The sequence below is a fragment of the Pseudomonas sp. GW823-FHT04A03 genome (assembly GCF_058796615.1).
Genome location: NZ_JBXAIV010000007.1, coordinates 1 through 56,422 on the forward strand (window position 1 = coordinate 1; position 56,422 = coordinate 56,422).

Sequence of the window (56,422 nt, forward strand, 5' to 3'; positions counted from 1 at the left end):
CTTAAAATACAAAACGCCCGATGCGGTGCATCGGGCGTTAGGGTGAAACAGGTGTAAACCTATTTCAGGACTAGACAATGCTTGCGGTCGGATCGGCTGATCCATGACACTGTCCGGCCTGTGTGAAGCAATTATTTCGTTGTGGAGAGTGCCGACATGGCCCACGAACTCTATACCCGTACCAATCAGAAGATCTATTTCGCGGGTTTGTCGCTGGAAGCGCTGGCCAGGGCCGAAGAGGTGCGGGCGATGAACTCGCTGGCGCTGATTCAGGCCGGGCGCGAATCCGCACTGTTTCATCTCTACGGTGCATTGTTGGGGCTGTGTCATGAAATCGCCGGCTTCTATCGTCTGCCGCAAGCCAATGCGTCGCGGGCGGAAACCCTGCTGACCCGCGAAGTGCTGGAGTCGATTGCCATTCCTGAGCTGGCGGAGATGATCGAGCTGGCGGGCAATCCGGAGACCTGGCTGGCTAAATTGCTGGCCGCGCACTCGGCGCTGTTTCAGCCGCCACGGGTGCCACACAAGCCGAAGGGCGATGTGACGCAGCCGTTGATTCAGGCCGTGAATCTGGATGAAGAAGAGGTGGTTGAAGAGTTGAGCCGCGAAGAGCTCGAGAGCTGGCGGCAGAACCTCAAGGGGCTGGCGATCCGTTTCCGTGAAGGCTTGAACGAGTGCTGAGGAGCTGTGGACTGGCGGCGACGAGAGGCGTGCTGCTGGTCAAGATCCCGAGCGAAGCCTGAATGATGTCTATATAATCCCTGCCTTTCGTGGAGAACAGACCTATATGCCAACGTCCTTTCTAGAAATTGTCGAGCTACCAGACGGCCGAATCGAACTGCGCAGGGCCGAGGACGAGGGTTCTCTGGTGACTCTGGATTTCTCCGAGGATGCCAAGGCGTTTCTGCAGGGCCAGCACGTTGAAATTGCCAAAGCGATGTTGAGCGTCGGCGTGCAAATGGCGGGGCGTATGGTTGAAGGCGAATTCGATAAGGATGAGGGGCCGCGGGTTCTTCATTGATCCGCTGTCTGTCATCAGTTACTGCTCCAGATCGGCTTCTCTATCCCTGGAGAAGCCCTGCGCTTTACATGGCGCGCATTGTTGCTGAATCACCCCAAACGAATGTTCAGGCTTTGAGCGTCCCCGGTGCGGGCGGCGCTGATCAGCTGTTGCCGTGACCCTGCGCTCAGTGGGTTCAGCCATGTGACGACCGTGTGGCTGCGGCCCAGGCGTAATGCTTCGCAGGCTAGTTGCTGAGCGCTTTGAGCGCCGCGCGGTTGTAACAGCAGGATGCGTTCGCGATTCAATCCTGCATCCCGCAGCCAGGTCTGGGTCAGGCTGGCAGGCGGTGCAATCAGGGTCAGCCAGCGTGCGTCCTGATCCTCGCTCAGTTCGCGAAGAATCGGTGCCAGCAGGTTCAGGCAGTTCCCGGTCGCGCCGCGCAGTGACAGCTCGCTGAACGCTTCAGGTTCGGTATTCCACGGACGCTCGACGACATCCTTGAGGATGGGGGCGAGCGGTTGGGCCAGAAACGCTTCGAACAACGGCAGTTGTGTTTGCTGAGGTGCGTGTGGGAACTGCATAAAGCCTCCTTTAGCGGCGGATGACGCCGACACTCAAGCCTTCGATGACCAGTTCCTGGTCTTTCAGGTTGACTTCGATAGGAGCGAACTCGGGGTTTTCGGCAATCAGCCAGACTTTGCTGCCGTCACGCTTGAAGCGTTTGACGGTGACTTCGTCGCCGATCCGCGCAACCACGATCTGACCGTTGCGTGCCTCGCGGGTGGTGTGAACCGCCAGCAGGTCGCCGTCGAAAATACCGATGTCCTTCATGCTCATGCCGTGGACGCGCAACAGGTAGTCGGCGCGCGGATGAAAGAAGGCCGGATTGATATTGCAGGACTCTTCGATGTGCTGCTGGGCGAGAATCGGCGCGCCGGCAGCCACTCGACCAATGATCGGCAGGGTGGATTCGTCGACCTTGGCTTCGAAGCCAGGGATGCGAATGCCGCGAGAGGCGCCGGGGGTCATCTCGATCGCGCCTTTACGGGCGAGTGCCTTGAGATGCTCTTCGGCCGCGTTGGGCGATTTGAAACCCAGTTCCTGAGCGATTTCCGCACGGGTCGGCGGGTAGCCGTTGTCTTCGAGGCAGCGTTTGATAAAGGCCAGAATCTCGGCTTGGCGTGGCGTCAGCTTAAGCATATTGATCGCTCTGTCTTTTTATACAGTGACTGGGATTATATACAGTGAAGCGGTCTTGGCAATGATCGTTTTTTGCCATGCCGCCGGACGGTCAGTGCCGAAGCTGATTAATGTGGCGTCCTTGTTGTGGTTAAATAACTGACCGACCATTCCCAAAACGAACTGGCAGGCTTGACAAGGCATAGGCTGAAACGTATGTTTCAAACAAGTGTTTGTCAGGCGGAGTAGCCATGGCCCAGTCGGAAACCGTTGAACGCATTCTTGATGCTGCAGAACAGCTGTTCGCGGAAAAAGGTTTCGCTGAAACCTCGTTGCGTCTGATCACCAGCAAGGCAGGGGTCAACCTCGCTGCGGTGAACTATCACTTCGGCTCGAAGAAGGCGCTGATCCAGGCGGTTTTTTCGCGCTTCCTCGGTCCGTTCTGCATCAGCCTCGACAAAGAGCTGGAGCGCCGCCAGGCCAAGCCAGAGAACAAGCCTTCGCTCGAAGAGCTGCTGGAAATTCTCGTCGAGCAAGCGCTGGTGGTTCAGCCACGCAGCGGCAACGATCTGTCGATCTTCATGCGCTTGCTTGGTCTGGCCTTCAGTCAGAGCCAGGGCCACTTGCGCCGTTATCTGGAAGACATGTACGGCAAGGTTTTCCGTCGCTACATGTTGCTGGTGAACGAAGCCGCCCCGCGCATTCCTCCGATCGAACTGTTCTGGCGCGTGCACTTCATGCTCGGTGCCGCAGCATTCAGCATGTCGGGTATCAAGGCCCTGCGCGCGATTGCCGAGACCGATTTCGGCGTCAATACCTCCATCGAGCAGGTGATGCGCTTGATGGTGCCGTTCCTGGCAGCCGGCATGCGTGCCGAAACCGGCGTCACCGACACGGCCATGGCCACCGCGCAGTTGCGACCACGCAGCAAATCCGCACCGGCACCTGCCAAGGTTTAACCGTCCATGGGTGGGCGCGGCAGCTGACATCCGCTAAGCTAGCCGCCCATGTCGACTCTCGTTCTGAACCCGTTTCTCATTGAAATCACCGACCCGCCGGGCAATGCCCCAGGTGGTGATTTCGTGGGCGACGGGTTTTTCGTTTTCAAGGAATCTCTATGACTGCTGGCCTGCAAGGCTCGTTGATGGTGGACGTCGCCGGTACCTGGCTGACGGCCGAAGATCGCCAATTATTGCGCCAGCCCGAAGTGGGCGGCCTGATCATTTTTGCCCGCAACATCGAGCATCCGCGCCAGGTGCGCGAACTGAGCGCGGCGATCCGTGCCATTCGTCCGGACTTGCTGCTGGCGGTAGACCAGGAGGGCGGTCGCGTCCAGCGTCTGCGTCAGGGCTTCGTGCGTCTGCCAGCCATGCGCGCCATCGCTGACAACCCGAACGCCGAGTATCTGGCCGAGCAATGCGGCTGGATCATGGCCACCGAAGTGCTGGCGGTCGGACTCGACCTGAGCTTCGCGCCGGTGCTGGATCTGGATTATCAGCGTAGCGCCGTCGTCGGCACCCGCTCGTTCGAAGGTGACCCGGAGCGCGCCGCGCTACTCGCCGGTGCTTTCATCAAAGGCATGAACAGCGCCGGCATGGCCGCCACCGGCAAGCATTTCCCTGGCCACGGCTGGGCGGAAGCCGACTCGCACGTCGCGATTCCCAACGACGAGCGCAGCCTCGAAGAGATTCGCGCCAACGACCTCGTGCCGTTCGCCAGACTCAGCAAGCAACTGGCCGCCGTCATGCCGGCCCACGTCATTTACCCGCAAGTCGACGCACAGCCCGCCGGTTTCTCCCGACGCTGGTTGCAGGACATTTTGCGCGGCGAGTTGCAGTTCGACGGCGTTATCTTCAGCGATGACCTGTCGATGGCCGGTGCCCACGTGGTTGGCGACGCCGCCAGCCGTATCGAAGCGGCACTGAGTGCCGGTTGCGACATGGGTCTGGTGTGCAACGACCGCGCGGCCGCCGAACTGGCCCTGAGCGCCGCGCAGCGCATGAAGGTCAAGCCGTCGCCGCGCATCGCGCGCATGCGCGGTCAGGCATTTGCCAACACCGAATACCGCCAGAATCCGCGCTGGCTGACCGCTGTCGGCGCGCTCAAAGACGCTCAACTGATCGATTAAGGATTTTTCGCTATGACGGTTTACGCAATCATCGGCGGCACCGGCCTGACCCAGCTGGAAGGCCTGAGCATTCGTCAGTCGCTGGCGGTGGATACGCCTTATGGCGCGCCCTCGGCCGAGGTTCAGATTGGCGAGTATGCCGGCAAGGAAGTGCTGTTCCTCGCTCGTCACGGCCACCCGCATCGCTTCCCGCCGCACAAGGTCAACTACCGCGCCAACCTGTGGGCGTTGAAGCAGGCCGGGGCCGAAGCGATCATCGCGGTCAACGCCGTGGGCGGGATTCATCCTGCAATGGGCACCGGACATTTCTGCGTGCCGCATCAGATCGTGGACTACACCAGCGGTCGCGAGCACACCTATTTCGCCGATGAGCTGGAACATGTCACACACATCGACTTCAGCTTTCCCTACAGCGAACCGCTGCGTCAGCAACTGATTGCTGCGCTGGCCGCCGAAGGTTGCGAGTACAGCGATCAAGGCGTTTACGCCTGCACCCAGGGCCCGCGTCTGGAAACCGTGGCCGAGATCGTGCGTCTGGAGCGTGACGGTTGCGACATCGTCGGCATGACCGGCATGCCGGAAGCGGCGCTGGCCCGTGAGCTGGATCTGGATTACGCCTGTCTGTCGCTGGTGGTGAACCCGGCGGCGGGCAAGACCACTGAAGTGATCACCATGGCCGAGATCGAGCAGGCGTTGCACGATGGCATGGGCAAGGTGAAGTCGACGTTGGCGCGCGTACTCAAGGGCTGAGTCTGGCTCGAAACCGATTCGAGCCTCTCGCGGGCAAGCCCGCTCCCACAGAGCTCACGCTAAACCTGTGGGAGCGGGCTTGCCCGCGAATCGATCTGATAGCCGACAAAGATCTCAGCGCTTTTCAAACTTGTCCGGCAACGGCGCAAACAGCGCCTCGATATCGTCACTCTGCAGCTTCCAGTCCCCGGCCTTGCGCCCATCCAGCACGCCGGCCGCCAGGTCGGACTTTTCCTTCTGCAAGTGCTGAATCTTCTCCTCGACCGTGCCCCGGGCAATCATCTTGTAGACGAACACCGGCTTCTCCTGACCAATGCGATACGCGCGGTCGGTTGCCTGATTCTCGGTCGCCGGATTCCACCACGGATCGTAGTGAATCACCGTGTCCGCTTCCGTCAGGTTCAGACCCACACCGCCAGCCTTCAGGCTGATGAGAAAGATCTGACGCTTGCCGCTCTGGAATTCCTTCACCGGTGTACGCCGATCACGGGTCTGTCCCGTCAACAGCGCATACGCGACATTGCGTTTTTTCAGCTCGTCCTCGATCAGTGACAGCATCGAAGTGAACTGCGAGAACAGCAGAATCCGCCGGCCTTCCTCGAACAGCTCCTCAAGCATTTCCATCAGGCTGTCGAGCTTGCCTGAGGTGCTGCCGCGCGCGGGCAGGGTGGCGTCGTTGACCAGGCGCAAATCGCAGCAGACCTGACGCAGCTTGAGCAACGCTTCGAGAATGATGATCTGACTGCGCGCCACGCCTTTGCGGGTGATCTCGTCGCGAACCTTCTTGTCCATGGCCAGACGCATGGTTTCGTACACGTCGCGCTGCGCTTCGTTGAGATCAACCCAGTGGATGATCTCGGTTTTCGGCGGCAGCTCGGTGGCAACCTGTTCCTTGGTGCGGCGCAGCAGGAACGGTTTGATCCGACCGTTGAGGTGCTGAAGTCTGACTTCGCTCGCGCGTTTTTCAATCGGCACGCGGTAATCGGCGTTGAAGCTTTTGACGTCGCCGAGCCAGCCGGGCAGCAGGAAGTGAAACAGCGACCACAGTTCGCCCAGGTGGTTTTCCAGCGGCGTCCCGCTCAGGCACAGGCGCTGACGCGCATTGAGTTCACGGGCAGCCTGGGCGGCTTTGCTGTTCGGGTTCTTGATGTACTGCGCCTCATCCAGCACCAGCACGTGCAGCGGCTGCTGTGCGAGGCGTTCAACATCCTTGGGCAGCAGCGCATAGGTCGTGAGGATCAGGTCGTATTCGGCCAGATGCTCGAAATGCTTTTTACGACTGGCGCCGTACAGCGCGACAACCTTGAGCTGTGGCGTGAAGTGCGCCGCTTCGTCCAGCCAGTTGGGAATCAGACTGGTAGGCATCACTACCATGCACGGGCGATCCAGGCGTCCGGCGTTCTTCTCGCTGAGAATATGCGCCAGTGTCTGTAGGGTTTTACCCAGGCCCATGTCATCCGCGAGAATCCCGCCGACCTCAAGTTGTCGCAGCGACTGCATCCAGCTCAAGCCTTCGAGCTGATAAGGACGCAGCGTCGCATTCAGCCCCTTCGGTGCTTTGGTGCTGTAGTCGCGGATGTCTCGCAAGCGCTGGGCGAAGCTGCGAATCTTCTCGCCACCTTCCCAGAGCAGGGGAATGCCTTCCAGCGAATTCAGGCGCGTGGCGTCGGCCTTGCTCAGGCGCAGGGTGGTCTCGCCCGGCTCTTGTAAATAGAACTCGCCAAGGGTCGCCAGCACTGGTTTCAGTCGGCCGAGGGGCAGGGCGACTTGCAAGGGGCCGTGCTCGCTGTTGCGTTGCGGGATGTTCACCAGAATCAGCTCATCATCGCGCCGTCGGGCGAGACGTTCCGGGTTGAGGATTTCCGTGTGTGAACGCATCAGGTTGAGCAGGATCGGCAGCAGGCTCAGGCGCTCACCGTTGACGATGATCCCCAGCTCCAGATCGAACCAGTCGCGTTCCGGCGTCTGCTCGACGGTGGCGTACCAGTCGTCGACGGCGGTCAGGTCGAAACCGAACTCATCGTCGACCAGCAGCTCCCAGCCTTGAGTGCGGAGCTTCGGCAGATCGTTGAGGGTGAACGTCAGCCAGGCGCTGTCGTTGACCATCTCGTAGAGTTCGCCGGCGCTTTCCGGCAGGGCCTTGCTCTGGCGGGTGGCGATGCGGAACCCGAGAATTCGCAGTTGCTCGCGGTAACTCTGTTCGATGTCCGGGTGGCGTTTGACCCGCAGGGTCTGGGCTTCCTGGCGAATCAGAATGTCGCTGTTCTTTTGCCCGCTAACGTATTCGTCGAGGTAGCTGAAGGACAGCGCCGCACGATGCTGGATGTAACGCTGCATCTTGCCGTTGCGCGGCTCGAACGCGCTGAACTCGACGCTGGCCAGCCACAGGCGCGGCACCGGTTGCACGTTGTCCACCAGCACTTGCGGTGGTGCTTTCGGGCTGCGGTTTTCCAGCACGGCCTGGAGTTTTTCCAGCAGTTCGGCGTCTTTTGCAGCGGCGGGGTATTCGAGGGTTTCCTGCACTTGCAGCAATACCGCCGCACAGTGTTTGCAGTTGCTGTGCACCGGGCAGGTGCAGGTGGCGTCGACCATCAGCAGCGTGCCTTTGGCTGACTCGCGCAGATGAATCGTCTGACGGTAGACATTACCGCCAGAGCCTTCGCAGCTCGCGGTAATGGTCGCGTCGCCGACCTGTACGAATCGCACCCGGTTTTCCAGCGCGTAGCGGCGGCCACGCTCCAGGCTTTGTTCCTTGAATCGGCTGACCCAGGAGGAGGCCAGCGGTTTACTCAGTGGCGGGGGCATAAGGACTTCGATCAGTCCGGAACGACTTCAGGCGCTTCCCGAGGCGCGGGCGCCGTCAGCGAAGTGATCTTGATCAGTAGGGCCAGGTGACCGTTGTCGAGGTAGTTGAGTTGGCCGTTCTTGGTGTGGCTGTCCTGTTTCAGGCGCTCGCTGGCGGTGACCATGCCGTTGGCGTCGATCTGATTGACCCAGAAGTCGGCGTTCACGTCGGTGAAGCGCCCGAGCTTCATTTCAATCGTGCCTTCGATCGGGAACTGGCCGAACTGCTCCTGACCTTCGCTGACTGCGACCTTGGCTGGCGTCTCGCCCAGGGTTTGCTGCCAGGCTTTATGCATCAGCACACTGTACTCGCCGCTGGCGGTGAGTTTGGTCACAACATCGTTCAGCGCCGGGGTGCGCTTGCTGTCATCGCCCAAACGCTGAGCGCCGGCCGCCCAGTCTTCCGGTGCGGCGCGGCTGACAATCGCCGGCACGGCGTTCTGGCGTACCAGAATCATTTCGACCTGATACAGGTCATCGGCAAACGCCGTCGGTGCTACAAGAGTCAGTAGCAAGGTCAATGAGCGAAACAGGCGCATGCGGCGTCCTTCAAGCAGTTTTCGGGATGAGGCGCTCGAACAGCGCCTCCACAGTATTAAAGCGCTCTTCCGGGCGCTCCATCGGCACCTGGAACTTGAACATCGTGGCGCCTTCGAATTTGTAGCGTTTTGGCTGGCTCTGGATCAGTTTGATCAGGGTCATCGGGTCGACCGGCGTCTGCGCCGCGAACTCGATGCGCCCACCTTGCGGGCCGCCATCGACTTTCTTGATGCCCAGCTGCTCGGCCTGCAATTTCAGCGCCGTGATGCGCACCAGATTCTTGGTCGGCTCCGGCAGCAGACCGAAGCGGTCGATCATCTCCACTTGCAGATCCTTCAGGCCTTCCTCGTCGGTGGCCGAAGCGATGCGCTTGTACAGGATCAGGCGTGCGTGCACATCCGGCAGGTAATCTTCCGGAATCAGCGCCGGCACCCGCAGATTGACTTCCGGGCCGCCGCCGAGCGGCTGGTCGAGGTTCGGCTGCTCGCCCTTGCGGATCGACTTCACCGCGCGCTCGAGCATTTCCATGTACAGCGTGAAGCCGACCGCCTGAATCTGACCGCTCTGACCGTCGCCCAGCAGTTCGCCGGCGCCACGGATTTCCAGGTCGTTGGTGGCCAGCACGAAGCCCGCACCCAGATCCTGAGTATTGGCAATCGCCTCCAGACGTTTTTCCGCATCGCCAGTGATTTGCTGGCGCGGCGGGGTCAGCAGGTAGGCGTAAGCCTGGTGGTGGCTACGGCCAACGCGACCGCGCAACTGGTGCAACTGCGCCAGGCCGAACTTGTCGGCGCGCTCGATAATGATGGTGTTGGCGCTCGGTACGTCGATGCCGGTCTCGATGATGGTCGAGGCGATCAGCACGTTGAAGCGCTTGTGGTAGAAGTCGCTCATCACCTGTTCGAGTTCGCGTTCGCGCATCTGCCCGTGGCCGATGCCGATCCGCGCTTCCGGCACCAGTTCGGCCAGGTCGGCGGCGCACTTCTCGATGGTTTTCACGTCGTTGTGCAGGTAATAAACCTGGCCGCCACGCAGCAGCTCACGCAGCAAGGCCTCTTTGACCGTGCTCTTGTTCTGCTCCATGACGAAGGTGCGCACCGACAGGCGTCGCGCCGGCGGTGTGGCGATGATCGACAGGTCGCGCATGCCCGACACCGCCATGTTCAGCGTGCGCGGAATCGGCGTGGCGGTCAGCGTAAGAATGTCGACTTCGCTGCGCAGGGCCTTGAGCTGCTCCTTCTGACGGACACCGAAGCGGTGCTCTTCATCGATGATCACCAGCCCGAGGTTTTTGATCTTGACGTCGTCCTGCAGCAGCTTGTGGGTGCCGATGACGATGTCGATGTTGCCTTCGGCCAGTTCGGCCACCGCAGCATTTACTTCCTTGGCCGACTTGAAACGGCTCATCACTTCCACGGTCACCGGCCAGTCGGCGAAGCGGTCGCGGAAGCTGTTGTAATGCTGCTGGGCGAGCAGGGTGGTCGGCACCAGGATCGCCACTTGCTTGCCACCGTGAACCGCGATGAAGGCGGCGCGCATGGCCACTTCGGTCTTGCCGAAACCGACGTCGCCGCAGACCAGTCGATCCATCGGTTTCGGCGCGAGCATGTCTTCGCGCACGGCTTCGATGGTGGATTGCTGGTCCGGAGTTTCTTCGAACGGGAAACCGGCGCTGAAGGTCGCGTAATCGGCTTTCGGATCGGCAAATGCATAACCTTCGCGGGCGGCGCGACGGGCATAGATGTCGAGCAGTTCGGCAGCCACGTCGCGCACTTGCTCGGCGGCCTTGCGCTTGGCTTTCTGCCAGGTCTCGGAGCCGAGGCGGTGCAACGGGGCCAGTGCATCGTCGCTGCCGGTGTAGCGGGCGATCAAATGCAGGTTGGCCACCGGCACGTAGAGCTTGGCGTTCTCGGCGTATTCGAGGGTCAGGAATTCGGCAGCCTGGTTATCGATTTCCAGAATCGTCAGGCCGAGATAACGGCCGACGCCGTGGTCGATGTGCACCACCGGCGCGCCTTCGCGCAGTTCGGTGAGGTTCTTGATCACTGCATCGTTGTTAGCGTCGGCGCGTTTTTCGCGGCGGCGACGCTGCATCACGCGCTGGCCGAACAGCGGACTTTCCGCGACCAGTGCCAGCGCCGGGTCGTCCAGCATCAAGCCTTCGTCGAGCGGGGCGATGGTGATCGCCAGGCGATCCTTGCTCGCGACGAAGTCCGGCCAGCTGTCGACGGTTTTCGGGCGCAGCTTCAGGCGATCCAGCAACTCCAGCAGCACTTCGCGACGACCGGCAGATTCGGCGGTGAACAGCACGCGTCCGGGGAACTCGTCGAGGAATGCCGAAAGCGCGGCCAACGGCTGGGTAGCCTTGGCTTCGATCGCCAGATTCGGCAATGCCTGCGCCGGAAAACGCTCGCGGCCGACACCGCTTTCCACGTCCTGCTGACTGGCGACCACGCGCGGCCAGTTCTTCAGGCGGGCAAAGCAGTCTTCCACCGGCAGGAACAGTTCGGCCGGCGGCAATAAAGGACGCGATGGATCGACGCGGCGTTCTTCATAACGATTGCGCACGTCGTTCCAAAAGTTTTCCGCCGCCTGCTCGATGCCCGGCAGCGAGAACACTTGAGTGTCTTGCGGCAGGTAATCGAACAGGGTCGAGGTTTCTTCGAAGAACAGCGGCAGGTAGTACTCGATACCGGCCGGCGTGATGCCGCTGCTCAGGTCCTGGAAGATCGGGCAACGACGGAAGTCGACGTCGAAACGCTCGCGAAAGCGCGCCTTGAAGCGGGTAACCGCTTCTTTCTGCAGCGGGAATTCCTTGGCCGGCAGCAGCTTGACCGAATCGACCTTATCGATGGAGCGCTGGTTTTCCGGATCGAAGGTGCGCAGGGTTTCGATTTCGTCGTCGAACAGATCGATGCGATAAGGCAGTTTGCTGCCCATCGGAAACAGGTCGATCAACGCGCCACGCACCGTGAACTCGCCGTGCTCGTAGACCGTGTCGACGTAGCGATAGCCGCTGGCTTCGAGGCGCGAGCGCATTTGCTCGACATCGAGTTTCTGGCCGACGTCCAGCACCAGGCTGCTGCCGAGCAGGAATTTGGTCGGCGCCAGACGGTGCAGGGCGGTGGTGATCGGCACCACCAGCACGCCATGTTCCAGCTCCGGCAGTCTATAAAGGCTGGCGATGCGCTGGGAGATGATGTCCTGGTGCGGCGAAAACAGGTCGTAGGGCAGGGTTTCCCAGTCCGGGAAATGCAGCACCGGCAAATCCGGGGCGAAGAAGCTCAGCTCCTGCTCCAGCCGTTCGGCACTCTGGCTGTCGGCGGTCAAAAGCAGCGTGAAGCGCTTGGCGGCGCTGGCAGCCTCGGCAATCGCCAGGCTCAGGGCGGCACCGGGGAGGTTGCCCCAGTGCTGTTTACCTGCCGCGGCAGGGAGAAGCGGTAGACGCAGAACAGGCACGGAAGGTTGAGCTCCAGGCGTTGCGACAAAGTCGGTAATTGTAGCGGCGTCCGGTGCCGCCTGTCAGTTGCAGGATGCGTCTATCTGCGCTGTTTGGGAAAAATGTAGTGGTAACCATAAAAACCAGCGCTTTTTTTACGGTTATGTAGTGCCGAAAGTCGTCGGTGTTACGGAGGGTTACAGACATCGTCTAACAGTCGTCGAAAAAATGGCTGCGCTGGAAGCCCCGGTTTTACTGGGCTGGCGGGGAGCGTTATTTTTTTGGACGGATATTTGTTACCGATTGCGCGACAAGCGCGCATTGCTACAAGAGGTTCTCGGCGGCATAATGTAGCCCCTTTTTTCTGCCCCTACATGTGGAAGGTTACCGTGACTCAGAAGCCCGACCAGTGTCTTGGTGAATGGATCGACCGTGAAGCACTCGCAGAAGCGATGATTCCGCTTATCGGTCAGCTCTACCGCAACAATAACGTGGTGAGCTCGATCTATGGCCGCAGCCTGATCAACCAGTCTGTCATCGCGATTCTCAAAGCTCACCGCTTTGCTCGCCACCGTTCTGCCGACGACAGCGAACTCTCCGTCCACGAAACATTCCCACTGCTCAAGGCCATGAGCGAGCTCAAGCTCGGCGCGGCCTCGGTAGATCTGGGCAAGCTGGCGTACAAATTCCGCAACGAAGGCAACGGCCGCACCGCCGAGCAGTTCGTTCGCGAAGAAATGGCTGACGTGGTTGGCCAGCAAAACGCTTCGGCACGCAAAGGCACCGACGTTGTACTGTACGGCTTTGGTCGTATCGGCCGTCTGCTGGCGCGCATCCTGATCGAGAAAACCGGTGGCGGCGACGGCCTGCGTCTGCGTGCCATCGTGGTGCGCAAGGGCGCCGAAAACGACCTGACCAAGCGCGCCAGCCTGCTGCGTCGCGATTCGGTACACGGTTCGTTCAACGGCACCATCACCATCGACGAAGAAAACAACACCATCACCGCCAACGGCAACCTGATCCAGGTTATCTACGCGAAGAACCCTACCGAAGTGGATTACACCCAGTACGGCATCAAAGATGCGCTGCTGGTGGACAACACCGGTGTATGGCGTGATGCCGATGGCCTGGGTCAGCACTTGCAGTGCCCGGGTATCGACCGCGTTGTTCTGACCGCGCCTGGCAAGGGCAAACTGAAGAACATCGTTCACGGTATCAACCACAACGAAATCACTGCTGACGACAAGATCGTGTCCGCCGCTTCCTGCACCACCAACGCCATCGTGCCGGTGCTGAAAGCCGTGAATGACAAGTTCGGCATCATCAACGGTCACGTCGAAACCGTTCACTCGTACACCAACGACCAGAACCTGATCGACAACTTCCACAAGGGCGATCGCCGTGGCCGTAGCGCCGCGCTGAACATGGTGATCACCGAGACCGGTGCTGCCACCGCTGCTGCCAAGGCCCTGCCTGAGCTGGCCGGCAAGCTGACCGGTAACGCGATCCGCGTTCCGACGCCGAACGTGTCGATGGCCATTCTCAACCTGAACCTTGAGAAAGGCGCTTCCCGTGAAGAGATGAACGAGTACCTGCGCTACATGGCGCTGCACTCCGATCTGCACAAGCAAATCGACTTCGTCAATTCGCAGGAAGTGGTTTCGACCGACTTCGTGGGCTCGCGCCACGCCGGTGTGGTCGACGCAGAAGCGACCATCGTTCAGGACAACCGCGTTGTTCTGTACGTCTGGTACGACAACGAGTTCGGTTACAGCTGCCAGGTGATCCGCGTGATGGAAGACATGGCCGGTGTAAACCCGCCAGCGTTCCCGCGCTAAGCCTTAGCTGCAAATGAAAACGCCCCGACTTAGGTCGGGGCGTTTTTGTTTGTGCGCGATTTGCCTTAGCGGGGGATAGCGGCTTGCGCCGTGCGCAGTTCGTGCCTGTTGCCACGGAACAGCACCAGCGTGGCGATCAGGCCCAACACGGCTGCGCCGCTGAGCCAGATCCCCGGTGCCGCCTTGTTGTCCAGCACGTGGATCAGATAAGTGCAGGCCGCCGGCGTAAAACCGCCGAAGGTTGCGGTCGCCAGGCTGTAGGCCAGCGAGAAGCCGGTCGTACGAACTTCCACCGGCATGATCTCGGTGAGCGCCACCACCATCGCCCCGTTGTACGAGCCGTAAAGGAACGACAGCCACAACTCGACGATCAGCAAGTGACTGAAGCTCGGATTCGCCACCAGCCACGACAACGCCGGATAAGCAGTCAGGATCGCCAGAATCGTCGCCGCCAACAGTAGGGGTTTACGCCCGACCTTGTCAGACACCGCGCCCATCACCGGCAGCCAAAAGAAGTTCGACAGACCGATGCACACGGTCACCAGCAATGCATCGAAGTCCGACAGATGCAATTCCGCCTTGCCGAACGTCGGCGTGTAGGCGGTGATCAGGTAGAACGACACTGTCGTCATGACCACCAGCGCCATGCCGGCGATGACGATGCCAAAGTTCTGACCGATCGAGCGCACAATTTCCTGCAGGGTAGGGCGATGTTTGCGCGCCTGGAACTCCGGGGTTTCCTCCAGCGAGCGGCGGATGACGAAAATCACCGGGACGATCATGCAGCCGATCAGGAAAGGTACGCGCCAGCCCCATTCGCCCATCTGCTCCGGGCTCAGCCAGTGGTTGAGGCCGACACCGAGCAAGCCGGCGAACACCACGGCCGCCTGCTGGCTGGCGGACTGCCAGCTGACGAAAAAGCCTTTGCGACCCGGCGTGGCGATTTCCGCCAGATACACCGACACACCGCCCAATTCAACGCCGGCCGAGAAGCCTTGCAGCAATCGGCCGAACAGCACGATCAGCGGCGCAGCAACGCCAAGGGTGGCGTAACCCGGCACGCAGGCAATCAGCACGGTGCCGGCCGCCATCAAGGCCAGCGTGATGATCAGGCCCTGGCGTCGGCCGTGACGGTCGATGTAGGCGCCGAGAAAGATCGCCCCCAGCGGACGCATCAGGAAGCCGGCGCCGAATGTCGCCAGGGAAAGCATCAGGGAAGCGAAGGCGCTGTCGGTGGGAAAGAAGGTCTTGGCAATGGCCGTGGCGTAGAAGCCGTAGACCATGAAGTCGAACATCTCGAGAAAGTTGCCGCTGACAACGCGAAAAATCGCCTTGCCTTTGCCGGTCGTGGAGGACATGGGTAGGTACTCACTCTAAATCTTGTAAGAAAGCGTTGCGCTCGTAGCTCATAATGGCCGGCGCGGTTTTGCGGGGAGATGAAGAATTGTTAACTGGACGGTGGGGGATTCTCGTGCTGCTGACCGGGGTTTTGTCCGGCTGCGGCAGCGGCGATTCCCTCGAGACTTTCGGCGGCCCAACGATGGGCAGCACCTATTCGATCAAGTACGTGCGCCACGCCAGTCTGCCTGCCCCGCAGGAGGTGCGTGTCGAAGTGGAAAAAATCCTCGCGGACGTCGACCGGCAGATGTCGACTTACCGCGCAGACTCCGACATCTCGCGCTTCAATGCATTGCCGGCTGATCGCTGTCAGGTCATGCCCGCGCCGATCCTTGAATTGATCCGCGTGGGCGAACAGCTTTCGCAACAAAGCGAAGGTTCCTACGACCTCACGGTTGAGCCGCTGATGAACCTATGGGGTTTCGGCCCGCAGGGGCGTGAAGAAAAAGTCCCGGATGCCCCGGCGCTGGCCGAAGTGCGACAGAGAGTCGGTCATCAGCACCTGCGCATCGACGGCGACCAATTGTGCAAGGATGCGGCGGTCGAGGTGGATTTCAACAGCATCGCCGCCGGCTACGCGGTCGACACCATTGCTGCGCGGCTTGAGACCCTGGGTATTCATGATTACCTTGCCGAAGCCACCGGCGAGCTCAAGGCATCCGGAAAGAAACTCGATGGTTCGCCATGGCGTATCGCTCTGGAAGAACCGCGTGACGATCAGCAGGTGGCAGAGCGCGTCATTAATGTCGATGGCTACGGTCTCTCCACCTCGGGCGACTACCGCAACTATTTTCAGCAGGATGGCCGGCGCTATTCCCACACCTTCGATGCCCGGACCGGTGCGCCCGTCCTACACGATCTGGCGTCGGTCACGGTAATTCATCCTTCAGCGCTGATGGCCGATGGACTATCGACGCTGTTGCTGATTCTCGGGCCTGAAAGGGCTTGGGACTATGCCGAAAAACACGACATTGGTGCATTCTTTGTGATTCGTGCCGATACAGGTTTCGTCACACGCACCAGTCACGCTTTCGAACGGCTCAGTGGCGCAAAAGTTGACTGAGAACAGTACGAAAGCTGGCGTTGTAGTGCAGGCAAAAGTAGCCTACGACGCGACCAAGGGTTAATGTGCGCGGCGTTGACGCTTCTATAGACTGTGTCCGGGTTTTCTACTGGCCCCCAATTGTTCCTTCGCGCCGTCATTCGGCGTGATTTAGCCGCCGGTGCTGCTGCACCGCGGCCTGTTCTGAGGAGTACGCATGGCTGTCTACAACTACGACGTGGTGGTGCTGGGTTCCGGCCCGGCGGGAGAAGGCGCGGCAATGAACGCCGCCAAAGCAGGGCGCAAGGTGGCGATGGTCGACAGCCGTCGCCAGGTCGGCGGCAACTGCACCCACCTGGGCACCATCCCGTCCAAGGCCCTGCGTCACTCGGTGCGGCAGATCATGCAGTTCAACACCAACCCGATGTTCCGTGCGATCGGCGAGCCGCGCTGGTTCTCCTTTCCGGACGTGTTGAAAAGCGCCGAGAAAGTCATTTCCAAGCAAGTCGCTTCGCGTACCGGCTACTACGCCCGTAACCGCGTCGACGTGTTCTTCGGTACAGGCAGCTTCGCCGACGAGCAAACCATCGAAGTGGTCTGCGCCAACGGCGTGGTCGAGAAACTGGTGGCCAAGCACATCATCATCGCCACCGGTTCGCGTCCTTATCGCCCGGCGGACATCGATTTCCACCACCCGCGTATCTACGATAGCGACACCATCCTCAGCCTCGGCCACACCCCGCGCAAACTGATCGTTTACGGTGCCGGCGTGATCGGCTGTGAATACGCTTCGATCTTCAGCGGTCTGGGCGTGCTGGTTGAACTGGTGGACAACCGTGGTCAGCTGCTGAGCTTCCTCGACTCGGAAATCTCCCAGGCGTTGAGCTATCACTTCAGCAACAACAACATCACCGTGCGTCACAACGAAGAGTATGACCGCGTCGAAGGCGTGGACAACGGCGTGATCCTGCACCTGAAGTCCGGCAAGAAGATCAAGGCCGACGCCTTGCTCTGGTGCAACGGCCGTACCGGTAACACCGACCAGTTGGGGCTGGAAAACATCGGGGTCAAGGTCAACAGCCGTGGCCAGATCGAAGTTGACGAGAACTACCGCACCTGCGTGCAGAACATTTACGGCGCCGGTGACGTGATCGGCTGGCCGAGCCTGGCCAGTGCCGCCCACGACCAGGGCCGTTCGGCCGCTGGCAGCATCGTCGACAATGGCAGCTGGCGTTTCGTGAATGACGTGCCGACCGGCATCTACACCATTCCGGAGATCAGCTCGATCGGCAAGAACGAGCAGGAACTGACCCAGGCCAAAGTGCCGTACGAAGTGGGCAAGGCGTTCTTCAAGAGCATGGCGCGTGCACAGATCGCCGGCGAGCCGCAAGGCATGCTGAAGATCCTGTTCCACCGTGAAACCCTCGAAGTGCTGGGTGTTCACTGCTTCGGTTATCAGGCGTCGGAGATCGTGCACATCGGTCAGGCGATCATGAACCAGCCGGGCGAACTGAACACTCTGAAGTACTTCGTCAACACGACGTTCAACTACCCGACCATGGCCGAAGCCTATCGGGTAGCGGCGTACGACGGCCTCAACCGGCTTTTTTGACGGGCTCCGGCCGGTGGCCTGAGCCGGCCGGGGAGACCGATTTCAGCAATTCCCGAGGGTGGCAGTGGCCAAACCGGGAAAGTCTGTAATCAGGCTGTCAACGCCGAAGTCGGCGAGTCTGCGCATCAGCGCAGGCTCGTTGACGGTCCACACTGAAACATGCAGCCCCTGACGCTGCGCCTTTTGCAGGCGTTCCGGCGTACACAGCGTCCAGTTCAACGCCAGAATCTCGCAGCCGTAACTTTGCGCGACCTTCAACGGGTCGAGCCAGGCGTATTCGGCCACCAGGCCGCGTGACACGTCGGGCACCAGATCCAGTGCAGCTTTCAATACTTCCCGCGAGCTTGAGGTGATCGTCACCTTGTCGAGCAGTCCGTGTCTGACCGCCATTTCACGGATCGCCAGCACGGTGGTTGCGGCGCGGGTACGTGAAGCGCTTTTGACTTCCAGCTGCCAGTGCTCGAAGTCGCACTTTTCGAACAGCTCTTCCAGCGTCGGAATCGGGCACGGCTTGATCCAGCCCGGGCCACCCTTGCGCGCGTCGTAGGTCACCAGATCGGCGGCAGTGTGCTCGACCACCTTGCCGCGACGGTCGGTGGTGCGCTTGAGGGTCGGGTCGTGGATGACCATCAGCTCGCCGTCCTTGGACAGGTGCAGGTCCAGCTCGCAACGGCGTACGCCGTGCTTGAGACATTCCTGAAAACTGCTCAGGGTGTTTTCCGGTGCTTCGCCCTTGGCGCCGCGGTGGCCGTAGATAAGGGTCACGGTTCTTCCTTAATTTAGATGCCTGATTCGTTCTGTTCGCGGGCCAGACGTCGTTCCTGGGCCTGCTTCTGCAAGATATAGCGGGCGAGCAACTGGCGCTGGGCGTCGGTCAGGTGTTCGAACTCGGTACCGACATCGTAGCCGTCGCCCTTGCGGTCGCAATGAGTCACACGGGCGCGCAGCAACAGGCCAAGCGCCTGGGGCATCAGCACCAGTTTCACCGACAAGTGGGCGCCGGTGGCAATCGGGGTCGGGTGCTGAAAGTCGATGCCGCCCTCGGAGATGATCACCGGTTGCGGCTCGCCGATATGGCCGAGCACGGTCAGGGCGATCACCTGGCTGAGCAGGTCGATGCGTTTGTTCTGGGATTTCAGGAACGCCGAGATGGCGCGGTCGCGTTCACTGATCTGGCGCAGCAGGTGCTGCGACTCGAATTCGCTCAGGTGCAATTCGCTGAGCAGGTTGAACAGTGGAGAAGCATCCTGCAACACTTCCTGGCCTGCGGCTTCGGGAGCGGACAGGGGCCGAATTTCCAGTGCGATCGTGTCCTCGATACGGTAGTATTCGCGGCGATCTTCTTCATCTAATGTCGACATGGCGAACCCATGGTAGCGGCGGTGGTCTGAGTGTAAAGCTGGTTATCGACCCCCGCCACAAGGACGTTCCTTTTCCCTCCGAACAAGCCCCGACATGTTCAGACCTCTCTTCGTATTTATCGGCACGCGTTATACCCGTGCAAAGCGTCGCAATCATTTTGTGTCATTCATTTCCCTGACTTCGATGATCGGGCTCGCCCTTGGCGTGGTCGTGATGATCGTGGTGTTGTCGGTGATGAACGGCTTCGATCATGAGATGCGCACCCGCGTGCTGGGCATGGTGCCCCACGCGACCATCGAGACCGGTGAAGCCATCAACGACTGGCCGAGCCTGGCCGCCAAGGTCAAGCAGAACCCGCAGGTGGCGGCCGTCGCGCCGTTTACCCAGATGCAGGGGTTGCTGACCAATAACGGCCAGGTGTCCAAGGTGTTGCTCAATGCCATCGATCCGGCGCTGGAGCGCAACGTCTCGATCATCGACAACTTCATGAAGCAGGGCAAACTCGACGATCTGACGCCGGGCAGCTTCGGCATCGTGATCGGCGACAAGGCCGCGACCAAGCTCGGCGTGGGCCTCGGTGACAAGATCACCTTCGTCGCGCCGGAGGTCAGCGTGACCCCGGCCGGGATGTTCCCGCGCATGAAGCGCTTCACCGTGGTCGGCATCTTCCATGTCGGCGCCGGTGAGCTGGACGGTTACCTGGGCGTCACCAACCTGCAGGATCTGGCGAAGATGCACCGCTGGAAGCCTGATCAGGTACAGGGCCTGCGCCTGAAGTTCGACGATCTGTTCCAGGCACCGCGTGAGGCATGGAACATCGCCCAGCGCCTCGGCGAAGACCGTTACTACGCCCGCGACTGGACCCGTACCCACGGCAACCTGTATCAGGCGATTCGCATGGAAAAAGCCATGATCGGCCTGCTGTTGCTGCTGATCGTCGCAGTGGCGGCGTTCAACATCATTTCCACGCTGGTGATGGTGGTGAACGACAAGAAGGGCGACATCGCCATTCTGCGCACACTGGGCGCCACGCCGGGCACGATCATGCGCACGTTCATGGTGCAGGGTACGGTGATCGGCGTGGTCGGCACGGCCATCGGCGCCGTGGTCGGGATCTTCGCCGCGCTCAACGTCAGCGCCGCGATTTCGGCCCTCGAAGGCGTGATCGGACACAAATTCCTCAACGCCGACGTGTATTTCATCGATTACCTGCCGTCGCAGGTGCAGAGCCAGGACGTGGTCATGGTCTGCGCCGCTGCGTTGGTCCTGAGTTTCCTCGCCACCCTGTATCCAGCCTGGCGTGCCGCGCGCACCCAGCCGGCGGAGGCGCTACGTTATGAGTGAGTCGGGCATGAGTGAAAAAGCAATCTTGAGCTGCCGCAACCTGGGCAAATCCTACGAGGAAGGCCCGGAGTCGGTGGAAGTGCTGGCCAACCTGCAACTGGAACTGCATCCGGGTGAGCGGGTGGCGATCGTCGGCAAGTCCGGTTCGGGCAAAAGTACCTTGCTCAACCTGCTGGGCGGACTCGACACGCCGACCAAGGGCGGTGTCTGGCTCGACGGTGAAGAACTGTCGGCGCTGAGCGAGAAGAAGCGTGGCTTGCTGCGTAACCGTGCCCTCGGGTTCGTGTACCAGTTCCACCACTTGCTGCCGGAATTCACCGCGCTGGAAAACGTCTGCATGCCGCTGCTGATCGGCAAGACCGCGATCCCGGAAGCGCGTCAGCGTGCCACGGCGTTGCTGGAGCGGGTCGGTCTGGGCCATCGCCTGGAGCACAAACCGGCGGAACTGTCCGGTGGCGAACGCCAGCGCGTGGCCATCGCCCGTGCGCTGGTCAACAATCCAGGGCTGGTGATGCTCGACGAGCCGACCGGCAACCTCGACTCCCATACCGCCGAAGGCATTCAGGATCTGATGCTGGAACTCAGCACTTCGATGCGCACGGCGTTTCTGGTGGTGACTCACGACATGAACCTGGCTCGCCAGATGGACCGCGTCCTGCAGCTGCAGGAAGGTTGCCTGACCCCCATTTGACGGCTTGAAACCCGGTGCCTGAAAAGGCATCGGGTCTTTTATTTTTATACGGTGCCCCAGCGAATGTTCAGACCGTTATCGATCTTTATCGGCACGCGCTATACCCGCGCCAAGCGCCGCAATCGCTTTGTTTCATTCATATCGATGACCTCGATGATCGGTCTCGCCCTCGGCGTGCTGGCGATGATCGTGGTGCTGTCGGTGATGAACGGCTTCCAGCGCGAAATGAGCTCGCGCATCCTCGGCATGGTGCCTCACGCGACCATCGTCGGCGTCAAGCCGATCGACGACTGGCAGCCAGTGGCCGCCGCCGCGATGAAGAACCCGGAAGTGACCGCCGCCGTGCCGTTCACCGAGATGGAAGGCATGCTGTCCTACAAGGGCATGATGCAGCCGATCCAGATCAGCGGCGTCGACCCGGCCCAGGAAGGCAAGGTGTCCATCGTTGCCCAGCACATTGTTCAGGGCCGTCTCGATGCCTTGAAGCCGGGTGAGTTCGGCGTAGTGCTGGGTGAAATCACCGCCCGGCGTTTTCGCCTCAATGTCGGCGACAAGATCACCCTGATCGTCCCGGAAGTCAGCACCGCACCGGGCGGCATCACCCCGCGCATGCAGCGTCTGAACGTGGTCGGCGTGTTCAAGGTCGGTGCCGAACTCGACGGTTCCATGGGCCTGATCCACGTCTCCGACGCCGCGACCATGCAGCACTGGGAGCCGAATCAGGTGCAGAGCGTGCGTCTGGCGGTGAAGGATCTGTACGCCGCTCCGAAGGTTTCGTCGGACATCGCCAGCGGCCTCGGCGCCGATTTCAAGGCTGACGACTGGACCCACACTCAGGGCAGCCTGTTCAGCGCGATGAAGATGGAAAAAACCATGATCGGCCTGTTGCTGCTGATGATCGTCGCGGTGGCGGCGTTCAACATCATCGCGACCCTGATCATGGTGGTGAACGACAAGGGCGCGGACATTGCGATCCTGCGCACCATCGGCGCCACGCCACGGCAGATCATGGCGATCTTCATGGTCCAGGGCACGGTGATCGGCATCGTCGGCACCATTATCGGCGGTGTGTTGGGCGTGATTGCCGCGCTGAACGTCAGTGAGATGGTGGGCTGGGTCGAGCGAGTGACCGGGCAGCACATCTTCAGTTCGGATGTGTACTTCGTCAGCAACCTGCCATCGGAATTGCAGGGCGGCGACGTGCTGCTGATCTGCTCGGCGGGCTTCATCCTCAGCTTCCTGGCCACGGTTTACCCGGCCTGGCGAGCGGCGAAGATCGAACCGGCGCACGCCTTGAGATATTCGTAAGCTTCAAGACCGCCTTCGCGAGCAAGCTCGCTCCCACGGTGTTATGGGGCGCCACACAGTTGTGTGGCGCGACTCAATACTTGTGGGAGCGAGCTTGCTCGCGAAAGGGCCGGCACTGCTGGCCTCAATCTTTGGGCAACTCAATCACAAACCGCGTCCAGCCCTGAGCCGATTCGCAATGAATCTGCCCGCCATGGGCCCGGATGATCGACTGAGTAATCGCCAGCCCCAATCCCGCATGCTCGCTGCTGCCTTCCTGGCGCGCCGGATCCGCCCGGTAGAACCGGTCGAACAAACGCGGCAACAACTCAGCAGAAATCCCTTCACCACTGTTCTCCACGGTCACCCGCAAGGATTTCGCCTGCTCGGCCACCCGCACGCGCACCTCGCCGTTGGCAGGGGTAAAGCGCAACGCGTTATCCAGCAGATTCGACAGCGCCCGACGCAGCATCGCGCGATCCCCCTCGAATCGCCCCGCACCGTCACGGCTCAGGCTGACCTGAGCGTCTTCGGCCAGCGGCGCAAAAAACTCCAGCAACGCATCCGCTTCCTCCGCCAGATCCAGCGGTTCACGCTTGGGCACCAGCAAACCGTGGTCAGCCTTGGCCAGATAAAGCATGTCGTTCACCAGCTGCGCCATCCATTGCAGCTCTTCAAGGTTGCTGTGCAGCGCTTCGCGATAGTCTTCGAGGGGGCGAGGGCGGGTGAGAGTGACCTGGGTGTGTGTCAGCAGGTTCGACAGCGGTGTGCGCAGTTCATGGGCGATGTCGGCGGAGAATGCTGACAGCCGCTGAAAAGAGTCATCGAGGCGTCCGAGCATGGCGTTGAAGCTGTGGGCCAATTCCGCGAGTTCTGCAGGCATCCGGGCTTCTGGCAGTCGGGCATTCAGCGATTGCGCCGAAATCCCCCGAGCTACGGCACTCATTCGTCGTAGCGGGCGTAAACCGCTGCGGGCAGCCCAGGCGCCGAGCAGCGCGGTGGCCAGCGCCGAAAGGCCGACGGTCAGCCAGATCAGATGCTGCATGCGTTGCAGGAAGTGCTGGTGGTGGGTGATGTCCAGCAGCAAGGTCAATTGCGGGGAATCGGGTTTTTCCGGTTCAAGCGCGGCGTTGAGCAGGCGATAGTCGGTGCCGTTGTCGTTGATGGTGGCCAGACCGGGTTGCTGCGGCAGGTTTGCCGGGGCGTGCAATGAGCGGCCGAACCAGCGCTGGCCCTCAGGGCTGCTGATGCGCAGCGAGACATCGCCCTGTTGGCTCAACTCATCGGTGATGTGCGCGGCGTCGCTTCCACTCAGCAGGGTTTGACGTACGCTGAGCAGTTTTCCTTCGAGCAGTTGCTGGTCGAGCTCGATGAAGTGGCCCTCGCTGGCCCGATTGAAAACGACCCCGGCGACCAGCGAAACCACTGCGGTACAGCCGGCGAACAGCAGCGCCAGCCGACCGCTCAAGGACAGTCGGCGCATCAGTCGGCACGCTCTTCAAGGACGTATCCCATGCCGCGCACGGTGTGAATCAGCTTGTGGGGGAAGTCGTCATCGATTTTCAGGCGCAGTCGACGAATCGCCACTTCGATCACATTGGTGTCGCTGTCGAAGTTCATGTCCCAGACCTGCGAGGCGATCAGCGATTTGGGCAGCACTTCGCCCTGGCGGCGCAGAAGCATCTCCAGCAGAGCGAACTCTTTGGCGGTGAGGTCGATCCGTTGACCGCTGCGTTCGACCCGCCGGCGAATCAGATCCAGGCTCAGGTCGGCAAGGCGCAGGCTGGTTTCCTGAGGCGTGGAACTGCCGCGGCGCAACAGGCTGCGCACCCGCGCCAGCAGTTCGGAGAAGGCGAACGGTTTGACCAGATAATCGTCGGCGCCCAGTTCGAGGCCGTGAACCCGGTCTTCCACGGTGTCCTTGGCAGTCAGAAACAGGATCGGCGTTTCCAGGCCGGCGCTGCGCACCGCTTGCAGGATCTGCCAGCCATTGCGACCGGGCAGCATCACGTCGAGGATCAGCAGCGCATAGTCGCCGCTCAACGCCAATTGCTGGCCGGTGGTGCCGTCGGCCACCAGTTCGGTGTTGAAACCGGCCTCGGTCAGGCCCTGGCGCAGGTACTGGCCGGTTTTGGGTTGGTCTTCGACGATCAGCAGTTTCATGGGCGGCTCGGGTTGCGGGAACGAGGACGTTATACCGTGGGTAAACGCGGTGAGCGCCAACCTGACAAAGTTGTAATCTCCCTGTCAGGTCGCTGCCAGCGCAGGCGGGCTAGAGTTTCCCACAGGCTGAACCTTGATTTGTTGGAGTACGACTATGTTTTTGCGCAACCGTCTGGCCCTTGCCGCGTGTCTGCTGGCGCTCAGTTCGCCGCTGTGGGCATCGCCGGCGCACACCTATGACTTCGGCCAGCCGGCCCCGGCGTCCAAGGCCACCCGCAGCATTGAAGTGGTGATGGGCGACATGAGCTTCGATCCGAAGGCGATCGAGATCAAGGCCGGTGAGACCGTTCGTTTTGTGCTGGTGAATAAAGGCCAGTTGCTGCACGAATTCAACCTCGGCGACGCAACGATGCATGCAAAACACCAGCAGGAAATGTTGCAGATGCAGCAAAGCGGCATGCTGACGCCGACCGGCATGAAGCAAATGTCCCACGACATGGCGGGCATGGATCACGGCTCGATGGAGCATGGCATGAAGCACGACGACCCCAACAGCGTGCTGGTGGAGCCGGGCAAGACCGCCGAGCTGACCTGGACCTTCAACAAAGCGGTGAATCTGGAATTTGCCTGCAACATTCCCGGGCATTACCAGGCCGGAATGGTCGGCAAACTGACTGTCAGTCAGTAAGCACTCAAAGGCGGGAGCAAAGGCTGGTAGAATCCGCTGATTCTTCAGTCAGGTTTCCGCCATGCATCCCGCAGCCGAACATTCGCCGCTGGGCAAATCCAGCGAATACATCGCCACGTACACGCCGTCCTTGCTGTTCCCGATCCCGCGCACCGCGAAATGGGCCGAGCTGGGCCTGACCGCCGAAACCCTGCCGTATAAAGGCGTGGATTTCTGGAACTGCTTCGAGCTGTCGTGGCTGCTGCCGTCGGGCAAACCGGTGGTGGCGATCGGTGAATTCAGCATTCCGGCGGACTCGCCGAACATCATCGAATCCAAGTCGTTCAAGCTGTACCTGAACTCGCTGAACCAGACGCCGTTCGCCGATATCGCGAGCCTCGAAGCGACGCTGGTCAAGGACTTGTCCGCTGCTGCCGGCAAACCGGTGGGCGTGCGGGTTCGCAGCCTGAAAGACGTCGAAGCCGAGGGTGTTGTAGCGTTGCCGGGTGTGTGCATCGACGATCTGGACATCAGCGTCAGCAACTACGAGCATCCGCGTCCCGAGCTGCTGCGCTGCGACGATTCGCGCGTGGTGGAGGAGAGCGTGCACAGTCATCTGCTCAAATCCAACTGCCCGGTGACCAGCCAGCCCGACTGGGGCAGCGTGGTGGTGGAATACCGTGGCGCGGCGCTGGATCACGCCAGCCTGCTGGAATACATCGTCAGCTTCCGTCAGCACTCGGACTTTCACGAGCAGTGCGTGGAGCGGATCTTCCTCGACCTGCAGCGCCTGCTGAAACCGGAAAAACTCACGGTGTTCGCGCGTTATGTGCGCCGGGGCGGGCTGGACATCAACCCGTATCGCAGCACTGAAAGCGTGCAACTGCCGAACCATCGTCTGGTTCGTCAGTAACCCGTATCGCGGACATGAAAAAGCCCTGCCAGTGATGGCAGGGCTTTTTTGCATTCGCGGGTTTCAGATACCCATGCTGACCAGGGAGTTCATGATGTTGCGCAACGTTCCGGCGATGGCGGGGTGTTCGAGTTCGAAGCGATCAACTGCCAGATTCACTCCGTCAGCGATGCTGGAATCCTGGGTCTTCGTTTCCAGTTCAAGTTCCAGTTCGATCTGTTCCATCAGTGCATGTAGATCAGCGCGCTCGGCTTCGGTCAGCGGAGGATTTTGATCCAGTTGCTCGCGCAGGGCATTGAGCTGTTTTTGCAGTTCTTGAGCGGGCATGGTTGTTTCCTTTTATCGAGAGGCACTGGCATAGACCGCAGCCGTGCGCCAAAGGTCTATGGCTCTCCTTAAGACTAATCCACTCTGGGCCAACCTGCATGATCCCGGTCAGGGCTTTTCGCCTTTGAGACGACGCAGGCTGATGTCCGCCAGACAGGTGTCGAGCTCGCCCAGATGATCGATCACCGAATGCACGCCCAAGCCGAACAGCTGCACCGTCGCCTTGCCGCGCAGCTGTTCGCGCTCCTTCTGGCTCAGGGCTTGCCATTCGCTCGGCGCCAGGCCGCACAGCGAGCCGCACGACGCCAGGCCAATGGTCCAAAGCCCCGCGTTCAGACCCGATTGCAGCAGGCGCGGTTCGCCGCTGACCAGCACGCAACCGTCGAGGCGATCGACATTCAAACCCATCAGCGCTTGCCAGCAGGCATTGGGCGCCGGCCATGGATTGATTGTTGCCGAATGTTGCGACGGTTTGATCCAGTCAGGCAGTGTCGATGACAGTACTTGAGTGCAGGCCGTGGACAGCTCATCGAGCCAGGCGCAGGGGATTTGCTGGCGTTGCAGGCTGCGCAGGCTGTCGAGGGCGCCGGGTGTGACGTCGGCGTGTTCCGGGCCGACGCTGGTGTGATGACGGGCGCGGGCGCCGAAGTCCACCAGACAGCCGCTGAGTCCGAACAGCACGGCGGTCAGCGTCGGTGCCGCGAGGGGCAAGGCTTCGGCTTGAGGCATGGAAAACGTCCCTGAAATAGCGATCAGGCTAGGCAACATCGGTGACAGTTGCATGACAGGCGAATGACGAAGCGTCCTACAGAGGGATTCACCGGGGAACTGCCTAAAGCAGCATTTCCGTCTTATACTGACGCACTTATCGTCGCGGCCCAGGTGCTGCGTCCGTACTATCCAAGGAGTTTTCTATGCGCTGGAGCCATCCTCTTGCTCAGCTTTGTGTATGTGCCAGCGTGATGCTGGTGCCGTTCGCCGCTCAGGCCGCAACGGAAGAAGACCCTTGGGAAAGCGTCAACCGTCCGATCTTCGAGTTCAACGATTTCGTCGACACCTATGCGCTGAAGCCTCTGGCGCAGGGCTACGAATTTGTTACTCCGCAATTCCTGGAAGACGGCATTCACAACATGTTTCGCAACGTCGGTGATGTCACCAACCTGGCGAACAACATTCTTCAGGCCAAACCGGCCGCCGCAGGCGTCGACACCGCGCGCCTGATCTTCAACACCACGTTCGGCCTGCTCGGTTTCTTCGACGTCGGCACCAAAATGGGCCTGAACCGCAGCGACGAAGACTTCGGCCAGACCCTCGGCTACTGGGGCGTCGGCAGCGGTCCTTACGTGATGCTGCCGCTGATGGGGCCGAGCACCCTGCGCGATGCGCCGTCCAAGTACGTCGACAGCTACACCGGCCCGTACCGCTACATCAACGATGTGCCGGTGCGTAACTCGATTTTCGGCCTGAACATCGTCGACACCCGCGCCAGCCTGCTGTCGAGCGAGAAGCTGATCAGCGGCGACAAGTACACCTTCATCCGCAACGCCTACCTGCAGAACCGCGAGTTCAAGGTCAAGGACGGGCAGGTTGAAGACGATTTCTGATCTCGATTGATCGGCAGAAAAGGGCGACCGCGAGGTCGCCTTTTTTGTGGGCGCGTCCAATGATTGGGTTACGGTTGAAGCCGTTCTTATAACTGCGAGTGATTTGACAAACAAAGTCTCCAAGCGACCATCGGCGCATGCTTGAAACGCTCGAAGGATGGGAGTACCGTCTGCGCCTTAGAAGGGCACCTCTGGTGCAACCGTGTGCGGGGCAAACGCTCCGAAGCGGTGCAGCAGAGAGGCTAGAAAGCGAATCCAGTAGTCTGCGCCGGGCCGTTGCCCCGCCTGCTACGCCAACCTAATTCTGGCGCCGTTTGCCCACATGCCAAAAACCAGTGCCACGCTGCTGATAATCGATGATGACGAAGTAGTGCGCGCGAGCCTCGCGGCCTATTTGGAAGACAGTGGTTTCAGCGTCTTGCAGGCCAGTAACGGCCAGCAGGGTCTTCAGGTATTCGAGCAAGACACGCCCGACTTGGTCATCTGCGATCTGCGCATGCCGCAGATGGGCGGTCTCGAACTCATCCGTCAGGTCACCGAGCGGTCACCGCAGACACCGGTGATCGTGGTCTCGGGCGCCGGCGTGATGAACGACGCGGTCGAGGCTCTGCGCCTGGGCGCGGCGGATTACCTGATCAAGCCTCTCGAAGATCTGGCCGTGCTCGAGCATTCCGTGCGCCGGGCCCTGGATCGTGCGCGCCTGCTGCTGGAAAACCAGCGCTACCGCGAGAAACTGGAAAAGGCCAACCGCGAACTCGAAGCCAGCCTGAACCTGCTCCAGGAAGACCAGAACGCCGGTCGCCAGGTGCAGATGAACATGTTGCCGGTGAGTCCGTGGAGCATCGACGAATTCAAGTTCGCGCACCAGATCATCCCGTCGCTGTACCTGTCGGGTGATTTTGTCGACTACTTCCGGGTCGACGAGCGCCGGGTGGCGTTCTACCTGGCGGATGTATCGGGTCATGGCGCCTCTTCGGCGTTCGTCACCGTGCTGCTGAAGTTCATGACCACGCGCTTGCTGTTCGAATCCAAGCGCAACGGCACGCTGCCGGAATTCAAGCCTTCGGAAGTCCTCGGTCATATCAACCGGGGGCTGATCAGTTGTAAGCTGGGTAAACACGTCACAATGGTCGGTGGAGTCATCGACGAGGAGACCGGTTTGTTGACCTATAGCATCGGCGGCCATCTGCCGTTGCCTGTGTTGTACACGCCTGACAGTGTTCGCTACCTCGAGGGGCGCGGTCTGCCCGTGGGGCTTTTCAACGAAGCCACCTACGAAGACCACGTGCTCGAGCTGCCACCGACGTTCAGCCTGACGCTGATGTCTGATGGCATTCTGGATCTTTTGCCAGAACCCACGCTCAAAGAAAAAGAAGCCGCCTTGCCCGAACGGGTCAAGTCGACGGGCGGCAGCCTGGATGGTCTGCGGCAGGTTTTTGGATTGGCCACGCTAGGGGAGATGCCGGATGATATCGCCCTGTTGGTGTTGAGCAGGAATCTTTAATGAGTACCGGTAGAATCCAGTTCGCCGAGCAGGACGGCACCTTCGTCCTGAAGTTCGTCGGTGAAGTTCGCCTGACCCTGTGTTCGGCGTTGGATGCGACTATTGAAAAAATCTTCACCGCGCTGAATTTCAACGCGATCGTGATCGATTTGACCGAAACCCGCAGCATCGACAGCACCACGTTGGGCCTTTTGGCCAAACTGTCGATCCTGTCGCGGCAGAAGGTCGGCCTGCTGCCGACCGTGGTCACCACCCACGAGGACATCACCCGTCTGTTGCAGTCGATGGGTTTCGAGCAGGTGTTCAATATCGTCAACCATCCCGTGCCGTGCCCGGAATGCCTCGATGACCTGCCGGATCAGGATCAGTCGGAGGAGGTGGTGCGGATCAAGGTGCTCGAAGCGCACAAGATCCTCATGGGCCTGAACGATTCCAACCGCGAAGCGTTCCATGACCTGGTGAATGCCCTCGAACGGCATTGATCGATCAATCCGCGAGGCACAAAAAAGGGCGAACCTGTGAGGGTTCGCCCTTTTTGCGTCTGCGCTCGGCCGATTACAGCTTGGCTTGCAGCAGCGCCTCGAGTTTTTCCTGGTCGCGGGCAAACTGACGGATGCCTTCGGCCAGTTTCTCGGTGGCCATCGCGTCTTCGTTGGACAACCAGCGGAATTGCGCTTCGTTGAGGCTCAGGCGCGCTTCGCCGGCATGGCCCGGAGCGAGTTTGCGTTCCAGCTTGCCGGTGTCGGCCGCCAGTTTCTCGATCAGGTCCGGGCTGATGGTCAGGCGGTCGCAGCCGGCCAGTTGCTCGATCTGGTTGAGGTTGCGGAAGCTCGCGCCCATGACCACGGTCTTGTAGTCGTTGGCCTTGTAGTAGTTGTAGATGCGCGTCACGGACTGCACGCCCGGATCGTCGGCACCGGTGTAGTCGTTGCCGTTGGCCTTCTTGTACCAGTCGTAGATGCGGCCCACGAACGGCGAGATCAGGAACACGCCGGCATCGGCGCAGGCAGCGGCCTGAGCGAAGGAGAACAGCAAGGTCAGGTTGGTCTGGATGCCTTCCTTTTCCAGGATCTCGGCGGCGCGGATACCTTCCCAGGTCGAAGCGATCTTGATCAGCACGCGATCACGGCCAACGCCGGCCTTGTCGTACAGCTCGATCAGACGGTGCGCACGCTTGAGCATCGCGTCCTTGTCGAACGACAGGCGCGCATCCACTTCGGTGGAAATGCGGCCCGGAATGACCTTGAGGATTTCCTGGCCGACCGCGACGCCGAAACGGTCGCTGGCCAGGCCGACATCGCCCTTGCAGTCGCGCACGCTGGCGTTCAGCAGTTCGGCGTAGGCCGGAATCGCCGCTGCCTTGAGCAGCAGGGAAGGGTTGGTGGTGGCGTCGACCGGTTTGACCCGGGCAATCGCTTCGAAGTCGCCGGTGTCGGCCACGACGGTGGTGAACTGTTTGAGTTGTTCCAGCTTGGAAGTCATGAGCGTGCTCTGTCCTATGGGTCTGGTGACATTACCCGAGCGTCGACAGCCACTCAAGGGCATGTCGGCGTATCGAGCGCCCCGGCGGCAACAACCTGAAAACGGCTGTTTGAAAGGCGGGGCGCGTTATCGATCAATACGATGCCAAAAAGGACCACAGGTTCAAAGCAACCGACCCATTGCGCAGCGCCTATTCGGCGTTGAGCTGGGTCGAGGCCGCCGTTTGTGCCGGTTTCGACTGACCGTCTGAGGTCAGCAGACCGAAATTCTTCTCCCGGTCGTTACTGCCCGACTCGCTGTTCTTCCATTCGTAAATCGACGTCAGCGGAATGTTGAGTTTTTTAACATCGGCGATGAACGCAGAGATTTTGGTTGCTTGCCCTTCCGGCCCGCCGTTGGAGGCGAGCGCCGAGATGCCCCATTCACTGATGACGCCCGGCAGATGGAAGTTTTGCTGGATGAAGGTCTGCGCGTTGCTGATCTGCGTCGCGGTCATGCCGTAAGGGTGATAGGAAATGGCATCCAGGCACTGCGGATAAGTGCCGAGGATGCTGTTGAGTGCCACGGTCGAGGCGGAGCCGGTCGTAGGCGGGCGGGCGAAACCGAATCCCACCAGAGGCGTCGATTGCGGTTTGCCTTGCAGCGTCTTGCACATGGCCGTCATGAACGGCACGAAGGTGTTTTTGAAGTCTCCGGTGGGCCAGTAGGTGTCGAGATCCGGTTCATTCCAGATTTCGATCCCCACCAGTTGCGCGCTCCAGGCTTGCTCAAGCCCGCTCACCGCGTTGGCGAAAGCTTCACCGGCGGTTGTCAGGTCGCCGGTCAACGGTTTGGTGGCGCGCACAGTCATCAAGACCGGCAAGCCGGCAGCTCGCGCCGTCGCGAACGCATCGCTGATCTGTTTCTGATAGGCCTTGGCGCCGAGGCTGTCGCTCCACACGCCGAAGCGTACAAAGCTGAAACCGGCCGCTTTGATCTGCTCGGCGTCAGCCGGGGTGAAGTTCTGGATCTTGACCTGTACGCCGATGGTTCTGGCGGGCAGTGACGGGAACAGCGCGCTGGCGTGAACCTGCGCGGTAGCACTGAGCATCAACAGGGCGGCGGCACCAAGATGTTTGAGATGTGCTGATTTCATGTCTGCTCTCCTGATGAGAATGACATCTAGCCAATTGTTATCTCGTTGCCTGTATTTCGATGACGAAGAGGGCGCGAAGTGCACGAATGTTATTTTTTGTCGGAAAACTTTCGCCCGAAAATCACAGTTATTTTTAGTCCGGTAATTCTGGTTGGGGGACTTTTAGAGGCCGTGGTACTTAATGCACCGGTATTAACGGGTGAATCTATTTCCGAGTGAAGGAAGGTCTTGCGGGTTCATTCGAATATGCAAGGCATGTTGGCCGATTGACATTACACGGGAAAGTAAACCTTGTTCAAAAAGATTCTTGTCGTTTGCGTAGGCAATATCTGCCGAAGTCCGACAGCGGAACTTCTGTTGCGCAATGCACTGACACCCGCGGCGATCAGCGTGACCTCCGCAGGCTTGTCCGCACGGGTCGGCGAAGGCATGGAGTCCAACGCGCGCCAAGTGCTGGAAGAGCGCGGCCACAGTGCCGACGGGTTCAAGGCGCGGCAACTGACAGCGGACATCGTCAATGAATCAGACCTGATTCTGGTCATGGAAAAACAACATGTTAATCAAGTACTGAAGATTGCCTCTCACGCCAGGGGCAAAGTGTTTCTGCTGGGCAAGTGGCAGAGCGAACGAGAAATACAGGACCCGTATCGTCAGGGGCAAGCCGCTTTTATTCATGCCCATGCATTGATTGAAGATGCTGTTAGCTCATGGGCGCAACGCCTGGCGCGTTGATGAATATTCTTCAGTTCAGTGAATGGTAAGAAAGACTTATGCAGTTACCGTCAGTAATCGGCACCCGCGACAACGATCAAGACAGTATTGATCTTCTCGGCATCTTCGGCAGCCTGATCGATCAGAAATGGTTGATCGGTGCGTTCACCGGCGCGTTCATGATGACCGGTGTGGCCTATGCGATCTTGGCCACGCCGGTGTATCTGGCCAACGCCCTGGTGCAGGTCGAGCCGAAAAAGAACGACATGCTCGGTTTTTCCGACCTCAACAGCATGCTCGGCGGGCAATCGCCTTCGGTGACCGAAATCGGCATCATCAAATCCCGCGCGGTGATCGGCAAGACGGTCGACGATCTGCGTCTGGATATCGACGTCACCCCCAACACCTTTCCACTGATTGGCGGCTTTCTCTCTCGTCGCTATCGCGGTGAGACCGAACTCAGCGTCGCGCCGCCGCGTTTCGGCCTGAGCAGCTACGCCTGGGGCGGTGAACGCCTGGAGTTTGCAAAGCTCAATCTGCCCAAGGAACTGCTGGGCAAGAAGCTCACCCTGATCGCCGGCGAACAACATCGCTTTCAGCTGCTCGACGACAACGACAACCTGCTGGTCGACGGTGTGGCGGGTGAAGCCTTCGCGCAGGACGGCGTAGAAGGGCAGATTACGCAGCTGTTGGCCAACCCCGGTACCCGTTTCGAAGTGGTGCGCTACCCACGAATCGTGACCATCCAGGGTTATCAGGACGCGCTGGACATCTCCGAGCAAGGCAAGGAATCGGGGATCATCCGTCTGGCCCTGGCCAGCAGCGACGCCGCCGAAGCGGTGAAGATCCTCAACAAGATCGCCTCGCTGTACGTGGATCAGAACGTACGCCGCACCTCGGCCGAAGCGGCCCAGAGCCTGGCCTTCCTGCAAAGTCAGTTGCCGCAGGTCAAACGTGATCTGGCCAAGGCCAGCGATGCGCTCAACGCCTACCAGACCCACGGCAAGACCGTGAACATCTCGCTGGAAACCCAATCGGTGCTCGGCCAGTCCGTCGCACTCGAAACGCGGATTTCCGAGCTGAAACTGCAACAGGCAGAGATGGATCGCAAGTTCACCAAACAGCACCCGGCCTATCGCGCGCTGATGACCCAGATCGGTGAACTGACCCAGCAACAGCGTTCGCTGGAAGGCAAGGTTCAGGACCTGCCGGCCACGCAACAGGAACTGCTCAACCTGACCCGCGATGTCGAAGTCGCCTCGCAGATCTACACCCAGTTGCTGAACAAATCCCAGGAGCTCGACATCATCCGCGCCGGTGCCGTGGGTAACGTGCGTCTGGTGGATACGGCGGACGTCGACCTGACCAGCCCGGTCAAACCGAAAAAAGCCCTGATCGTGCTGATCGCCACGTTCCTCGGTGCCTTCGTCGGCGTGGCGCTGGTGCTGTTGCGCAAATCCCTGAGCAAGGGCCTGGAAGGGCCGGAAGCCATCGAGCAGCTCGGTTTGCCGGTCTACGCGTCGATTCCCTACAGCGCCCTGCAACAGGAAGAGGACAGCAAAAAAGTCCGGGCCAAAGTCGCGGCGGACACGCCGGCATACCTGCTGGCCCTGCGCAACCCGACGGACCTGTCCATCGAATCGATCCGCAGCCTGCGCACCTGCCTGCACTTCGCGGCGCTGGATTCGACCAACAACCGCATCATGATTTCCGGCCCGAGCCCGCAGGTCGGCAAGACCTTCGTCTCTTCCAACCTCGCGGCGGTCATGGCGCAGAGCGGGCAGCGCGTGGTGCTGATCGACGCCGACATGCGCAAGGGGCATCTGCACAAGACCCTGAATACGCCGATCACCAACGGTTTGTCGGATCTGCTGGTCAAGCGCTGCACCCTCGATCAGGCGATCAACAAGGTCGAAGTCGACAACCTGCACTTCATCAGCCGTGGCCAGGTTCCACCGAACCCTTCCGAACTGTTGATGCACGCCAATTTCCGCGAACTGCTGGCGCAACTCAGTGAGCGCTATGACGTGGTGATCATCGACACGCCACCGCTGCTGGCCGTGACGGATGCGGCGATTGTCGGTCGCGAAGCCGGCATCAGCCTGATCGTTGCGCGGTTTGGGGTGAACCCGGCCAAGGAAATCGAAATGACGATCCGTCGTTTCGCCCAGAACGGTATCGAGTTGAAGGGCGCGGTGTTCAACGGCGTCGAGAAGCGCGCGGCCAGCTATTACGGCAACGGCAGCTATTACAACTACGAATACGCGTCCGACCAGTCCTGAATCTCAGCGACGGTCCTTACAGGCATGAAAGTGGGTGGGTTGTGAAAAAAATACTGCACGTGGCGGAAACGATCAAAGGCGGGGTGGCGACGGTCATCCGCACGATTTCGGCGGCTCCGGAAGACGGGCGCTATGAGCTGGTGTATCTGGTCCCGCTCGACCAGAAGAAAGAACTGCACGGCATCGACGAACAGCAGATCCGCACCTTCGCCCGAAGCGGGCGGAATGTGCCGTCGCTGCTGCGTTTTGCCTGGCAACTGGCGCGGGTCCTGCTCAAGGAAAAACCTGATGTGGTGCATTTGCACAGCACCTTTTCCGGGGTGATCGGCCGTTGCGTGTGCGTGCTATTGCGGCCGTGGCGCAAGCCGAAAATCGTCTACTGCCCCCATGCGTTTTCGTTCCTGATGGAAAGCTCGCCGATCAAGCAGAAAGTCTATGCGTGGATCGAGCGGGTGCTGCAGAAGGTCACGGACAAGATCATCTGCGTCAGCCAGTTCGAGCTGGACAAGGCCGCGAAATTTGGCATCGAGCGCCAGCGCATGACGCTGATCTACAACGGCATCGATCACAAGAATGACGAACGCAAGATCGTTGATCCGGAGCCGATTCATCTGCTGTTTGTCGGTCGCCTCGACTACCAGAAAGGCTTCGACGTGTTGCTCAAGGCCTACACCGAAGCAAAACGCAGCGACCTGAAACTGACGGTGGTGGGCAGTGCGGTGAACGAGGACGTTGTCGAATGTCCGCCGCTGGACGGGGTGGAATACCTGCCCTGGGTGACGCCAACCGAGGTTCACGCGCTGTATCAGAAAGCCGATGCGCTGATCGTGCCGAGTCGCTGGGAAGGCTTTGCCATGGTGCCGCTGGAAGGCATGGCGCTGGGCTTGCCGGTGATCGCCAGCGACTGCACGTCGTTGCCCGAGCTGGTCACCCATGGGGTTTCCGGTTACGTGTTCCCCGCCGGTGACCACCAAGCCTTGGCCGATCGCCTGAAGAAAATCCAGAAGCCTGCGTTGTCGGCCCTCGGCATCGAAGGTCGGCGCATCGTCCGCGAGCGTTTCAGCGCCGCGTTGATGATCCGCCAGACCTACGACGTGTATTCCGCTCCCTCTTATTAAGTAGAACTCCGCTCATGAACGTAACGATTTTGCATGGCTACAGTGCCTCCAACTCCGGCGATGGTCTGCTGGTCGATCTGGCCATCGCGCTGGTGCAGCGCAACTTTGGCGAGGACACCGCGATCAGCGTCGTGGCTTCCGATCCGGACTCTTTCAAGTACCTGCCGCACCCGCGCTTTGATGCGCCGGTGATGGCGGCCAAGGGCCTGGGTCGGGTCAAAGAGGCGGTATTCCTCAATCAGTCCTACGCGGGGCTGGCGGATCTGTTGAAGAAAACCGATCTGATCGTCGGCGTCGGCGGCGGCTACATGCGCTCGAAAAGTGCCTTCGAGCACATCAAGCTGAAACTCGGCCACGCCAAGCAGCTGGAAACCGCGATCCTCAGCAAAGTGCCGTCGGTGTACCTGCCGCAAAGCATCGGGCCGTTCCACGGCGACAGCGACAAGATCGTCGGTCACTACGCCAGCGCCGATGCGGTGTTCGTGCGCGATAACCGTTCCTCCGCGCTGTTCGATGCCTGTGAAAATGTCTACCGCGCACCGGACCTCGCAGTACAGGCGCTGGCCGGCAAGATCCTTCAGCAACCCAAGTTCACCCGCTGCGCCTCGACGCCGGCCACGGTGTGCGTGGTACTGCGCAAACCACCGGCGTGGAGCAAGGAAAAGAAGCTCGCCTACGTGGCCAACCTGAAGGTGCTGCTGCAGCGCTTGAAGAACAAAAGCAAAGTGGTCTGCGCCGTACAGAGCGCCGTGCGCGGTAACGATGACGGCGCGTTCTATCGCGAACTGGGCATCACCGAAGACCTGTTGCCGTTGAAGGCGACACTGGCCAAATACCAACCGGACCTGGTGATTTCCGTGCGCCTGCACGGCGCGATCGAATCGCTGCTCTCGGGTGTGCCGGCGTATCACATCAGCTACGAGCGCAAAGGCTTCGGCGCCTATCAGGACATGGGCGTCGAAGACTGGGTCATCAACGGCGGCGACATCAATGTCGACACCATCATCGACACCGTTTACGCGCCTGACGCGCTGTCGAATTTCGGCAAACGCCTGACCGACACCTGCCGCGAGATCGAGGCGAAAACCGTGGCCATGGACGACATCATCAAGGGCGTCATTCGATGATATTCCGGCTGTTGCTGCGGGGCGGGGCACTGGGCGCGAAGTTCTTGCTGGTGCTCGCCATCACCCATTACCTCGGTTACGAGGCGCTGGGTTTTTACGGCGTGGTGGTCGCGGCGTCGTTGATCGCGTCGAAGTTCTACAGCGTCGGTTTCAGTTCCGAGATCAATCGGCTGATCAGCGTTGGCGGCAGTTCGCGCCGGGTCGTGGACAAGGTGCTGCTGTTGTACCTGGCCGTGGGCCTGGCGTTGTCGGTGCTGACGGTGGTGATTTATTCGCTGTTCCAGTCGGTGGAGGCGACCACCGCGCTGATCGCCTGCGTGACGCTGGTGTTGCTCACCGAACACCTGTCGTTCGAGATCAACTCGTTCGTGTTTTCCGCGCAGAAAGCCACGGCGGGTGCGTTGTTGTTCTTCATCAAGACCGGGCTCTGGGCGCTGCTGGCCGTGGGCGGAATGGCGCTCGGCTGGGTGTCCGGAATCGCCAGCGTGCTGTGGCTGTGGGTCATCGCCAACGTGCTGGTGATCGTCGCCGGTTACCTGATTGTGGTGAATGTTCATCGTGGGCGGGAAGAGGGGACGCTGGCCACCGCCGCAGTGTGGAAAGCCGGGCTGCCGTTTTACCTCGGCACTGGCCTGATCGCGCTGAGTCAGTACGCCGAGCGCTTTCTGATCATCGACCTCGAACCTTACGCCAGCCTCGGTAAATACGTGTACGCGTGGTCGGCGGCCAACACCTTGCAGGCGCTGTCTTACGCGGTGGTGGCGGTGGTCGGCATTCCGCTGCTCGCCAAGCGTTATCAGGCTGATCAGCAACCGTTCACGGTCCGGCAGCTATTCGTGAACAAATGGGTCGCACGTTCGCTGGTGGTATCGGCGGCGGTCGCGGTGGGGATTTATCTGTTCTTCAATGTGGTGCTCGATTACGTCGCCACCAGCGTTCCGCGTCCGGACAACGGCATCCTCGGCGTGCTGATTTTCTCCTTCGCCCTGCGCGCCATTGGTGACATTGTCTGGGGCGGGTTGATCGCTTCGAAAAACAGTCGGGTGTCCCTCGCCAGCGCGGCCATTTGTCTGTTGGTTTCAGTGCCGGTCAGTTACTTACTGATCAAGCACTACTCGATTTACGGCGCGGCCTGGGGCAACGTCTTTGCGATCATCGTGCAGCTCGCCGTGATTGCGCTGCTGACTCGTGCCACGCGCGCGAAAAAGGTTGTCGTGTCATGGGCCTGAAACTGCCGTGTATCGAGTTTCGCGGCCGCCGACTCGATTCCTCGCTGTCGTTCCTGATCCTGTTCACCGGGCTGTTTCTGTCGGTGGCGATGCCGCTGCTGATTCCCCGCGATCCGGGCCCGGATGCGATGACCTTATGGTCGTCTTACGCCCGGGCCGACAACTGTAATTTCTGGAACCCGTTCTCGCCGGATCGCTCGTCTTACGAGTGTTCGGCGTTCCTGCTGCGGCCCACCGGGATCAACCTGACCAACGCCTGGGCCTACGGGATGTTCTGCAACTTTTTCCTCACGGCCATTCCCGTGGTGGTGTTCCGGCGCATGCCGCTGACCATCTTCGGAACCCTGTGCCTGTGGGGCATCGTGCGTTCGTTTTTCCTGGAAAACCTGACCAAGGAAATCATCGTGTCGGTGGCGGTGCTGAGCATTCTGTTCAGCTCGCTGACGCGCAAATATCGCGGCGGATTTTTCCTATCGGCGGTGATCTACGGCGTGCTGATCCGGCCGTACTGGATTCTGTTTTCCCTGTCGTGGGTCGGCGTCTGCGTGATGAAGAAATACGTCTCGCGCACGACCTTCTTCCTGATGCTGTTCCTGTTCTACCTGGCCGTTGCGATGGCGATCCAGCTGGCGCTGGGCTTTCCGGTGTCGTCGATTCGCGCCAGCAACAACGAACTGCGCACGGCGGGCGAGGAGGGTTCCAAATCGCTGATCGTCTCGTGGCTCAGCGGCAGCGACTTCGTCTCGCAGGCCCTGGACTCAATGATCATTTTCTTCCGGTTGTCGTTTCCCGTTGAGCTGATCCTGCTGTCCGGGCCGGGCCAGGTGATCTTCGTCGCGTTGATGATCATGACCGCGCTGCTGCTGTTCAAAGTCATCACCTCGACCGATTACAAGGGCGCACCGATCCAGACCAAACCCAAGGAACTGATCGCGATTCCGCTGGCGTTCCTGCTGGTTCAAGGCTTGTTCGAACCGGACTTCGGCTCGTTCGCCCGGCACTTTTCGATGGTGGTGCCGGTGCTGTTCGTGGGCCTGGGGTTGATGCTGCGGGCGAACAAACCGGTGAAGGTTGAATCAAGAATTCTGAATTGAGGCGGGTGCTTTATGTCGAGCAAGAAAAAGTCCCTGGAGATCGAAACCCTGCGTGGCCTGGCGTGCCTGTTGCTGGTGCTCTATCACGTGATCGGGCCGTTGGGCGGTGGTTTGAAAATCGACATCGGCTCGCCGTTCCGGGTGATCGCCGATTCGATGGTGTACGTGCGCATGCCGCTGTTCACCTTCATCTCCGGCTACATCTATTCCATCTACAAGATTCGCGGCAATGACTTTTCCGCGTTCTTCAGCGGCAAGGTGCGGCGCCTGATCGTGCCGCTGTTTTGCGTGGGTGTGCCGTTCTCGGTGTTGCAGGCGGTCGGGCCGGGCGTGAACAAGGATGTCAGCGTGATGGATGCGCTGTTGTCGTTCTATGTGCCGATCAACCACTTCTGGTTCTTGCAGGCAGTGTTCATCATTTTCATGTTCGTCGGCCTGCTGGAATGGCGCGGTTTGCTGCGCACGCCGACGCGCCTGTATCTGCTGTTCGCGTTCGCGGCGGCGGTGTTCCTGTTGCCGCCGTTTCCGCTGGACGCATTCGGCATCAACGGGGCGATTTATCTGCTGCCGTTCTTCGTGGCGGGCATGATCGGCCAGGAGAAAGTCAGCGAGCTGAAGCAGACGTTCAAGGTGATCGGCCCGCTGGTGTTTGTGCTGATTTCGCTGACGCTGCTGTACGTGGCGTCGGTGGACCGCGAGCTGATCGTCGACCGCCGCAGCCTGATCGGCCTGACGGTGGGCTGCGTGTCCTGCCTCGCGTTGCTGTCGAGTGACATGCGCTCGAAGGCGCTGACCTGGCTCGGCGGTTACTCCTATGCGATTTTCCTGTTTCACGTGTTGTTCGCCGCGACGTCGCGCTCGATCCTCGGCCGCCTGGGTGTGAAAGATGAAAGCGTGCTGGTGTTCTGCGGCGTGACGTGTGGCTTGCTCGGGCCGGTGGTGTTGTCGATGATTTTCAGTCGGTTCAACTTCACCTCCGTGCTGTTCCTCGGCGAACGTGCCGCGACCAAAAAGAAACCGGCGGCGACCATTGCCCCGGTGGCGCAGATTCGATGAAGGAAGCGATTCATGCTGGCTGTTGATGATGTGCCGCCAGTGGCGGCGTCGGTGGTGCAAATCGGCGACGCTCGCGAGCGGTTTGGCCAGTGGCGTGAAGGCAAGGCCGGCAAGGTGTTGTCGATCTCGGTGATCGGCGACAGCTACAGCGCCGGGCAGGATTTCTACCTGAACAAACTGGTGCAACGGGTGGCCGGGGAGGTCGGGTTTGCAGGGCCGGGTTATGTCGGCTTCAATCACGGCGCCGCGCTGGGCGGCACGCATTTCAAGTACACCCGCAGCAGCGAGAAATACTTCGGTGGCGACTGGCAGGTCTCTGGCCTCGGCCAGGCCAGCCCCGACAGCCGCACGGTGACCGGGCGCCCCGGCGCCTGGCTGCAAGTCGACGCCAGCCCGACGCCTGCCATCAACACCGCCGTCACTCAGGCGAAACTGCTTTACCTCGGCAACGGTGAGTCCAGTGAGCTGCGTTATCGCTGGTCACCCTCCGCCGACTGGCAGCCGTTGAAACTCGCAGGCGAAGGCGTTCAGGAAGTCCCGCTGCCCGGCACGTCGGCCGCGACCGATTGGGCTTTCAGACTGGAAGTGCTGAAAGGCGCGCCGACCCTGTTCGGTCTGTGGCTGAGCAACGATCAGGACGGGGTTCGGGTATCGAAACTGGCAGCGTCCGGCGCGGCGTCCGCTGATTTCTATCACGACGATGCGCGTTGGCAGACGCAGTGGAAAGCCGTGGTGTCGAAGATTCCCGCAGACATTTACCTGATCATGCTCGGTGGCAACGACCAGGGTTTTGGCGTGAAGCCCGAGCAGTATTTGCACAATGTCCAGGGGCTGGTCGGCATGCTCCGCGAGATTCAACCGGCGGCGAGCATCAACCTGATCCTGCGTCAGGACACCACCCGCTCCAGTGCGTATCCGATGTCGGCTTATGCGCAGGTCATCGAACCCTGGGCCCGTGAGCAGCGTCTGGGTTACGCCAATCTGCAATGCGCGTTCGGCACCGACGTCAAACGCTACGCCGCAGCGATGATCGGGCCGGACAAGATTCATCCGGTGCCGGCCACGGGCGGGCGGGTAATTGCTGATTACTTCTATCGCTGGTTCGTGGGCGGACAGCAAAAAGTCTCGCCACAGGACAACTGTGGCGAGACTTCGAAGTAGCCATCAGTTGTCGAACAGATCCAGATGGCTCAGCAGCTCTGCGGTTTTCTGCGGCATCAACTGCGTCACGCAACGGGTTTCCACGTTGACGATGATCGCCGGGTCGTTGCAGCAGATCCGCACGCGAAAACGCCAGTCGCTGAAAATCACTTTCAGGCCGTCGCGGTCATCGACCTCCAGCGCCTGCTCGCCGTAGATCCGTTTCAGGTGGGCGAGCAGGGGATACGGATCGCGCATCGCTCGGCGTATGTCCCCGGACGAGGGAAACACGCCGAGGCGGTCGACCAGCAGCAGGGTGCCCAACCACGGGCCATTGGCGCTGGGCAATGGCTGATGGCGGGATAACCAGCTCATCACCCCGAGGTTGTCCACCTCACGTTCAATCTCTGCGGAATGTTGTGCAATGTTCATGGTTGCCTCGTTGGATGTGCGTGCTGCGATGAATCAGTGGAAGCCGCTCAGCGGCCCTTCAGGTAAACGTTGTCGTAGCAGAAGTTGGTCGCCTGCAGGTAACCCTCGGCGTCGCCGCAGTCGAAGCGCAGACCTTTGAACTTGTAGGCCAGCACGCAACCGTTCTGCGCCTGTTTCATCAGGGCGTCGGTGATCTGGATTTCGCCGCCCTTGCCCGGCTCGGTGTCGGCGATCAGGTCGAAGATATCCGGCGTGAGGATGTAGCGGCCGATGATCGCCAGGTTCGACGGTGCGTCTTGCGGGGCCGGTTTTTCCACCATGTGGTTGACCCGGTAGATGCCCTCGGAAATCGCCTCGCCGGCGATCACGCCGTACTTGTGGGTCTGGTCGCGCGGGACTTCCTGGATGGCGACGATCGAGCAGCGGAATTTCTTGTAGAGCTCGATCATCTGCGTGAGCACGCCGTCGCCTTCGAGGTTCAGGCACAGGTCGTCCGCCAGCACCACGGCGAAGGGTTCGTCGCCGATCAGCGGGCGGCCGCTGAGGATCGCGTGGCCCAGGCCTTTCATTTCCACCTGACGGGTGTAGGAGAAGGTGCAGGTGTCGATCAGCTCGCGAGTGCCGGCCAGGAACTTCTCTTTCTCGGTGCCACGGATCTGGTGTTCGAGTTCGTAGCTGATGTCGAAGTGGTCTTCCAGTGCGCGCTTGCCCCGTCCGGTGACGATGGCCATGTGTTGCAGGCCGGCGTCCCGTGCTTCTTCAACGGCGTATTCGATCAACGGCTTGTTGACGATCGGCAGCATTTCCTTGGGCATGGCTTTGGTGGCCGGCAAGAAACGCGTGCCATAACCGGCAGCGGGGAACAAACATTTACGGATCATAAAAGTTTCCTGGTCATTCATGGCGCACTGCCATCGTTTATTGCAATAACGAAAGGTTGCAAGTTATTGAAGCTGTACTTTAATACCTGACTCGGGAGATGAGTGGCAAATAGCAATGAGTGTAAAACACGACAATGTTATGAGATGTCGGTTTGACAGTTATTGGTTATTTTTAGTCGGCATCCGTTGATAGTGATGAATGCGCGGGAGTGCTAATAAGTACCAGGCAATACAGTTTGGCTTGTAAAAATATTTATAGCCAGTGATTGAACTGTTTTTGTTTCTGGTTGTTGTCGCGCTGTTTGTGTGAATCAAGACACACATTAAACAAGCAGCGCTTGACACGCGAGTTGGCACTTTTCCCACTTATGGACCGCGCTATGAAGATTCTGGTAACGGGTGGCGCCGGCTATATCGGCTCGCACACCACACTTGCACTACTTGAAGCAGGTTATGAAGTTGTAGTTCTGGATAATCTTTGCAACAGCAGCGACGCCGCCTTGCACGCGGTGGAAGCCATTTGCGGCAAAAGTGCGCTGATGATTCGCGGGGATGTCTGTGACCGGGCCTTGCTGGACCGGATTTTCCAGCAGCACGCCATCGATGCGGTGCTGCACTTCGCCGGGCTCAAGGCCGTGGGCGAGAGCGTGCGCAAGCCGCTTGAGTACTACGAAACCAACGTCAGCGGCAGCATCACGCTGTGCCAGGCGATGGCGGCGGCGGGGGTGTTCCGGCTGGTGTTCAGCTCGTCCGCCACAGTCTACGGCGAGCCTGAGCAGATGCCGATCCGCGAGGATTTCCCGACCGGCAATCCGACCAATCCCTACGGTCAGTCTAAGCTGATCGTCGAGAACGTGCTGCGCGACCTGTGCCAGTCCGAACCGCGCTGGAGCATCGCGCTGCTGCGCTATTTCAACCCGATCGGCGCGCACCACAGCGGCCAGATGGGCGAAGACCCCAACGGCATTCCGAACAATCTGGTGCCTTACATCAGCCAGGTGGCGGTTGGCAGCCTGAAGGAGTTGTCGATCTTCGGCGACGATTACCCGACAGTCGACGGCACCGGCGTGCGTGACTACATCCATGTGGTGGATCTGGCGGACGGGCACCTGAAAGCCCTGCAATCCATCGCCGACCGCACCGGCATTCATACCTGGAACCTCGGCACCGGCGACGGTTACAGCGTGTTGCAGGTCCTGCGCGCCTTTGAGCAGGCCTGCGGGCAGCCAGTGCCGTTCCGGGTGATGCCACGGCGTTCCGGGGATATTGCCGAGAGCTGGGCCGACGCCTCGAAGGCGGCGAAGGAACTGGGCTGGAAAGCCACACGCAACTTGCAGGACATGGTCACCGACACCTGGCGCTGGCAATCGAATCATCCCCGGGGTTATCAGGGATGATGGCGTTTTAGTGCAATGTTAGTTTCAGTCAGGTTGTTAGATATCGTCGGGAAATTAGACTGGCAATGCCTTTTGCAAGTCCGTAGATATAAACCTGCCGTTCGACTTTTATCAGTTGGGTAAGACTGTGAAAGAACAACGGATCTTGTTCGCGCTTTTTGCGACTTGAACTCTACCACCTCTAACGAACACCCGATGTTAGGTGCGATGTTAGAAAGGAGTTGATATGAAGAAAGTGATGGCGATCGCCCTGTTGACGATGTTGAGCAACTGGGCCTCCGCAGCTGAAGCGCCGCTTACAGCAGTGACCAATGTATCTGGCAGTGTCGCGGCTTCTACAGCGCCTGCTGCCAGTACTGCCATGGTCGCCAGTGCTGTAGCGGCGTCCAACAGTGGTGGAAGTGCCAACGGCGGTACAACGGGTACCACCGGTACCACGGGTACAACCGGCACGCACAACTAACTGAAGTATCTGTTGGTGCAGTACAAGGTCGCCCGACGAAAGTCGGGTGACTTTGTTTTTGGATTCGCCCTTGAATAGCGTAGTGCCATTATGAATCGTCGTTTTACTCTTTTAATGTTGGCAAGTTTCGCTTTGCAAGGTTGCATGTTCTCCCCCGGCCAGTACCTGAGCACCAGTAGCATCACGCGCCAGGGCGCCAGCGAAAGCAGCCGGGTCGAGCTCATTCAGATCACCCCCAAGCTCATCGCCATGAACCGCGCCACGTACAAGCGTGAGTCGGTGCCGGCGGAGTTGTTGGCGACCCCGGCCGAATACCGCATCGGCAGCAACGATGTGCTGTACATCACGGTCTGGGATCACCCCGAGCTGACCGCTCCTTCGGGTGCGCAACAGCAGATCGATGCCAACGGCCGTCTGGTGCGCTCCGACGGCACGTTGTATTACCCGTACATCAAGGAAGTCCAGGCCGCCGGCAAAACCATCCAGCAGCTGCGTTCGGACATCGAGCAACGTCTCTCGGCGTTCATTGCCGAGCCGCAAGTGGATGTCGCGGTGCTGCGTTTCGCCAGCCAGAAAGTCGTGGTCTCGGGCGCCGTGGCCAAGGCCGGCCCCCAGGCGATTTCGACCAACCCGCTGAGCGTGGTCGAAGCCCTCGGTTCGGCCGGTGTCGATACCAACAATGCCGACTTGTCCGGGCTGATGCTGACGCGTAACGGGCGGGTCTATCCGCTCAATCTCGATGCCCTCAATCAGCAGGATTCCGAATTGCAGAACGTCTACCTCAAGGGAGGCGATCAGCTGTATCTGCCGTACAACGACAACAAGCGCATCTACGTGATGGGCGAGGTCAACCAGCCCCGTGCGCTGAGCTTCAAGACCGCCACCATGAACCTGTCCGACGTGCTCGGTTCGGTCGGTGGCCTGAGCCAGACCACCTCCAACGGCAACGCCGTGTACGTGATTCGCGGGGTGGAAAATCTCGATGTCGAGCCGGCGAAAATCTATCAGCTGGAAGCCGAATCGCCGACCGCCATGGCACTCGCCTCGCACTTCGAAGTGCGGCCCCAGGACGTGGTCTATGTCGGGCCTGCCAACGTGACTCGCTGGAACCGTCTGATCAGCCAGTTGGTGCCTTCGGCATCGATTGTCGGGACGGGGGCTTCCGCTGCGAAGAACTGGAGCGAATTCAGTAACAACAGCAAATAAGGCCGCCGACTGTGAAAACGTTGAAAGTGGGCGTGTGCCTGATGGCGGCCGTTTTGTTGAGTGGCTGCAATCCGCTGATGAGCGCTTCATTGAACAACCTCAAGGCGTCGGTCATCGGGCCGGATGAACTGGACGTGTCGGCGGAGCAGGTGGCCGGGGTCAAGTATCCCCAGCTCAAACTGACCACGCCGTCCGGTTCCGGCGTACTGGCGCTGGTGCGCGAACGCGAGGATCTGCAGTTCTGGGTCGCCTCGGGCAAGCAGGTGCTGCTGATGCGCGACGGCCTGGCCATGCGCACCATCGGCCTCGGCGTGGAAGGTGATCTGGACGGCACACGGCTGTCCGATGATTCACCGTTCAAACAGGGCCTGCACAGAATCACCGACGGCTACACCAGCCGCCGCTGGATCGACCTCTACAAGGGCCAGGAAGTCGGGATCATCCTCAACAGCCGCTTCTCCCGAAAGTCCCTGGAAACCCTCGAGATTCTCGACAAGGAATACACCGTGCTGCGTGTCGATGAGCAGATTGACGCGCCGGCCATCGGCCTGCGCGCGACCAATCGTTACTGGGTCGATCCGGTGGACGGTTTCATTGTGCAGAGTGAACAGCAACTGACCTCGCAGTTGCGGGTCAGGATCGTGCAGCTGACCCCAGACCGCAGGCATGTCCCGTGAAGCGGCTCAGAGCGCTGTCGGCGTGTTTGATGTTGCTCACTGGGGGCAGCGAGGCAGCGGTCATCGTCAGCGGTGATGTCGCCAACCCGGGCCCGATCGAGTTGCCGGCGGGCGGGCGTTTGCGCGATGTGATCGGTGAGGCCGTACCGAATGCCGAAGGCTATTGGCTGGCCGGCGTTCTGTTGCGTCAGTCGCTGCTGGAGGAACAGACGCGACTCAAGGTCGGCGTGCTGTTCGATCTGGATGTGCTGCAGCGCATGGCGATGCTGTTCGACAAACCGAGTCGAGCGGCGCTGGCACAGCGCCTGGCCGAGCAGGTCCGGCAGATGCCGGTGACCGGGCGGCAGATTGCCGATCTCGATCCGGTGGCGGTGGAAGTCGGCTTTGCCCGCAACATCCGTCTCGACGATGGCGATCAACTGATCTACCCGAAACGGGTCGACGAAGTCGAAGTGCTGGGCGCGGTCGCCGAGCCGTGCCGCTTGCCTTATCAGCCGTTGCAGGAGGCCCGCGAATACCTGCAGGGCTGCACGTTGCTGGAGGCCGACGCCGATGCCGATTACCTGTGGCTGATCCAGCCCAACGGCGAATCGCGGCGGGTCGGCATCGCCCACTGGAACCGCGAGAGCGGGCAGATGCCCGTGGCCGGCAGCAAGATTCTGGTGCCGGTGAAAAACGATGATCTGGATCCGCCTGTCCCTGAACTGAATCAGCAGTTGGCCGAATTGATTGCCACGCAGTTGGCTGAGGTGGTTCGTTGAATTTGCGTTTTGCAGCTGTGTTGTTATTGCCGTGTGGCCTGGTGCATGCCGAGCCACGTATTACCCAGAATGACTTCGGCGGCGTCGGTCTGTTGCAGACCCCGACCGCGCGCATGTCGCCCGCCGGTGAGTTGAGCGTCAACGCCAACCGCACCGAACCGTACAGCCGATACAGCGTTTCGTTGCAGCCGCTCGACTGGCTGGAAGGTTCGTTTCGCTATACCGCCATCACCAACCGTCCGTACGGTTCCGAAGCGCTGAGCGGCAGCCAGAGCTATAAGGACAAGGCGGTCGACGCCAAGGTCCGGCTGTGGCAGGAAAGCCATTGGGCGCCGGAAGTGGCGCTGGGCTTCCGAGACATCGGTGGTACCGGTTTGTTTGCCAGTGAATTCTTCGTCGCCAACAAGCGCTATGACAATTTCGATTTCAGCGCCGGCATCGCCTGGGGTTACATCGGCAACCGCGGCGACTTCGACAACCCGCTGGGCTGGGCCAGCGATCGCTTCAAGACCCGCCCGGACCTGGAAGGCACCGGTGACGTCAACGCCGGTTCGTACTTTCGCGGCAAGCCTGCGTTTTTCGGCGGCGTGAGCTACCAGACACCCTGGGACCGTCTCAGCCTGAAACTCGAATACGAAGGCAACGACTACAAGCACGAGCCGAAGGACAACATCATCAAACAGGACTCGCCGATCAACCTCGGCGCGGTGTTCAAGGTGACCGATTCCCTCGATCTGAGCGCCGCGTGGGAGCGGGGCAACACGGCGATGTTCGGCGTCACGTTCCACACCAACTTCGTCAGTCGCAAGGCCCCGGCCAAGACCTTCGACCCACCGGCCGAACCGCTGCCGGCGAAGGCGCCGAGCACGACGATGGAGGAGGTCAACTGGGCCGATGTGTCGCGCCGCTTGCAGCAGAACGCCGGCTACAAGGTCGAGCGCATCACCCAGCGCGATTCCGAACTGATCGTTTACGGCGAGCAGCAGCGCTATTTCCATTCGCCCAAGGCTGTCGGCCGCGCGAGCCGTATTCTCGACAACAGCGTCAACGACGACATCGACTGGTTCACCGTGGTCAACAAGCGTTACGACCTGCCGCTGGAAGAAACCAGCGTGCCCCGGCAGACCTTCCGCGAAGTGCTCAACAACGAGGAGCCGCTGGAGTCGCTGCACCGCACCACCGAGATCAACCCAGCGATGCCGCGCAACGAGAAAACCCTCTACACCGAGGCGCCGCAGCACTTCAATTACGGCGTCGGCCTGGGCTTCAAACAGAACGTCGGCGGCCCCGATGGTTTGCTCTATCAGTTCACTGCCGATCTGGATGCCGAGTACCGCTTCAACCGCAACACCTGGTGGAACGGTTTGCTCAGTCAGAACCTGATCAACAACTTCGACAAGTTCACCTACGACGCACCCAGCGGCCTGCCGCGTGTGCGCACCGACTTGCGTCAGTACCTGACCACGTCGGACACCACCATGCCGCTGTTCCAGGTCAGCCACGCCGAGCAACTGGACAAGGATTTGTACGGCATGGTCTACGGCGGTTATCTGGAGTCGATGTTCGCCGGGGTCGGGGGCGAGGTGCTGTTTCGTCCGACCGGCAAGCGCTGGTCGATCGGCGCGGATCTGAACTACGTGCGTCAGCGTGAATTCGACCAGGGTTTCGGCCTGCAGGATTACTCGGTCTGGACCGGCCACATCACAGGCTACACCGACCTGCCGTTCGACACGCTGGCCGCGGTCAGCGTCGGGCGTTACCTGGCGGGCGACTTTGGCGGCACGCTGGATATCTCCCGCGAGTTCTTCAACGGCGTGCGCTTTGGCGCCTGGGCGACCATCACCACCGCCGGCAGCGCCGAGTATGGCGAGGGTAGTTTCGACAAGGGGCTGTATCTGTCGATCCCGTTCGACGAAATGATGAGCATGTCGACCATGCGCCGCGCCAACCTGGTGTGGGCGCCGCTGACCCGTGACGGTGGCGCGCGGCTTAATCGCAGCTTCCAGCTGCATTCGATGACGGACAGTCGGGAAGGGGACATGTTCTACCGGAACTTCGGGAAGATTACCGAGTAGGTTCGGGGGAGCGGGAAGTTAAAGCGGGAGCCTGATGGCTCCCGTTTTGGTTTGTGGTGAAGGGGGATCTTGATCCAGCCATGATTGGTGTGGGAGTCGGTTTGTTCCGGGTGTTTGGCAGATTCAAACCTGATGGTGAATGATCCGGCGCCATCGTCGGATCGCCGCCCGGACCAAGCCCGCTCCCACAGGTGATCGGGTGATGCCGTGATCTTCGCCATACCCCCGATCCCTGTGGGAGCGAGCTTTCTCGCGATGGCGTCTGCTCAGCCGACATCAAAACATCTGACACAACTTGTCCGCGGAGCCTCGACCAACCCCCAAATCCCGCCCACAAAAAAGGGGACTTTCGTCCCCTTGCGGTGTTGCCTTCTCAAGCGCTGCGTCTCAGTAAATATCCTTCGACAGCAGGGTGAACGGCGTCTTCACCAGGATCTTCACATCCAGCCACAGCGACCAGTTGTTGATGTACTTCAGGTCGATCTCGACGCGCTTTTCCATCTTGTCGAGGGTGTCTGTCTCACCCCGGCAACCGCTGATCTGCGCCAGGCCAGTGATGCCCGGTTTGATTCGGTGACGGGCCATGTAGGCGAGGATCTTGCCCGAGTAGTAGTTGTTGTGCGCCACGGCGTGCGGGCGTGGACCGACCAGTGCCATGTGGCCTTGCAGCACGTTGAACAGTTGCGGCAACTCGTCCAGCGAAGTGCGACGGATAAAGCGACCGACTGGAGTGATGCGCGAATCGTTGCGGCTGGCCTGCTTGACGTCACGGTCATCGTGCACGCGCATCGAGCGGAATTTCCAGACCTTGATCACCTTGCCGTTCCAGCCGTGGCGATCCTGCTTGAAGAACACCGGGCCGGGCGAGGTGAGCTTCACCGCCAGCGCCACGGCCAGCAGCACCGGGCTCAACAGGATGATCGCCAGCAGGGCGACGGCTTTTTCCACCAGGCTTTTGCTCAGCGCAGCAGTCGGGCGGCTGGTCAGCGGGCTTTCGTTGAGGTAGATCGCCGGCAGACCGTCCACGACTTTTACCGAGTGGTTGAGCAGCGTCAGGCTGTTCAGGTCCGGCACCCAGACCACGTCAACGTTGGCATCCAGCAGATCGACGTACATGGCTTCGATGTTGGCGGCTTCCGACAGCGGCAGCGTGATGTACAAGCGGCGGATGTCGTGGGTCTGGATCAGCTCGAGCAATTCGTCCTGAGCGCCGACGACGCGTGGGGCGTCCGCTTGCAGAGAAGGCTTGTCGCCGTTGCTGACCAGGCCGACCAGTGGCAGGTTTTCGTGCTGGCTCAACTTCTTCGCCAGGCCCAGCGCCAGTTCGCCGGTGCCGACGATCAGGGTCTTGTGTTCGCTTTTGCGCGAACGCTGGTAGAACTTCGAGAACGCATGCAGCGGTGCGTACAGCAGCGCCTGACCGAGGAAACCGTACACCGCCCACTCAAGGATGACTTGCCGGGAGAACAGCGCATCGGCCTTGCAGATGAAGGCGATGAACGCCAGTCCGGCCATGGTCATGAACCAGCCCACGAACAGTCGACCCAGACCGGTCAGGTAATTGTCTCGCTTTCGGTACGCGCCGCTGAAGGTATAAGCCGGCACCGAGGCCAGTACCGCCAGGATCGTGCACATCCGATAGTAGAACTCGACGGTGCCCGTGTGCTGTTCGGCCAGTATGAACAACAGTGAAACAATGAAAGTCTGTGCCAGCGCCCATTGGCCCCAAAAGGTCAGTCCCTTGAGGCCGGTGTTTCGATTGATACGAAGAGAAAGATCCATACGATATCCCCAAAAGACGTCCATTCAGGTTTCGACAGTAGAAAACCGAGTTGTTAAGCAGACTTGTTATTGTTGTTTGAGCCAGTGTCCTGAGGTAACAACGCCGGAATGCGGAACTGTCGTCAGTCAATAGACTAAGTTATTGCCGGGGATGCTGTCTGACGAGTTCTAACAAGATGGCACAGTGCCAACTTATTTAATTTTCCAATATTCAAACGTTAGAAAAGGTCGAAAGGCAGGGGGTGAATAATCAATCTTGTGTTTGCTATCGTAGGTGGGGTCAGGAGGCGGGTATAACCAGGGAGGGGTGAAACCAAACAGAGTGCTTTTTTATTTTTGTAATCGCACTTGTATCTGTTTGTCTTGTAGTGGGGGATGTTGTTTAGGCAACAACTTCCTGAATCAGGCAATAACCGCGATTGCGTACGGCACGAAACAATCGTTCACCGTTGCTGGCGTTCTTGAATTTGTCTTGAAGACGGCTCAGACACATTTCCAGTCCCCGGTATTGCTCCGGCTCGCGGCCGATGCTGAGGATCAGATCGTCCCGACTGACAACACGCTCTTCATGGTGGAGCATTTTGCGGACCAGTGCGGTTTCGAGCCCGGTGAGACTGATTTCGACACCCTCTTTCGTCAATGCACCCTGATCATTGTCCAGATGCCAGGCTTCAGTGCAGGGCGCGTCAGACTCGATCGTTCGGGAAGTGCCAGCGGGGTCTTCGGACATGGCCGTGGAGCTGTGGAACGAATGCGCCGATTGTGCTGCCAGCCATTCCGATTCGAGAGTGGCCAATATGCGCTGGGTATCATGTTCGATGCTGCGTGCGACATGCTTCCTTGTGCCGCGTGGGTAAGTGAACTCCATCAGCATCGGAGTGGAAGAGGGCGAAGCAACACCTTCAATAAACATTTGTGCCTGGGACGTGCCAAACGAATTGAAACGCTCGCTGGAGAGGATGTTCTCAAGTTCACGTTGCGACGCCGAGCTATTAGTCACGACAACAAAGTATTTTCTTGGGAGGGTTGTGCTGGTTTCCATGTCTCTCTCCTAAAGTACACACCAAATTTGGCGAAAAAATAATGGGCAGGCGAGCAATGTTTTCCTCGGAAATAATCGACAGGCAGGGTCTGGGCCCAATGATGGCCCTCGATAAGTTCCACTCGGTCTGCTTTTAGAGTAATGGTTTATTGTTATGTTTAAGTGTTGCAGCGCTCATGCAATTGACAGCTTTTTATTAGATATGTGACGCAGTTAAAACAGTGAGACATCGGATTTTTAGTGCGTTGCATCAGACGTTCCCTCGTAAGCTGCAAAAGAGTGATTCCCTGAATCAGGCGGTCGAGATCAACCCCCTCATCAGACGATAGCCATACCCGCGAATGCTCTGTATGGCGTTCGTACCGTACACGTCCTTGATTTTCCCACGCAAGCGGCTGATGGATTTTTCCAGCGCCCGAGGATCGTAGAAATGGGTGTTGAGCCCCATGATGCTGGCGATTTCATCATGGCTGAGAATGTGATTGCCGGTCTGCGCAAAGGCCTGCAGGATCTTCATTTCGGCAAAGGAGATATCGAGTTTCTTGCTGGTGTCCGAGAGGCAGATGCGGGTGGGGTCCAGCACCAGGCTGATATCGCGTTGCCATTCTTCACTGTTGAAGAACTCGCCCAGCAGTTCGCCGCTTTCATCGGACAAGGTATTGAGTTTGATACAGAAGTCGGCACCGGCCAGGAAATACTTGATCTTGTTGAACGCGCCGCGCCCGGTGATCACCGCACAAATGATCGGCTTCAAGTTGTCACTGCGCAGGCTTTCCACCCGTGCCAGGTTGTCTTCGAGTGCCTGAGGGCTGTCGATGACAATGAATATGGCCCGATACAAGCCGTGATATTCATTTTGCTGATATGAACTAGCGTAAGAGTCGACCTCAATGGCCAGATCAGTCTGCACATGCTTCGCGATTAGCGCGCTAAAGTGTTCAGCCACGCCACGGGTACGACCCAGAGTGAGAACACCTGGTTCGTCGCTTGTGCGGCGCGGGCTTCTAGTCGCTAAGTTACCTGTGAGCATCATGCATTGACTCGAAAAGGTGCTGACATCGGGATGTTAAAGCACCGGTTCTCATCTGTGACTGACAATTGGTAACATTTGCGCGGATTTTAGACGTGGCTCCCGAGTTTTCTAACAATAATTAAGCTTTTCAAGCTTTTAGTTGATTTTCTCGGGGCACTGAACTAACGAAAGAGGGCTCGTTAGATGGTGGCAATGTGCAATGGTGCCACTATTTTGTAATTGTGGCGACCTGTTTTTATGTCCCTTGGCCACTACTGATTTGCACACCAGTACAGGGAGTGTGAGGTGGATCACATTTTAAGGAGGGATGTGATTTTTAGCTATAACACCGACAAGTTCACACACGGACGTTTATTAACATGCCTTGAGTGTGGCTTTTGATAAGACATATTCTCCGTCCCCGAGTCGGGCAATGGGTGTGCATCTGCCAATTGTTTTACTTCAGATACTCAATGCCTGAATGCACTTAACGGGACGCCCACAAAGAGCGTGCCGACGGAGGATTAATGGATTTACTGACCTTGTTCAAGGTGCTGATTCTTGGGGCGGTAGAAGGCCTGACCGAGTTCCTGCCCATTTCCAGTACGGGCCACCAGATTATTGTTGCCGACTTGCTGGAGTTCGGCGGCGAACGCGCCATGGCGTTCAACATCATTATTCAACTGGGTGCCATCCTGGCCGTGGTCTGGGAGTTTCGCCCGAAGATCTTCGAGATCGTCAAAGGCCTGCCAACCCAGAATAATGCGCAACGTTTTACCCGCAATCTGCTGATCGCCTTTTTCCCGGCGGTCATTCTCGGCGTGTTATTCGCCGACACGATTCATGAATACCTGTTCAACCCGATCACCGTTGCCGTTGCATTGGTGGTGGGCGGCATCGTGATGTTGTGGGCCGAGCAGCGGGATCATGTAGTGAGTGTCGACCATGTGGACGACATGAAGTGGGCCGACGCGCTGAAGATCGGTTGCGTACAGTGCCTGGCGATGATTCCGGGCACGTCGCGCTCCGGTTCCACCATCATCGGCGGTCTGCTGTTCGGCCTGTCACGCAAGGCCGCCACGGAGTTCTCGTTCTTCCTGGCGATGCCGACCATGGTCGGTGCCGCGGTGTATTCCGGCTACAAGTACCGTGAGCTGTTCCAGAGCAGTGACCTGCCGGTCTTCGCCCTGGGCTTCGTCGTAGCATTCATCTTCGCGATGATCGCCGTGCGCGGCCTGCTGAAGTTCATTGCGAACCACAGCTACGCCACCTTCGCCTGGTACCGCATCGCCTTCGGCTTGCTGATCCTCGCCACGTGGCAATTTGGCTGGGTCAACTGGACGGCGGCCGCAGCCGCCTGACCCTCAGCCGCGCAGGTCGGGCCTCAACGCCCGGCCAGCAACTCCGCTGCCTGATCCAGCAACGCCAGCGGATCCTTGGCCTTGTGGATATCCACCGACAACAACTGACGAAACTTGCGCGCCCCCGGGAAACCGGTTCCCAGGCCCAGCACATGCCGGGTGATGTGATGCATCGCGCCGCCGGCCAGCAAATGCTCGGCTATATAAGGCCGCAACTGCGCCAGCGCCTCGGCCCGGCTGATCACAGGCGCGGTACTGCCGAACAACTGCTGATCCACCTCGGCCAGCAGATATGGATTGTGATACGCCTCGCGCCCCAGCATCACGCCGTCAAAGGTCTGCAAATGCTCATGGCAGGCCTCCATCGTCTTGATTCCGCCGTTCAGAATGAACTCCAGCTCCGGAAAATCCGCCTTCAGCCGCGCCGCCACGTCATAACGCAACGGCGGAATGTCGCGGTTCTCCTTGGGCGACAACCCCTCCAGAATCGCAATCCGCGCATGCACCGTAAAACTGGTGCACCCGGCATCCCGCACCGTGCCGACGAAATCACACAGCTGCTCATAACTGTCCCGCCCATTGATCCCGATCCGATGCTTCACCGTCACCGGAATCGACACCGCATCACGCATCGCCTTCACACAATCCGCCACCAACTGCGGATGCCCCATCAGGCACGCACCGATCATATTGTTCTGCACTCGATCACTCGGGCAGCCAACGTTCAGATTCACCTCGTCGTAACCATGCTCCTGCGCCATACGTGCACAGGCGGCCAGATCCAGTGGAACGCTACCGCCCAACTGCAATGCCAGAGGATGCTCGGCCTCGTTGTGACGGAGGAAACGTTCGTGATCGCCGTTGAGCAGAGCGCCGGTGGTGACCATTTCGGTGTAGAGCAGGGCGTTTTTCGACAGGATGCGCAGGAAGTACCGGCAATGGCGGTCAGTCCAATCCATCATCGGCGCGACGGAGAAACGGCGAGAGAGTGGGGCGGATGTGGCGGTGATTGGGGGCATTGGGGGTAAGGAATCGGTATGACTGGGAGGTGTGGGAGTTTATCAGGAATGGAAAGGCGGGGCTTGGGGAGCATCTGAGTGGGGTGCTGACGGGGGCCATAACTTGAAAAGGTGGCACTAATCAGTCAAGAGTGAACAAGAGTAAGACAGTTCCATTTTTATATTTTACTAAGTTCTCATTTTATTAAAGTATCACCATTACTTGGCGGGTAGCTGCCAAAACCTATTAAAGCGATTGCAATCGCGATTCGTTTTCTTTCAAGGTACATCTTTCGTTTGTTGCTGCAATTTAAGGTGCGCGAGCT

51 protein-coding genes are annotated in these 56,422 nt (G+C 59.8%); 31 read left to right on the forward strand and 20 right to left on the reverse strand.

Features of this window, described 5'->3' with window-relative positions; translation table 11 throughout:
* Positions 1-156: 156 nt before the first annotated feature.
* Together AC1Q9F_RS18120 and AC1Q9F_RS18125 are read left to right on the forward strand one after the other, a co-directional pair.
* Positions 157-681 (forward strand): DUF6586 family protein, encoded by a 525-nt coding sequence (locus AC1Q9F_RS18120; protein WP_492620549.1) that lies wholly within the window; start codon positions 157-159, stop codon positions 679-681.
* 106 nt (positions 682-787) lie between these two features.
* A complete protein-coding gene (locus AC1Q9F_RS18125) occupies positions 788-1,021 on the forward strand; it encodes a hypothetical protein (RefSeq protein ID WP_007953047.1) in 234 nt (77 codons plus the stop codon).
* 89 nt (positions 1,022-1,110) lie between these two features.
* On the opposite strand, the gene sulA is transcribed toward AC1Q9F_RS18125, so the two are convergent.
* Positions 1,111-1,584: an SOS-induced cell division inhibitor SulA gene (gene sulA, locus AC1Q9F_RS18130; protein WP_207983441.1), complete on the reverse strand. Its 474-nt coding sequence runs from the start codon at positions 1,582-1,584 to the stop codon at positions 1,111-1,113.
* 10 nt (positions 1,585-1,594) lie between these two features.
* Positions 1,595-2,203, reverse strand: coding sequence for a transcriptional repressor LexA (lexA, locus tag AC1Q9F_RS18135; RefSeq protein WP_007953044.1), 609 nt, complete (start codon positions 2,201-2,203; stop codon positions 1,595-1,597).
* Between the two features lie 230 nt (positions 2,204-2,433).
* Here lexA and AC1Q9F_RS18140 point away from each other — a divergent pair, with 230 nt between their 5' ends.
* The 3 genes from AC1Q9F_RS18140 (at position 2,434) to AC1Q9F_RS18150 (ending at position 5,060) form a co-directional block, all read left to right on the forward strand.
* Positions 2,434-3,141 (forward strand): TetR/AcrR family transcriptional regulator, encoded by a 708-nt coding sequence (locus AC1Q9F_RS18140; RefSeq protein WP_007953037.1) that lies wholly within the window; start codon positions 2,434-2,436, stop codon positions 3,139-3,141.
* A 170-nt stretch (positions 3,142-3,311) separates the two neighbouring features.
* Complete coding sequence (gene nagZ, locus AC1Q9F_RS18145) at positions 3,312-4,310, forward strand: beta-N-acetylhexosaminidase (RefSeq protein ID WP_492620696.1); 999 nt, start codon at positions 3,312-3,314, stop codon at positions 4,308-4,310.
* Between the two features lie 12 nt (positions 4,311-4,322).
* Positions 4,323-5,060 (forward strand): S-methyl-5'-thioinosine phosphorylase, encoded by a 738-nt coding sequence (locus AC1Q9F_RS18150; protein WP_492620550.1) that lies wholly within the window; start codon positions 4,323-4,325, stop codon positions 5,058-5,060.
* 114 nt (positions 5,061-5,174) lie between these two features.
* Here the strand turns inward: AC1Q9F_RS18150 and AC1Q9F_RS18155 are convergent, their stop codons facing one another.
* From AC1Q9F_RS18155 to mfd, 3 genes are read right to left on the reverse strand one after another with little or no spacing between them, the layout of a single operon-like run.
* Positions 5,175-7,865 carry an SNF2-related protein gene (locus AC1Q9F_RS18155; protein WP_492620551.1) on the reverse strand — a complete coding sequence of 897 codons (2,691 nt, stop codon included), beginning with the start codon at positions 7,863-7,865 and terminating at the stop codon, positions 5,175-5,177.
* Between the two features lie 11 nt (positions 7,866-7,876).
* Positions 7,877-8,443 (reverse strand): CsiV family protein, encoded by a 567-nt coding sequence (locus AC1Q9F_RS18160; protein WP_007953029.1) that lies wholly within the window; start codon positions 8,441-8,443, stop codon positions 7,877-7,879.
* 10 nt (positions 8,444-8,453) lie between these two features.
* Entirely contained in the window at positions 8,454-11,903 is a 3,450-nt protein-coding gene (gene mfd / locus AC1Q9F_RS18165) for a transcription-repair coupling factor (protein ID WP_492620552.1), read from the reverse strand.
* Between the two features lie 354 nt (positions 11,904-12,257).
* Between mfd and AC1Q9F_RS18170 the strand changes: the two genes are divergently transcribed.
* Positions 12,258-13,721: a glyceraldehyde-3-phosphate dehydrogenase gene (locus AC1Q9F_RS18170; RefSeq protein WP_207983436.1), complete on the forward strand. Its 1,464-nt coding sequence runs from the start codon at positions 12,258-12,260 to the stop codon at positions 13,719-13,721.
* 65 nt (positions 13,722-13,786) lie between these two features.
* Here AC1Q9F_RS18170 and AC1Q9F_RS18175 read toward each other — a convergent pair whose 3' ends face one another.
* Positions 13,787-15,079, reverse strand: coding sequence for an MFS transporter (locus AC1Q9F_RS18175; RefSeq protein ID WP_085654378.1), 1,293 nt, complete (start codon positions 15,077-15,079; stop codon positions 13,787-13,789).
* Positions 15,080-15,132: 53 nt separating this feature from the next.
* Here AC1Q9F_RS18175 and AC1Q9F_RS18180 point away from each other — a divergent pair, with 53 nt between their 5' ends.
* Entirely contained in the window at positions 15,133-16,182 is a 1,050-nt protein-coding gene (locus tag AC1Q9F_RS18180; RefSeq protein ID WP_492620553.1) for an FAD:protein FMN transferase, read from the forward strand.
* 196 nt (positions 16,183-16,378) lie between these two features.
* Entirely contained in the window at positions 16,379-17,773 is a 1,395-nt protein-coding gene (sthA, locus tag AC1Q9F_RS18185; protein WP_007953019.1) for a Si-specific NAD(P)(+) transhydrogenase, read from the forward strand.
* Between the two features lie 42 nt (positions 17,774-17,815).
* On the opposite strand, the gene AC1Q9F_RS18190 is transcribed toward sthA, so the two are convergent.
* The gene (locus AC1Q9F_RS18190) at positions 17,816-18,538 is read right to left on the reverse strand and encodes a glycerophosphodiester phosphodiesterase (RefSeq protein ID WP_007953017.1); all 723 of its coding nucleotides are present in this window, start codon (positions 18,536-18,538) and stop codon (positions 17,816-17,818) included.
* A gap of 14 nt (positions 18,539-18,552) precedes the next feature.
* A complete protein-coding gene (locus tag AC1Q9F_RS18195) occupies positions 18,553-19,134 on the reverse strand; it encodes a PilZ domain-containing protein (protein ID WP_207983433.1) in 582 nt (193 codons plus the stop codon).
* Positions 19,135-19,228: 94 nt separating this feature from the next.
* Here AC1Q9F_RS18195 and AC1Q9F_RS18200 point away from each other — a divergent pair, with 94 nt between their 5' ends.
* The 3 genes from AC1Q9F_RS18200 to AC1Q9F_RS18210 all read left to right on the forward strand — a co-directional run bounded on the left by AC1Q9F_RS18200 (position 19,229) and on the right by AC1Q9F_RS18210 (position 22,478).
* Complete coding sequence (locus AC1Q9F_RS18200; RefSeq protein ID WP_492620554.1) at positions 19,229-20,479, forward strand: lipoprotein-releasing ABC transporter permease subunit; 1,251 nt, start codon at positions 19,229-19,231, stop codon at positions 20,477-20,479.
* Between the two features lie 7 nt (positions 20,480-20,486).
* Entirely contained in the window at positions 20,487-21,170 is a 684-nt protein-coding gene (gene lolD / locus AC1Q9F_RS18205; protein WP_162831788.1) for a lipoprotein-releasing ABC transporter ATP-binding protein LolD, read from the forward strand.
* A gap of 63 nt (positions 21,171-21,233) precedes the next feature.
* Complete coding sequence (locus tag AC1Q9F_RS18210; RefSeq protein WP_011335181.1) at positions 21,234-22,478, forward strand: lipoprotein-releasing ABC transporter permease subunit; 1,245 nt, start codon at positions 21,234-21,236, stop codon at positions 22,476-22,478.
* A gap of 124 nt (positions 22,479-22,602) precedes the next feature.
* Here the strand turns inward: AC1Q9F_RS18210 and AC1Q9F_RS18215 are convergent, their stop codons facing one another.
* Together AC1Q9F_RS18215 and AC1Q9F_RS18220 are read right to left on the reverse strand one after the other, a co-directional pair.
* Positions 22,603-23,940, reverse strand: coding sequence for a heavy metal sensor histidine kinase (locus AC1Q9F_RS18215; protein ID WP_492620555.1), 1,338 nt, complete (start codon positions 23,938-23,940; stop codon positions 22,603-22,605).
* Entirely contained in the window at positions 23,940-24,620 is a 681-nt protein-coding gene (locus tag AC1Q9F_RS18220) for a heavy metal response regulator transcription factor (RefSeq protein ID WP_007951608.1), read from the reverse strand. Before AC1Q9F_RS18220 ends, AC1Q9F_RS18215 begins: the two co-directional genes overlap by 1 nt.
* A gap of 154 nt (positions 24,621-24,774) precedes the next feature.
* Here AC1Q9F_RS18220 and copI point away from each other — a divergent pair, with 154 nt between their 5' ends.
* Together copI and queF are read left to right on the forward strand one after the other, a co-directional pair.
* Positions 24,775-25,308, forward strand: a complete 534-nt coding sequence (gene copI / locus AC1Q9F_RS18225; RefSeq protein ID WP_207983430.1) for a copper-resistant cuproprotein CopI — start codon at positions 24,775-24,777, stop codon at positions 25,306-25,308.
* A gap of 61 nt (positions 25,309-25,369) precedes the next feature.
* Positions 25,370-26,200 carry an NADPH-dependent 7-cyano-7-deazaguanine reductase QueF gene (gene queF, locus AC1Q9F_RS18230; protein ID WP_085608218.1) on the forward strand — a complete coding sequence of 277 codons (831 nt, stop codon included), beginning with the start codon at positions 25,370-25,372 and terminating at the stop codon, positions 26,198-26,200.
* Between the two features lie 63 nt (positions 26,201-26,263).
* On the opposite strand, the gene AC1Q9F_RS18235 is transcribed toward queF, so the two are convergent.
* Positions 26,264-26,527 (reverse strand): DUF4404 family protein, encoded by a 264-nt coding sequence (locus AC1Q9F_RS18235; RefSeq protein ID WP_179694268.1) that lies wholly within the window; start codon positions 26,525-26,527, stop codon positions 26,264-26,266.
* A 108-nt stretch (positions 26,528-26,635) separates the two neighbouring features.
* Positions 26,636-27,256 (reverse strand): HAD superfamily inactivated hydrolase PcrP, encoded by a 621-nt coding sequence (gene pcrP, locus AC1Q9F_RS18240; RefSeq protein WP_492620556.1) that lies wholly within the window; start codon positions 27,254-27,256, stop codon positions 26,636-26,638.
* A 185-nt stretch (positions 27,257-27,441) separates the two neighbouring features.
* Between pcrP and AC1Q9F_RS18245 the strand changes: the two genes are divergently transcribed.
* The 3 genes from AC1Q9F_RS18245 to rssC all read left to right on the forward strand — a co-directional run bounded on the left by AC1Q9F_RS18245 (position 27,442) and on the right by rssC (position 30,117).
* Positions 27,442-28,131 carry an MlaA family lipoprotein gene (locus AC1Q9F_RS18245; RefSeq protein ID WP_192561795.1) on the forward strand — a complete coding sequence of 230 codons (690 nt, stop codon included), beginning with the start codon at positions 27,442-27,444 and terminating at the stop codon, positions 28,129-28,131.
* A gap of 322 nt (positions 28,132-28,453) precedes the next feature.
* Complete coding sequence (rssB, locus tag AC1Q9F_RS18250) at positions 28,454-29,635, forward strand: two-component system response regulator RssB (RefSeq protein ID WP_492620557.1); 1,182 nt, start codon at positions 28,454-28,456, stop codon at positions 29,633-29,635.
* Positions 29,635-30,117 carry an anti-sigma factor antagonist RssC gene (rssC, locus tag AC1Q9F_RS18255; protein ID WP_003226553.1) on the forward strand — a complete coding sequence of 161 codons (483 nt, stop codon included), beginning with the start codon at positions 29,635-29,637 and terminating at the stop codon, positions 30,115-30,117. The genes rssB and rssC overlap by 1 nt, the downstream gene beginning before the upstream one ends.
* A gap of 73 nt (positions 30,118-30,190) precedes the next feature.
* On the opposite strand, the gene tal is transcribed toward rssC, so the two are convergent.
* Complete coding sequence (gene tal, locus AC1Q9F_RS18260; RefSeq protein WP_007951616.1) at positions 30,191-31,117, reverse strand: transaldolase; 927 nt, start codon at positions 31,115-31,117, stop codon at positions 30,191-30,193.
* Positions 31,118-31,307: 190 nt separating this feature from the next.
* Positions 31,308-32,252: a glycosyl hydrolase family 5 gene (locus AC1Q9F_RS18265; RefSeq protein ID WP_492620558.1), complete on the reverse strand. Its 945-nt coding sequence runs from the start codon at positions 32,250-32,252 to the stop codon at positions 31,308-31,310.
* Positions 32,253-32,543: 291 nt separating this feature from the next.
* Between AC1Q9F_RS18265 and AC1Q9F_RS18270 the strand changes: the two genes are divergently transcribed.
* The 8 genes from AC1Q9F_RS18270 to AC1Q9F_RS18305 are packed head-to-tail and all read left to right on the forward strand — an operon-like array spanning position 32,544 to position 42,030.
* The gene (locus tag AC1Q9F_RS18270; protein WP_492620559.1) at positions 32,544-32,984 is read left to right on the forward strand and encodes a low molecular weight protein-tyrosine-phosphatase; all 441 of its coding nucleotides are present in this window, start codon (positions 32,544-32,546) and stop codon (positions 32,982-32,984) included.
* 38 nt (positions 32,985-33,022) lie between these two features.
* Positions 33,023-35,245, forward strand: a complete 2,223-nt coding sequence (locus AC1Q9F_RS18275; protein WP_492620560.1) for a polysaccharide biosynthesis tyrosine autokinase — start codon at positions 33,023-33,025, stop codon at positions 35,243-35,245.
* Between the two features lie 41 nt (positions 35,246-35,286).
* Entirely contained in the window at positions 35,287-36,363 is a 1,077-nt protein-coding gene (locus AC1Q9F_RS18280; RefSeq protein ID WP_492620561.1) for a glycosyltransferase, read from the forward strand.
* Between the two features lie 14 nt (positions 36,364-36,377).
* Positions 36,378-37,490, forward strand: coding sequence for a polysaccharide pyruvyl transferase family protein (locus AC1Q9F_RS18285; protein ID WP_007951622.1), 1,113 nt, complete (start codon positions 36,378-36,380; stop codon positions 37,488-37,490).
* Complete coding sequence (locus AC1Q9F_RS18290; RefSeq protein ID WP_492620562.1) at positions 37,487-38,719, forward strand: MATE family efflux transporter; 1,233 nt, start codon at positions 37,487-37,489, stop codon at positions 38,717-38,719. Before AC1Q9F_RS18285 ends, AC1Q9F_RS18290 begins: the two co-directional genes overlap by 4 nt.
* Positions 38,710-39,813, forward strand: coding sequence for a hypothetical protein (locus tag AC1Q9F_RS18295; RefSeq protein WP_007951624.1), 1,104 nt, complete (start codon positions 38,710-38,712; stop codon positions 39,811-39,813). The genes AC1Q9F_RS18290 and AC1Q9F_RS18295 overlap by 10 nt, the downstream gene beginning before the upstream one ends.
* Before the next feature lie 12 nt (positions 39,814-39,825).
* Positions 39,826-40,869 carry an acyltransferase family protein gene (locus tag AC1Q9F_RS18300; RefSeq protein ID WP_207983422.1) on the forward strand — a complete coding sequence of 348 codons (1,044 nt, stop codon included), beginning with the start codon at positions 39,826-39,828 and terminating at the stop codon, positions 40,867-40,869.
* Between the two features lie 12 nt (positions 40,870-40,881).
* Entirely contained in the window at positions 40,882-42,030 is a 1,149-nt protein-coding gene (locus AC1Q9F_RS18305) for an SGNH/GDSL hydrolase family protein (RefSeq protein WP_207983421.1), read from the forward strand.
* Between the two features lie 3 nt (positions 42,031-42,033).
* Here AC1Q9F_RS18305 and AC1Q9F_RS18310 read toward each other — a convergent pair whose 3' ends face one another.
* Positions 42,034-42,441, reverse strand: a complete 408-nt coding sequence (locus tag AC1Q9F_RS18310; RefSeq protein WP_007951628.1) for a phosphohexomutase domain-containing protein — start codon at positions 42,439-42,441, stop codon at positions 42,034-42,036.
* Between the two features lie 47 nt (positions 42,442-42,488).
* Positions 42,489-43,322, reverse strand: coding sequence for a UTP--glucose-1-phosphate uridylyltransferase GalU (galU, locus tag AC1Q9F_RS18315; protein ID WP_007951629.1), 834 nt, complete (start codon positions 43,320-43,322; stop codon positions 42,489-42,491).
* A gap of 380 nt (positions 43,323-43,702) precedes the next feature.
* Here galU and galE point away from each other — a divergent pair, with 380 nt between their 5' ends.
* The 6 genes from galE to AC1Q9F_RS18345 all read left to right on the forward strand — a co-directional run bounded on the left by galE (position 43,703) and on the right by AC1Q9F_RS18345 (position 49,901).
* Positions 43,703-44,719 (forward strand): UDP-glucose 4-epimerase GalE, encoded by a 1,017-nt coding sequence (gene galE / locus AC1Q9F_RS18320; protein ID WP_007951630.1) that lies wholly within the window; start codon positions 43,703-43,705, stop codon positions 44,717-44,719.
* Between the two features lie 226 nt (positions 44,720-44,945).
* Positions 44,946-45,182, forward strand: a complete 237-nt coding sequence (locus AC1Q9F_RS18325) for a hypothetical protein (RefSeq protein WP_003226528.1) — start codon at positions 44,946-44,948, stop codon at positions 45,180-45,182.
* Positions 45,183-45,272: 90 nt separating this feature from the next.
* The gene (locus tag AC1Q9F_RS18330) at positions 45,273-46,388 is read left to right on the forward strand and encodes a polysaccharide biosynthesis/export family protein (RefSeq protein WP_207983420.1); all 1,116 of its coding nucleotides are present in this window, start codon (positions 45,273-45,275) and stop codon (positions 46,386-46,388) included.
* Between the two features lie 11 nt (positions 46,389-46,399).
* Positions 46,400-47,065 carry a YjbF family lipoprotein gene (locus tag AC1Q9F_RS18335; RefSeq protein WP_492620563.1) on the forward strand — a complete coding sequence of 222 codons (666 nt, stop codon included), beginning with the start codon at positions 46,400-46,402 and terminating at the stop codon, positions 47,063-47,065.
* Positions 47,066-47,094: 29 nt separating this feature from the next.
* A complete protein-coding gene (locus AC1Q9F_RS18340; RefSeq protein ID WP_115078630.1) occupies positions 47,095-47,826 on the forward strand; it encodes a capsule biosynthesis GfcC family protein in 732 nt (243 codons plus the stop codon).
* Positions 47,823-49,901 carry a YjbH domain-containing protein gene (locus AC1Q9F_RS18345; RefSeq protein ID WP_492620564.1) on the forward strand — a complete coding sequence of 693 codons (2,079 nt, stop codon included), beginning with the start codon at positions 47,823-47,825 and terminating at the stop codon, positions 49,899-49,901. The genes AC1Q9F_RS18340 and AC1Q9F_RS18345 overlap by 4 nt, the downstream gene beginning before the upstream one ends.
* Positions 49,902-50,288: 387 nt before the next feature.
* Here the strand turns inward: AC1Q9F_RS18345 and AC1Q9F_RS18350 are convergent, their stop codons facing one another.
* The 3 genes from AC1Q9F_RS18350 to AC1Q9F_RS18360 form a co-directional block, all read right to left on the reverse strand.
* Positions 50,289-51,683 (reverse strand): undecaprenyl-phosphate glucose phosphotransferase, encoded by a 1,395-nt coding sequence (locus tag AC1Q9F_RS18350; RefSeq protein ID WP_207983417.1) that lies wholly within the window; start codon positions 51,681-51,683, stop codon positions 50,289-50,291.
* A 382-nt stretch (positions 51,684-52,065) separates the two neighbouring features.
* Positions 52,066-52,725: a winged helix-turn-helix domain-containing protein gene (locus tag AC1Q9F_RS18355; RefSeq protein ID WP_207983416.1), complete on the reverse strand. Its 660-nt coding sequence runs from the start codon at positions 52,723-52,725 to the stop codon at positions 52,066-52,068.
* A 292-nt stretch (positions 52,726-53,017) separates the two neighbouring features.
* Positions 53,018-53,758: a winged helix-turn-helix domain-containing protein gene (locus AC1Q9F_RS18360; RefSeq protein WP_492620565.1), complete on the reverse strand. Its 741-nt coding sequence runs from the start codon at positions 53,756-53,758 to the stop codon at positions 53,018-53,020.
* Positions 53,759-54,264: 506 nt separating this feature from the next.
* On the opposite strand from AC1Q9F_RS18360, the gene AC1Q9F_RS18365 reads away from it, so the two are divergent.
* Positions 54,265-55,098 carry an undecaprenyl-diphosphate phosphatase gene (locus AC1Q9F_RS18365; protein WP_262160508.1) on the forward strand — a complete coding sequence of 278 codons (834 nt, stop codon included), beginning with the start codon at positions 54,265-54,267 and terminating at the stop codon, positions 55,096-55,098.
* Between the two features lie 23 nt (positions 55,099-55,121).
* On the opposite strand, the gene dusA is transcribed toward AC1Q9F_RS18365, so the two are convergent.
* Positions 55,122-56,117, reverse strand: a complete 996-nt coding sequence (gene dusA, locus AC1Q9F_RS18370; protein ID WP_207983414.1) for a tRNA dihydrouridine(20/20a) synthase DusA — start codon at positions 56,115-56,117, stop codon at positions 55,122-55,124.
* Positions 56,118-56,422 lie beyond the last annotated feature (305 nt).

Excerpts from the sequence above, each read along its gene's own strand:
- AC1Q9F_RS18200 (WP_492620554.1), top strand. The coding sequence starts at position 19,229 with ATGTTCAGACCTCTCTTCGTATTTATCGGCACGCGTTATACCCGTGCA.
- lolD (WP_162831788.1), top strand. The coding sequence starts at position 20,487 with ATGAGTGAAAAAGCAATCTTGAGCTGCCGCAACCTGGGCAAATCCTAC.
- rssC (WP_003226553.1), top strand. The coding sequence starts at position 29,635 with ATGAGTACCGGTAGAATCCAGTTCGCCGAGCAGGACGGCACCTTCGTC.
- AC1Q9F_RS18295 (WP_007951624.1), top strand. The coding sequence starts at position 38,710 with ATGGGCCTGAAACTGCCGTGTATCGAGTTTCGCGGCCGCCGACTCGAT.
- AC1Q9F_RS18300 (WP_207983422.1), top strand. The coding sequence starts at position 39,826 with ATGTCGAGCAAGAAAAAGTCCCTGGAGATCGAAACCCTGCGTGGCCTG.
- AC1Q9F_RS18150 (WP_492620550.1), top strand. The coding sequence starts at position 4,323 with ATGACGGTTTACGCAATCATCGGCGGCACCGGCCTGACCCAGCTGGAA.
- AC1Q9F_RS18125 (WP_007953047.1), top strand. The coding sequence starts at position 788 with ATGCCAACGTCCTTTCTAGAAATTGTCGAGCTACCAGACGGCCGAATC.
- AC1Q9F_RS18215 (WP_492620555.1), bottom strand. The coding sequence starts at position 23,940 with ATGCGCCGACTGTCCTTGAGCGGTCGGCTGGCGCTGCTGTTCGCCGGC.
- AC1Q9F_RS18180 (WP_492620553.1), top strand. The coding sequence starts at position 15,133 with ATGGCCGGCGCGGTTTTGCGGGGAGATGAAGAATTGTTAACTGGACGG.
- galU (WP_007951629.1), bottom strand. The coding sequence starts at position 43,322 with ATGATCCGTAAATGTTTGTTCCCCGCTGCCGGTTATGGCACGCGTTTC.
- AC1Q9F_RS18170 (WP_207983436.1), top strand. The coding sequence starts at position 12,258 with ATGTGGAAGGTTACCGTGACTCAGAAGCCCGACCAGTGTCTTGGTGAA.
- AC1Q9F_RS18195 (WP_207983433.1), bottom strand. The coding sequence starts at position 19,134 with ATGTCGACATTAGATGAAGAAGATCGCCGCGAATACTACCGTATCGAG.
- AC1Q9F_RS18265 (WP_492620558.1), bottom strand. The coding sequence starts at position 32,252 with ATGAAATCAGCACATCTCAAACATCTTGGTGCCGCCGCCCTGTTGATG.
- AC1Q9F_RS18140 (WP_007953037.1), top strand. The coding sequence starts at position 2,434 with ATGGCCCAGTCGGAAACCGTTGAACGCATTCTTGATGCTGCAGAACAG.
- dusA (WP_207983414.1), bottom strand. The coding sequence starts at position 56,117 with ATGCCCCCAATCACCGCCACATCCGCCCCACTCTCTCGCCGTTTCTCC.
- AC1Q9F_RS18210 (WP_011335181.1), top strand. The coding sequence starts at position 21,234 with ATGTTCAGACCGTTATCGATCTTTATCGGCACGCGCTATACCCGCGCC.
- copI (WP_207983430.1), top strand. The coding sequence starts at position 24,775 with ATGTTTTTGCGCAACCGTCTGGCCCTTGCCGCGTGTCTGCTGGCGCTC.
- queF (WP_085608218.1), top strand. The coding sequence starts at position 25,370 with ATGCATCCCGCAGCCGAACATTCGCCGCTGGGCAAATCCAGCGAATAC.
- AC1Q9F_RS18340 (WP_115078630.1), top strand. The coding sequence starts at position 47,095 with ATGTTGCTCACTGGGGGCAGCGAGGCAGCGGTCATCGTCAGCGGTGAT.
- rssB (WP_492620557.1), top strand. The coding sequence starts at position 28,454 with ATGCCAAAAACCAGTGCCACGCTGCTGATAATCGATGATGACGAAGTA.
- AC1Q9F_RS18290 (WP_492620562.1), top strand. The coding sequence starts at position 37,487 with ATGATATTCCGGCTGTTGCTGCGGGGCGGGGCACTGGGCGCGAAGTTC.
- sthA (WP_007953019.1), top strand. The coding sequence starts at position 16,379 with ATGGCTGTCTACAACTACGACGTGGTGGTGCTGGGTTCCGGCCCGGCG.
- AC1Q9F_RS18360 (WP_492620565.1), bottom strand. The coding sequence starts at position 53,758 with ATGATGCTCACAGGTAACTTAGCGACTAGAAGCCCGCGCCGCACAAGC.
- AC1Q9F_RS18285 (WP_007951622.1), top strand. The coding sequence starts at position 36,378 with ATGAACGTAACGATTTTGCATGGCTACAGTGCCTCCAACTCCGGCGAT.
- AC1Q9F_RS18275 (WP_492620560.1), top strand. The coding sequence starts at position 33,023 with ATGCAGTTACCGTCAGTAATCGGCACCCGCGACAACGATCAAGACAGT.
- galE (WP_007951630.1), top strand. The coding sequence starts at position 43,703 with ATGAAGATTCTGGTAACGGGTGGCGCCGGCTATATCGGCTCGCACACC.
- AC1Q9F_RS18235 (WP_179694268.1), bottom strand. The coding sequence starts at position 26,527 with ATGCCCGCTCAAGAACTGCAAAAACAGCTCAATGCCCTGCGCGAGCAA.
- AC1Q9F_RS18175 (WP_085654378.1), bottom strand. The coding sequence starts at position 15,079 with ATGTCCTCCACGACCGGCAAAGGCAAGGCGATTTTTCGCGTTGTCAGC.
- sulA (WP_207983441.1), bottom strand. The coding sequence starts at position 1,584 with ATGCAGTTCCCACACGCACCTCAGCAAACACAACTGCCGTTGTTCGAA.
- lexA (WP_007953044.1), bottom strand. The coding sequence starts at position 2,203 with ATGCTTAAGCTGACGCCACGCCAAGCCGAGATTCTGGCCTTTATCAAA.
- AC1Q9F_RS18155 (WP_492620551.1), bottom strand. The coding sequence starts at position 7,865 with ATGCCCCCGCCACTGAGTAAACCGCTGGCCTCCTCCTGGGTCAGCCGA.
- tal (WP_007951616.1), bottom strand. The coding sequence starts at position 31,117 with ATGACTTCCAAGCTGGAACAACTCAAACAGTTCACCACCGTCGTGGCC.
- AC1Q9F_RS18305 (WP_207983421.1), top strand. The coding sequence starts at position 40,882 with ATGCTGGCTGTTGATGATGTGCCGCCAGTGGCGGCGTCGGTGGTGCAA.
- AC1Q9F_RS18310 (WP_007951628.1), bottom strand. The coding sequence starts at position 42,441 with ATGAACATTGCACAACATTCCGCAGAGATTGAACGTGAGGTGGACAAC.
- AC1Q9F_RS18365 (WP_262160508.1), top strand. The coding sequence starts at position 54,265 with ATGGATTTACTGACCTTGTTCAAGGTGCTGATTCTTGGGGCGGTAGAA.
- AC1Q9F_RS18220 (WP_007951608.1), bottom strand. The coding sequence starts at position 24,620 with ATGAAACTGCTGATCGTCGAAGACCAACCCAAAACCGGCCAGTACCTG.
- AC1Q9F_RS18245 (WP_192561795.1), top strand. The coding sequence starts at position 27,442 with ATGCGCTGGAGCCATCCTCTTGCTCAGCTTTGTGTATGTGCCAGCGTG.
- AC1Q9F_RS18350 (WP_207983417.1), bottom strand. The coding sequence starts at position 51,683 with ATGGATCTTTCTCTTCGTATCAATCGAAACACCGGCCTCAAGGGACTG.
- AC1Q9F_RS18330 (WP_207983420.1), top strand. The coding sequence starts at position 45,273 with ATGAATCGTCGTTTTACTCTTTTAATGTTGGCAAGTTTCGCTTTGCAA.
- AC1Q9F_RS18325 (WP_003226528.1), top strand. The coding sequence starts at position 44,946 with ATGAAGAAAGTGATGGCGATCGCCCTGTTGACGATGTTGAGCAACTGG.
- pcrP (WP_492620556.1), bottom strand. The coding sequence starts at position 27,256 with ATGCCTCAAGCCGAAGCCTTGCCCCTCGCGGCACCGACGCTGACCGCC.
- AC1Q9F_RS18120 (WP_492620549.1), top strand. The coding sequence starts at position 157 with ATGGCCCACGAACTCTATACCCGTACCAATCAGAAGATCTATTTCGCG.
- AC1Q9F_RS18160 (WP_007953029.1), bottom strand. The coding sequence starts at position 8,443 with ATGCGCCTGTTTCGCTCATTGACCTTGCTACTGACTCTTGTAGCACCG.
- AC1Q9F_RS18355 (WP_207983416.1), bottom strand. The coding sequence starts at position 52,725 with ATGGAAACCAGCACAACCCTCCCAAGAAAATACTTTGTTGTCGTGACT.